This window comes from Kurthia sp. FSL E2-0154 (assembly GCF_038003625.1).
Classification (GTDB): domain Bacteria; phylum Bacillota; class Bacilli; order Bacillales_A; family Planococcaceae; genus Kurthia; species Kurthia gibsonii.
Map to the genome: position 1 here is coordinate 1,038,083 of NZ_JBBOPO010000001.1, position 57,671 is coordinate 1,095,753.

Sequence of the window (57,671 nt, forward strand, 5' to 3'; positions counted from 1 at the left end):
TTTGGCGCCATCTTTTATTGCCTGTAGAATCGCTTTTGCTATATCATAGTCAGCAGCATATTCAGAGCCATCGAAAACATCGTAAGATAGAATTTCAGCATTTGGATTAACACCATATCCACCAATACCATTATTCATTTTCGCTGCTATAATTCCTGCAACATGTGTACCGTGTGATTTTTTGACTTGTGCTTTCATTGGATTCGCGATATTTAGTGCCTTTTTTACTTGGCCTTTTAATTCAACATGATTCGCATCGACACCAGTATCAATGACAGCAACTTTAATTTTTTTCTTTTTCGTTTGTTGCATTAGCTTTTTTGTTTGAAATAATTTATGCGTATATTGCAAAGAAGCTTTTTCATCCGTTTGTCCAGAAGTTTCATACAATGGACTTAGAGAGAGGCGTTCAAATCGAGCGTCTTGTGAAAACCAATCAATCGCTTTTTTCATCGCTTCATCTGTTTTAAACTGAACAACCATTGTATGCAGATCTGGAATTTGTTGTATAATCGTACCTTTCAGTTGCTGAATCTCTTGGTATGTATAGTCATTTGAAGACTGAATAACAAGTGTACGTTTTGCATAGGATTTTTTTGTAAGATTTTTTTGAATTGAAGAATTAGTTGCCTGTGCAACTGGTGCTGGCAATGCAGCTGTTAATAGTAGGGCAGAAGCTGCCACTGTCGATACCCATTTATAAATTGTTGGTTTCAAAGAATCACTCCCGTAAATAAATTGCTTTTGTATCATAACACAAAGCTTTTGTCTATGCAGTGATTTATATGACGTGAATTTGTATTAAAAAGATGCCTAAAATAGCCAATTCCTATAGAATGTTATGATATAAAGGATGCTTGAAAGGTGAAAGAATTAAAAATTAGGGAGGAATAAAATATGTGTGCGCGATATACATGCCCCATTTGTGGGTATGAGGGATTAGCAGAACCCCCGTATTACGATGACTTCGCTGGAAGTAATGAAATATGTGCCTGTTGTGGTTTTGAGTTTGGAGTAGATGATTTTGATTGTGATGCATTTGAACATGACGGTTTAACAGAGCGACAAATTGTAGAAAAGTCACATCATATTTGGCGAGAAAAATGGATAAATCGTCATTTTGAGTTATTTGATGCAAGCGCCTTTCCTAAAGAGAAGAAACATGGACGATTTTTAAAAGAAGCAGAAGTAATCAAGCAATTAAATCGTATAAAAAAAGAGGGGCTTTGACAATATGAATTGTCTAAGTCCCTCTTTTACTTCTTATTTTTTAACTGTTAGTGTATAAGGTTGAATCGACGCGCGTTTTAAACGGTCTGTTACTTTGAAATAGTATGTTCCTTTTGATGCGTTCAATGTCAGTTTTTCGGCATCGCCGTCACCGTAAAGATCCGTTTTGGATAGGCGTTTACCATCTTTATAGACTTCTAGTACACCGTCTAGGCTTGTTGGCACATCAAGCGTTACCGTTAATTTGCCTTTTTTCGTTGCTTTATAGACGAACCAATCGGCATCACCGTTTGTAAAGCCCGCATTCATGTAAGCAGAAGCTGAAACCGTAGAAGCTGATTTTTTCTTGAAAGCAATTGGTTTCGAAGGTTTGTTATTTTTAACGACACTTTTTGCATCTTCATCGACTGAAGGAGCTGCTTGAATCGCTAATTCATATGGACGAGCAGAGAACATAAATGCTTCAAATGCCGTTGGTTGAACTGCGACAAAGTAATGTTCACCTTTTTTCATTTCGACACCAGAATGTAAGGATAAATCATTTTGCATATCTTCTAAATAAATAGAAGATTCCATTTCATTGGCATCTAAACGTTTATTATGATTTTTGTCTAGTACTAATTGAACTGTTGAAATATAACGATTGCGCAATAAAGTAGGCAATGTTTGTAAATCATTCTTTGTTAAATTTTTCAACTGATAATCCACACTATAAATACCTGTTTTTGGTGCTTCATAGTAGTAGAAATCTACATCATTAAATGTTGAAACATTGGCAATTAATTTACCTGATTTCGGGAATGATGCAGCTTGTTCAGGCTGATTATTTGCTTCAAATGAATCAGCCACTTTCGTTTTAATTGTTTCCACGTTTAATGTATAGCCATCAAAAGGAATGGTTTGGTCATAATTTGCATTAACACGTAGGACATATTCTGTATTCGCTTTTAATCCCATCATCATGAAAGAACCATCCGCAGTATGGTCACTCGTATTATCATAAATGTCTTCTAAATCCACCATTTCTTGACCATCTACTGTTTCCGTCATCGCTTCAGCTAATACTACGTTCGGTAAATTACGCATATTTTTCGTTTGAATGTGTAGTTTATAAATACCGTCCGCATTCGTTTTAAAATGATACGCATCGTAGTCGCTCGAACCTTGTAAATGACCCGTTACTTCTTTTGATAAATCAAACGGACGACCTAATGCCTTGATCTGTTCTACTTCATTTTCAAAATTCAGTTCTTCTTCTCCAACATACGGAAGTTGATCTTCATCTGCTGGCATCGCTTTTGTCGCAAATGTTACTTCATAAGGGAATAGAGCACTCTCTGGCTTCATTTCAAAATTTGGTTCCTGACCAGACATCATCATTTGAAGCAGTTGTTCAAAATTAATCTCAGCATCAGCTGTATTTTTAAGAACAATATAGTAATCCTCTCCAGCTTTTGTCGCAAATGATAGTGTATTCTCCGTATTTGCTTTTAAACTATTGCCTTGTACAATCGGTGATACTTCTTCTGTTGCATCCTCAGGAGGATTAAAGCCTAGTTTGTCATATACAATCACGCTCGTCGTTACATTTGGAATATTTGACAGTGTAAGCGATACGAGTTCATCTTTTGTAGCTTTAAAATGGAAGATATCTTCATCTACCTCACTAAGTGGTTGGAAATATTGATTATCAATTGTTTTGTTTAAGTCTGTTAATTCAGCCACTTGCTCGCGACTTGATTCATCTTCAGGGAACATGCCTGTTTGTATATCAAGTGCATATGGTGATTGACTAATGCGACCATTCACATCGCTCACACCTACAGTCATAACCCCGTCAAATGGTGCTTCGATATATTTAGATTCTACTTCGTTTTCACGAGCGTTGTTATAAACTGCTTTTTGAGAAGATTCATCACCATAAAAACGAACGTCTAGTTGTAAATCAGCTAACTTATCACCTTTTACTGTTAGTTGAATAGGTTGGCCTTTCGTAACATTGACACGAACCCATTGTTGCTCGTAGCGTTGTTTTAGTGATTTTGTAACGGGTTTGTTCAATGTTGCATCTTCCGCACTATGTTTAATTTCTTCGTCATTCCACTGTTTAGTTGTTTGAGCAGGAATATTTTTCGGATTGAACTGCATCGCTTTTACGGGATTTACAAGTCCAAATCCAAACTTTGCATCAAAACCCTTTTCACCTAAGTCAGTCGTTGTATGTTCTAAAATATATTCTACTTGATCAGGTGTTAAGTTTGGATTTTTCGATAAAATCAGTGATGCAATGCCTGCTACAACAGGAGAAGCCATCGACGTACCGCTCATTTTTTCAAATGAAGCACCACGTTTTTGATAACTTGTCGAATAAATATCTTCACCAGGTGCTACAATATCTGTCGATACACCGTAAGAAGAGAAGTCACTTAACTTTTTCGTATTACCAACAGAGCCAACACTAATGACATTTTTATAACTAGCAGGGTATTGCTTTTGATCTGTGCCTGTATTACCTGCTGCTGCGATGACTGTAACTCCTTTTTCGTGTGCATACGCAATCGCTTCATCCATTACAGGAGAAGGGGAAGCAGAACCAAGACTCATATTGATAACTTTTGCACCATCTTTTGTCGCTTGAATTATCGCTTTTGAGATGATGTAATCGTACGCACCATCTGAACCATTGAACACATCATATCCTAAAATTTGTGCGTTCGGATTCATACCATATCCGCCAATACCATTATCTTTTACTGCGCCAATAATGCCCGCGACATGTGTACCATGTGAACCTTTTTCTGCTACATGTAAAGGATTAACTGTGTTCTTTGTTGCCACAATATTTTTTTGTAAATCGGGGTGTGTAGCATCGACACCTTCATCAATGACTGCAACCTTGATTTTGCTCTTACCTTGTAGTTTTTGAGCGGCAGGAGATTGCAGTAGCGTATGTAAAGCTTGTTTTGTTGCTTTCGGATCGACATTACCTAATTTTTTATAAATAGGACTTAATGATACACGTTCAACTTGTTTCATTTTTGCTAATTTTGGAATTGCGGCTTTCCATGCTTTTTCAGACTTGAACGACAGTACCGTATACTGAATTGCTGAAATACGTTCTTGTTTCGTTGCATTTAACTGTTTTAATTCGCGTGCTGTAAATTCTTTTGTCGAGCGAATAATCAATTTATTTTTTTCGTATGCTGAATCATCAGATGTTGTTTGAACCATGTGTGTCAGGTTTTGTTGTTTTTGTACAGCTTGTGTAGAGCTAATAGGTGTTGCGAGTAATAGTGCACCTAAACTTAGTGCGGCAATCGGACGTAAATGCTTTTTCAAATAACCACTCCTTTGTAATAAAATACATGGACATCATACCATATTTTGAAATAATTTTATAATATTTGTAATAAATAAATTTGATGATCATTTTAAATTAATTATAAATAGACCTCTCTAGTCTATATAAAATAGTAAAAAGCCCATTATAAAAATAAATATGCACTTAAAAAATAAAAAACCCCATATAATTCCAAATATACAGGATTTTATATATTTAATATACTAGCATCTCAGGTTTCGTCAATTTAGCTTGTAACTGCTTTCCAAGCTTCCTTGCATAGGGATCATGGAACGCCTGTAACAAGTTGATTGCTTCTTGAAGTGAAGTTAAAGGCCAGCGCTCATGTGGATGAAGTTTTATTTGTTGAAGAAGACCAGCACCAATATACCATGCAAGCTGTGTATCCTGCTTTCTCTTTAATGTATAAATAGCCAATTGACTATACCATTCAAAGTCATTTGCTTCATAGGAGAATTGTTCGAAACAAGCAGCAATATGTGTTGCTGATTTTCCTTTTTTTACATAGCGTTCAAATTGAAGAGATGTATAAATGAAATCACTTATCTCTTCCATGTACGCTGTATCTAACTTCTTTATAAATGATTTAAAGTGGCGTGCGGCTTTTATGACTTCTTTCGTATAACGGTGAATGAAAACAATAGGTGGGTTACCTTTTCTATGCACTGTATAATCAAAAGCAATAAAAATATGATGACTGCATGCAAATACGATATAGCGTTCATCGATGTCAAGCTGTGTGGTAATCTGTTTTGATTCAATAACTCCTTCGTCTATAGAAAGAGGCAGAAATACATCGATTTCAATCGAATCTTCACGTAATTTACGAGAAGAAAAGGTAGAATAGGCTAACGAGCCCCCATTGTGCATCATCATCAGTTTTTTGTAACTATTTGGTAATTCAATTGAGAAAAACGATTCAATAAATTCAATCTTTTGAGAAGTTACAGATTCAAAAGTTTGTTCGTCATCAAAAATATAGGCATACATAATTTAGCCTCCTTTTTATATTTTGATTGTATCGAATGATTTTGAAGTTAATATGAAAAAAATGTAAAATTTATGTTTGATTTGCGTTGTAATTGTTAATACAATAGAGTAAGGAGGTTGTTTATGAGCTTTTTAAAAATCAATACAATTGTCGGTTCATCTGTAGACCATGTTGCATCACTTACAGACAATGAAGAAACAACTTCATCTTTTTTGAATTTACTTCAAATCAAGCAACAAGATATATGGCTTTTTTCAGTAGCTGCCATGGGGCTTATTGTATTAGCAATTGTAATCTTAGTCGTGATGAAGCGTACAAATAAAAATCAATAACATTCGCTTATACATAGACTACGAATGTCAATCGGGCATGAATCTTTTAAAGGTTCGTGCTTTTTTTATAAAAAGAGAATAAAAAAACGAGTACAAAAAAGGAAAGGATGGATGTTTTATGTGTCACAATACGACATCATTTTATATACAGCCAAATGGAAAACCAGCATTTTTACTCTGCGCAAAGTGTAATGAGAGTATGCCAATTGAAACATTGCAACTTACACCTGAATTACAACAAGAATGGCTCTTTTGGAAAAGAGATCATGAAAATTGGCTTGATTCTAAGACAGGAACCATGATACATGGAGGAGAACATCTCGAAAAACAGTATCATCAGAGAGGACAAGAATTGACAAAACAATTGAATCAAGCAGCGAATGGCCACTATACATTAGAATTTAAGCAATCTTATAAATACATGGATTAATTTAGACCCTTACCAAGACTTAATTTATGTGATTTTCAGAAAAAACTATTAAATAATAAAACGAGTTTTGTTGTTTATAATAGATGGAAAGGGAATCAACATAAAGGGATGTAAGGGGAAAAGAAACATGAAAAATATGAAAAACATATGTATGATTATCATTGGTTCATCACTTGTCGGTTTTGCGTACAACTGGCTACTTATTCCACATCATATTTTAAGTAGTGGTCTAAGTGGTATCGCCATTATGCTTGGATTATTATATCCAATTGATACAGGGGTATTGAACTTAATTTTAAATTTACCATTACTCGTACTTGGTGTATGGAAATTAGGTAAACGATTTATTGGTTATACGATTCTTTCGGTGGTCGTTGTATCCGCTAGTCTATATATTATTCCACAAATGGAATTAACACATGAACCATTACTCGCTGCTTTATTCGGCGGGATTATAACGGGTGTCGGAATCGGCATTGTGTTCCGCGCATCAGGTTCATCTGGTGGTTTCGATATTTTAGCGATGTTGCTTGCGAAAAAGACGGATTTTCCAATCGGCGCTTTACTATCGGCTATGAACGCTGTGATTGTTATTGCTTCAGGCTTTATTTTTGGATGGGACGCAGCACTAATGACATTAGTAACGATTTATGCAACAGGTAAAGTCATCGACACAATTCATACAAACCATGTGAAATTAACATTAACGATTATTACAGCAAAAGGCGAAGAGATGAAGCAAATGTTGCTTCAAAACTTATATCGCGGCGTAACTATTTCAGATGGTGTAGGGGCATATTCTGGAGAACACCGTAAAGTTTTAATGACGGTTATTACAAAATATCAATTAGCCGAGTTAAAAGATTTAATCCAACAAACGGATCAACATGCATTTGTAAATATTACAGAAACAACAGAAGTTGTGGGGATGTTCCATAAAGGTTCTTAACTTCAAAGAAAAAATCGTGCAATTGCGCGATTTTTTTCTTTTTCTCAAATTATGTAATGCAACTACAACGAATTCTATAGTAAAAATTGTTTTTAATTTATTTCTTGTGACTTTCAGTACAATAAGAATATTCCGAATGTAGTCGAATCGTTCTACTTTTCATTTTTATTGAAAAAATTGTAAAATGAAGAAAGAAATACAAAAAAGATTTTCATTGTATTGTTTTTCTACTAGATAATTAGAGAGGCTTAGAATTCAATCGGAAGGAAGTATATCATGGTAGATATGAGTCAAGCTATTTTAGATTCACTAACGGATCAAGTAGCACTTATTGATCATAAAGGAACTATACTTTTTGTGAATAAAGCATGGATTCGTTTTTCAGATGAGAACTTTCAAGATGTATGCAGTAATTATATAGGACTGAATTATTTACACGTGTGTCAAGAGAACGTAAAAGCAGGTATTGTGAGCGTACTCGAAGGTAAATGTTCTATTTATACGTTTGAGTATCCATGTCATAGTCAGAAACATTTGAGATGGTTTTTATTAAGAGTAACACCACTAGTAGTAGAGGGGGAAGAATTATGTGGTGCGGTAATCTCGCACATTAATATAACGGATCGTAAATTAGCGGAATTATCACTTACACGTAAAGAAGAACATTATCGACTCATAACAGAACATTCAACTGATTTTATTTCGCTACATACACGTGATGGGCGTTTTACATTTGCATCACCAATCTGTAAGAATATATTGGGGTATGAAGTAGAAGAACTACTAGATCATTCAATTTATATTTTTTTGCATCCAGAAGACCAAGCAAAATTACAAGGCTTTTTAAAAGTAGCACAGTTTCAAACTGAAATCCAAACAATCACATACCGTATTTATCGTAAGGATGGTTCATATGTTTGGTTTGAAACAAAGTTAAAGTGTCTATTCACAACAGAATATCAACGAGATGAATTTATCTTTATTTCACGTGATATTACAGAACAAAAAAATAAGATGTTGGAACTCCAAGCTGAAACAAAAGCACTTAAACAAAAGATATATACGGATGAATTAACAGGTGTCTATAATCGTCGCTTACTTAATTTAATTGTTGAAAAACATATACAAGAATGTCATTTACATCACCAACCATTTTCACTTCTTATGCTAGATATCGACTATTTTAAACAGTTTAATGATACATATGGGCATATTGCAGGTGATCGCTGTTTAAGACGTGTAGCAATGAGTATCAAAAATGATTTAGGTCATCAAGATTTTATTTTTCGAGTTGGTGGTGAGGAATTTTGTGTGTTACTACCAAATACAACGGAGCAAGAAGCAGCAGTGATTGCTAATCGCATTCGCCAAACAGTTGAAAGTCTAAATATTCCACATACCTTATCACAAGTATCACCCTATATCACAGTTAGTTTAGGTATTTATACACTCATGCAACACGAGCAACAACTAACGATTGGGGCATTACTTGAACGAGCGGATCGTGCGTTATATAAAGCAAAGGAAGACGGTCGTAATCAAACAAGAAGTTATTCGTAAAATAAAAGGAAAAAGGGGAATATGATATGCCTTGCAGAAGTTGTTTAGTTTTAGAGTTAGAATTTGAAATTCAATTGATGAGTAAAGAAAACCAAACAGTCATACCATCCATTCAATAGTTTTTTAAACGTCGTCAATTAGAACTAACAGTAGAAAAAATAGTCTCTATATAAATGAGCAAGGAGCAAAAGAGTTTTTAGACTTCAGTACAGGACATATGGATTTAGCAGAGATGCAATTCCGAGTAGAAAATCAAGATTGGAAACCGATGATGGAGTTAGAAAGTATTTTAGAAACAAAATGGTTAGATGAGGTCATTCGTGAAAAACGTATAATCAGTTATTCCCAACCGATTGTTACGCGCGATAAAGAAATTTATGCATATGAGGTGTTATCACGTTTTACACGTGAAGATGGCTCGATGATTTATCCGAATGAAATCTTTTCAGCTGCACGTGCACGAGGTCGTCTTTATGCATTAGATCGTCTATGTCGTATGACAGCAGTTAGTTATTCAGCAATTCTTCAAAAGAAAACGTTTATCAACTTTATTCCAACATCTATTTATTCACCTGAATTTTGTTTAAAATCAACGATTCATCGAGCAAATCAACTAAATATTAATCCAAGTCAATTCGTTTTTGAAGTAGTTGAAACAGAACAAGTGGACGAAACATTTGAAGAATATTTTAACTTATTATAATGAGCGTGGTTTTAAATACGCACTAGATGATGTAGGGGAAGGTTTTAGTACGATGGAGATGCTTGATCAAATTCAACCACATTATATGAAACTAGACATTAAATATGTACAAGGCGTTAAAATGAAGAGAAACAACAAATCGCGCGCGCCTTTTTAGAAAAAGCTATTGAGATTGGTGCTACCCCACTTGCTGAAGGAATAGAGAGTGAAGCAGATTTTGAATGGTTAAAAGCATGTGGTTATGAATTGTTTCAAGGCTACCTATTTGGAAAACCTAGCGTAGAACCATTACGAAAAGTAAGTTAAACAGCCAAAAGGCTTCGACATGATAAATGATGTCGAAGCCTTTTGTTTAGTATTTTTATACTGCTTTAATTTCAACATCAATATTGCCAGCTGTTGCTTTTGAGTAAGGGCATACTTGATGTGTTATATGCAGTAGTTCAAGTGCTTCCTCACGTGATACGTCATCAATATGACCAACAATTTCCACTGCTAAAATAAAATCAGCAGCTGCTTTTTCAAATAGACGAACCGTTACGCTAATCGTTGATTTACCTTTAATGCCTTTTTGACGCTTCACTAAGTCAAGTGCGCTATTGAAGCAAGCGCTATAACCTGCCGCAAATAACTGCTCTGGATTTGTTGCGTCTGCTACATTTGAACCTGGAGGCGCGATTTTCACTTGGAATGAACGGTCATCTGCTACAGATTCTCCATTACGTCCGCCTGTATTCACCATTTTTGTTGTATAAATTTCTTTCATTATAAAACACACCTTTCAATTAAGTTTTGAACAATTTAATTGTACACAATTAAATTGCGTTTGACAAGTATAATGATTCTTTTTAAAATAGAGAAGATATGAACGGAGGATTGACCATGACAACATTAGATGATCAATTGTGTTTTCTACTCTATGTTTCTTCAAAAGAAGTCATTAAAGAATATACATCACGATTAAAAGCATACGACCTAACCTATACAGGTTACATCACATTACTTGCTATACCCTTAGATGAGTCCATCTCAATCAAAGATTTAGGAAAAAAGTTATTTTTAGATTCAGGTACATTAACGCCACTCACGAAAAAAATTGAAACACAAGGCTATGTAAATCGTGAGCGCTCACAAGAAGACGAGCGTGTACTATGCGTGACACTTACTGCTGCAGGACTTCAATTGAGAGAGCAACTACAATGCGTATCTGAAGATGTATTTGCTGCTTCTGGTATGGACGTGACACAGGCTCAATCACTTCATACAATCTTACAACAATTTGTGCATGCGCTTGAACAACGTCCGAAATAGAGAAAAAGAGGTATTTCATTACGATGAGATTCCTCTTTTTTTATAGAGGTACTTAAAAATGGTTTGACATGTAAAAAGAAGCAGTGTAATATTTTAAATCGTAATCATTACTATTTGTGATGAAAAAATTTTACGGTTTTATAAATCGTAATCATTACGTTTTAAGAAAAGGAGCGATTAAGATGAAAAAGATTCCCGTTACAGTATTAAGTGGCTATTTAGGTGCTGGCAAAACAACACTATTAAATCATGTATTACAAAATGAACAAGGTATGCGTATTGCAGTCATCGTGAACGATATGAGTGAAATTAATATTGATGCTTCACTTGTATCACATGAGAGTGGTCTATCTCGAACAGATGAAAAGTTTGTTGAGTTATCGAATGGTTGTATTTGCTGCACATTAAGAGAGGACTTGTTAATTGAGGTAGAACGACTTGTTCAAAAAGGCAATATTGATTATATATTGATTGAATCAACAGGAATTAGTGAGCCTATACCTGTAGCACAAACTTTTACATATATTGATGAGGAATTGGGGATTGATTTAGCCAAATATTGTACATTAGATACGATGGTGACTGTTGTCGATGTCTATCGCTTTTGGACCGATTTTCAATCAGGTGAAACATTACGTGAACGTCATGAAGGAAATGATGAGCAAGACGACCGCGATGTAGCTGACTTACTGATTGATCAAGTTGAGTTTTGTGATGTGCTCATTTTAAACAAAACGGACTTAATTACAGCTGAGCAATTAGAACAACTAGAGCGTGTATTACGTGTCATTCAACCCGAAGCTAAAATCATTCATAGTTCATATGGGCGCGTTGCACCAGCTGATATTTTGCATACAGAACGATTTGACTTTGAAAAAGCAGCGGCTTCGGCAGGTTGGCTACAGGAGTTGAATACGCCACATCATACACCTGAAACGGAGGAATACGGTATAGGCTCCTTCGTCTATCGACGTAAAAGACCGTTTCACCCTGTTCGTTTCCAGCAATTTGTAAAAGATATGCCGTTATCTATTGTACGTGCCAAAGGTTTTGTATGGTGTGCTAAACCGAACCATATCGCCTTACTATTTTCACAAGCAGGTGCATCTGTTCAACTATCGCCACTTAGTTATTGGATTGGTTCTTTATCTAAGGAAGAACAAGAAGCTTATTTACAAGAAGAACCTGAGCTGCGTGATGAATGGGATGACCAATATGGAGATCGCCAAACACAACTCGTACTCATCGGTATCCAATTAGAAAAAGAGGAGATTATACAAGCGCTGGATACATGCTTATTAACTGAAGACGAAATGATAAGTGACTGGGAGAGAATCGAACAACCAGAAGGCTGGCTACAGTTAGAAGTCTAATTGGCCATAAAAAATAGAAACCACACAGCAACGTGGTTTCTATTTCTATTTATTGAATCAATTTTTGTAATGTCGCAATCAGCTTTTCTGCTTCATCTGCTTCTAATTTATTAAGGAAGTGGTGATTCATCTTCTGAATAACTTGTTCTACATCCGATTGTAATGCTTTTGCTTTCTCTGTAGCTGTCACTAAAATCGTTCGACGGTTACTAGGGTCAACTTGTCTTTCAATTAACTGTTGCTTTTGCATTTTATCTAAAACTGTTGAGATAGAGGAAGCTTTTAAATGAAGAAAACTTCCAATTTCTTTTGGTGTTAGCTCACCATGTGTCCATAACGTATTTAAAATACCATACTGTGTCGGTGTTAATTCATAAGGTGTTAATTCGTCTGCTAAATGTTGATGGACTTGATGTTGTGAGACACTTAATAAAAAATTTAAACATTGATGTAATTCCAATTGGAAAACCTCATTTCTTCTATGTATTCGAAATTATTGAATAGATAACTAAAATATGTTACTTTTCTGTTATAGAATACTTCTATAATAGAACTATTTGAAAATAGGAAGGTGTGTGTGAAGATGGAACAATTTCAAGCGATGGTTGTACGTGAAGTCGATGGAGAAGTGAACTATGAAATTGAACACGTTACAAACGATATGTTATCAGACGGTGAAGTACTAATTCAAGTTGCGTACTCATCTATTAATTATAAAGATAGTTTGGCTGTAAAAACAAGAGGTGGGGTCATTCGAAATTACCCGATGATTCCTGGGATTGATTTGAGTGGTGTGATTGTCGAAACAACTGCACCACATCTTCAAGTAGGACAAGAAGTGCTCGTAACAGGTTACACAATGGGTATGTCGCATACAGGTGGCTTTGCAGAATATGCGCAAGTGCCAGCTGAATGGATTGTACCACTCCCACAAAACGTATCTTTACGTGATGCCATGGTGATTGGTACAGCAGGTTTCACAGCTGGACTATCAGTAGATGCACTTGAAAAAGATGGCATGAAAGCAGAACATCAACCCTCCATTCTCGTAACAGGTGCTTCAGGTGGTGTAGGAAGTATTGCCATTCAATTATTAAAAGCAACAGGCTATGACAATGTCTCTGCACTTATTCGCAAAGACTACCAACGTGATGTTGTGACAGCACTTGGTGCAGATCATGTTGTGACACTAGAAGAATTCGAAGCAACAAAGGGAAAAGTTCTCGAAAAAGAGACGTATGATTATGTGATTGATACAGTAGGTGGCGAAATTGCCGCACAGTGTATCGCAAAACTCTGCTATGGTGGCAGTATGACAATGTGTGGCAATGCGGGCGGTATCGGACTGACAACAACGGTTCTACCATTCATCTTACGCGGTGTTCGTTTACTCGGCATTGATTCTGTACAAATGCCACATGATGCGCGTTTACCGATTTGGCATCGCTTTTCAAATGAATGGTCAATTATGTCACAAGCGCATGTAGAAGAAATTACGCTACATGAAGCAAAGGAAACTTTACAAGCACTGCAAGAAGGACGACATCTTGGACGCACCATTATTCGCATGTAAAAATTTACAAAGTATTCATAGTAGCTTAAAGCTTCTTTTCTATACTTAGTTTAGAAAAGAAGGAGGCTACTCGTGTGAATAATCTACAATCCATTACATTAGATCACATCACATTTTTCCCACCCGTTGTTCAACGCCAAGCAGAACAACTCTTATTGAAAATGAATGCATCGGTTGAAGCTGCGATTTGGCATGAAGTATCGCTTGGTTATGCAACGATTCATGTACCAGAAATCATTTATAATGAACGATTACCACAAAAGTATATTGAGATGTGTGGGCATATTGAAAAGCAGCAATACTATTGTCTGTTTAGTCGTCATTTTCAATGGAAAGTGCGAATTGATGCGCTAAGACAGTTACAAAAAATGGATGCACTATATGATTGGACCATTCCTTTTTTAATGTTAGGAACAGCAGACTACAGTATGGAAGTGCAACAATTGAGTCGACAATTATTATCGACATTTGATGCGAGAGAAATCGAGCGAATCAGTTATCACAATGTATCTTTCTTACATGCTATCAAGACATTAGCGATGCAAAAACCTTATTAAAAAAAGGTTTGAAAGAGAAAAAAGAAGTGATATAGAGAAAAAATAATGTATTTTATGTAAAAATACGTTTTCATATGTTATACTTTTCCAAGAGGGATGTGGAAAAGGGGTTTTCTATATGAGTAATGATTCCATGTATTTAGTGATGATTGTGGTATTGGTATTATCTTTACTGGCATTAATTGCGAAGCGTAAACAAAAGGGGTTAAGTGGATTAAAGTCAATGATTACACCCATTTTCAGTTATTTAATCGGGATTGTCATTTTAATTTCATTTTATACGCATACATTTGGTCCGTGGACGTTCTATGCAAGTGTCGTATTATTTTTAGGCGCACTATTCGGGCTAAAGTATATGAAAGAAGCAATGGTTGAAGCCGCAGAGAAAAATACAGTATCAAAATAATAAAAAATCCGTAGCGCATGATGGGCGTTACGGATTTTTTATGTTAATCAGAAATGGTACGCTTTTTACTTACACCAACTTGTTTAAACATAGAAGGAATATTGTCATCATCAAGATTATTTTTATTATCTGAAAATTCAATCGTAGTAATATCTAATTACCTATACCCTGAATAGTCCCTTTTAATAAAAGGAAAAAAAGTTGAACGAAATACGAACGTGAACAGTCTAATAGAAAAGGAGGGGTGAAATTAGTATGGTACCTGTAGTTAGGACACTCGATAAAAAGAGTGTTTTAATCACAGGTATTTTTTTATATACTTTACATTCAAGCTATAGGAAGAAGGCGACGTCATGAGTAAAATCATATTTACAAAGCAAGAGATCGAAACACTTCAAAATAATACGAATGTAGCACGTGTTAGCGAGCGCTCTATCACTTATACAGATGCTTTTAAACATAAATTTTTAGATGCTTATTTAGCGTGGAAACTGCCACGTCATATCTTTGAAGAAAACGGCTTCGATGTAGATGTAATCGGAATGAAGCGTATTGAACAATCTGCTTATAGATGGAAGAAAGCTTATGAAAAGGATGGGTCAATCGGACTTACAGATTCAAGGAAAAGTAATTCGGGTCGACCTTTAATCCGTGAACTGACATCAACTGAAATCATTGAAAGACAAGAGGCTCGAATTAAACTATTAGAAGGTCAAGTAGCGTTATTAAAAAAGCTCGAAGTGACCGAAAGGAGGCTGCTAAACGCCAGAGAAAGCCTAAATCCAAGTAGTATCTATCTATTGATTTATGAAACGGTGGAACAGAATCAATTGAAGCGAATGACGGCTTATTTCTGTGCCCTTTTAGACGTCTCACGCTCTGGATATTACAGTTACCTAAAAGCCCGTTCTAGCCGTCAAGCCAGAGAGCAACGCGACGTAGAAGCGAAAGAAATCATATTAAAAGCCTTTGAGCGACGTGGTTATAAGAAAGGGTCTCGTTCCATTAAAATGATTCTGGAGAATGACTTTCATCTTATCTTTAGTCGTAAAAAAATCCAAAGAATTATGAAGAAATACGGCATCATTTGCCCTCATCGAAAGCCGAATCCTTATAAAAAAATGGCGAAAGCTACAAAGGAACATCAAGTGGTTTCAAACCAATTAAACCGAAAATTTAAGCAAGGTGTTCCGGGAAAAGTATTATTAACCGACATTACTTACTTGCCATATAACGGTAATTGTATGGCGTATTTGTCGACCGTAAAAGATGCCTCTACCAATGAAATTCTAGCCTATCATGTTTCAGATCGAATCACTTTAGACATCGCAACGCAAACCATCCATAAGTTAGTCAACAACAAGAAAGTCACTCTCCATAAAGATGCCTTCATCCACTCAGATCAAGGAAGCCATTATACAAGTCCTCGATATCAAAAGTTATTAAAGCAATATGGTTTAGGTCAATCGATGTCTAGAAGAGGTAACTGTTGGGATAATGCGCCTCAAGAATCGTTCTTTGGACATTTAAAGGACGAAGTAGATTATCAATCGAGTAAAACATTACAAGAATTAAAGACAAAAATAAATCATTACATGGTTTATTACAACAACTATCGTTATCAGTGGAACTTAAAAAAGATGACTCCTATTCAATATAGGAATCACCTTCAAGTTGCTTAATCTCTTTTTTTATTGTGTCCTTGACATAGGTGCCAGTTTACATATACACTCCCTTATTAATTTTTTATACGTGTAATAGTACGTGTTGATGGCTGTTTTGTCAATGAATAAACACTGAATAGTATAGTCGTGAAATTCATGGGATTTATAATTTTTAATATAATTTTGTTTTTTTTGTAAATAAAAAATTTATTTAAAGCAATTAAATAATATGGTATCTTAATTTATGTAACATTTTTAACAAAAAAACTTCATTTTTATTAAAAATGTTACATACTTTATAATAGAAAGAGGAGTAGCAATGTATTTCCGTAAGTATTTGAGTCTTTTTTTAGTAATTATCTTAATTATTAGCTCTATTCCTGAGTATGTGGCACTTGCATATTCAGAACAGAAAAAAGAGTCTCTTGTAAAACAAACAGAAGATTCTTCTAATGTATCAACAGAGAACTTAGAAGAGATAAAAAGTAAGCGAACAAAGTACACAAAAACATTTAAAGGAACGGAGGGTGATTATTACAAAGAAATTTATGCAGAGCCGGTCCATTCTAAACAAGGAAAGACATATGAAGAAATCGACGATACATTATCGTTAGATGCTGAATCCACATTTTCAACAGAAAATACGGATTTACAAGTAGATTTTCCTGAGAAAATCAAAAATGATCAAAATATTACTTATAAAAAAGATAATCATGAAGTAGTATTCGAATTAACAAATGCTATTCAAAATGGGGAAAATATCAAACCAAACCTTTTAAGTAAGACAACTTTCGAGGAAAATAAAGTACAATACAACGAAATTTATCCTCATATTGACTTGCGACATATTACATTCAATCAGGAAGTTAAAGAGGATTGGATTGTAAAGAAATATACAGGGGTTCATCAATTTAACTATAATTTAAAGACGGATTTAATACCAACTTTACAAAAAGATGGATCGATTCAGTTTCTAACTGACGAAGAGAAATCGAAACCAGTATTTACATTACCAAAGCCGATGATGATGGATTCAAACATCAATGAAGCGAAAGGAGAAGGGGTTTATTCAGATCAAGCGCATTATATTTTAAAGAAAAATGAAAAAAATAGCTATAGTTTGACTTTAGATGTAGATGAAGAATGGCTAAAATCAGAAAAGCGTGTATATCCGATTTATATTGATCCGTCTGTTACAACAATAGAGGCACTTGGTGATACATATGTATCTAGTAAATATCCAACAGCTAATTTTAATAAACAATGGGATCCTGTACAAGGAGAATATATTTTACAAACTGGTTATTATGACAGTACATCTGGAACTAACTATCCTTTTATTAAGTTTAGTGTAGTAGGTGATTTAAAAGGTGCTACAATTGATAGTGCCGATTTACAAGCTTATGTGACACACGCTTATTATGCGGGGACTAAGAATGGATTATGGGTAGACGAAGTAAAAGATTCATGGGGAGCAAATGACCTAACATGGAACAATAAACCATCTTCTACAAAAATCGGTTCAACATCTGTTGGGCGTGACGAGTGGGCACATTTGAATGTTACAAATACGGTTCAAGCATGGGTTTCAGGAGAACGACCAAATTATGGTTTTAAGTTCCACACAAATGGTAACGGGAAAACATATTGGAAAAAAATCACTGCTGCTGAAAGTACAAAAAAAGCAAAGATTGTTGTAAATTATCACTACGAGAAAATGCCTACACCTACAATGACAACAACTGTAGATGATATTGTGGCTAAAACAGGTTTTATTAATGTGAAATGGAAATCTGTCTACGGAGCATCAAGTTATAAATTGCAGATGTTTGATGGTTATCGTTATGAAACAGTTTATACAGGAAATAATTTAACGTGGACATCAAAAGGGAAAAAAATGTTCCCTAAAAAGCCTTATACATCAGCATCTCGTTATAGTTTAGATGGTAAAGGAACTGAATTACTTGTAGATCCATCTGAATTTTACTCGGCTAACTTGGGAAGTACAACAACAACTAAAAATTACAAATTCAGAGTAGTCCCTGTCTATCCAACGGGAGACGGTCCGAGTTCAGAAATTATTTATAAAGCACTATCGTTACCAGCAGGTGAGCCAGATGCACCTACCATTTCAATAGGAACTTATCCAGAAACTGATACAACCAATAGTGGACGCGGTTGGTTAGATATTAAATGGAAGAAAGTGGCTAATGCAACAGGGTATAAAGTACGCATTTGGAATGGAACAACTTATAAAAATTATACAGTAGGAAAAGACACTCTTTCTATTAGTACAAAAGGTAAGAAAATATGGCCAACAGATGCACAAATACAAGCGGGTAAGACGGATTTACAAGACATATATTAGATAATAAGTCTAGTATTGGTAAAGGTGCAGAGTTACCGATAGATCCTAGTAACACATATGGTAGTAGTTCAACTAGATATAGTGTTCGTATTATTGCGATGTCGGCTGCAGGGGATTCACCTTCTTCGGATGTAAGTTACGCGTATATGAAACTATATGCACCAACAGATGTAAAAGTAAAAGCAAATAATAATAATCTTGTGAAAAATAAAACAAGTTTAACCGTTGATTGGACAGCTTCAAAAGGTGCAAGATACTATGAAATTCAATTGGACGATGGTAAAACAGCGGAAAAAATAAAAGTAAAAAATGTTACTACATTTACTTCGAAGCCTGTATATGAACTCACTAAAAAATATACAGTAACCGTAAAAGCATTTTTTGAAGATGATGCGACTGCACCTGAAACAGAGGAAGATAAACTGACAGGTCAACGTGGATTAAGTGAAGCATCGAATAGCGCAGTAGTAAAACCTGCACTATATGAGGATTTACTCGGTTTAGAGGATTATTTCACATATGATGAAAGTACATTTGGTAATGCAACAGCAGCAGTAAACGTAACAGCTGGAAATATGGTTTTACAATTTACAGATGAGTCACTTTATACTCGAAGTGATTTAGGATATGCCTTTACTCGTACGTATAATTCTCGCTCAACTACATCTTCTGTTTTAGGAAAAGGATGGACATTCGTAGGGAATGAAACCTTGACAGAAGCTGGTGAAAAGAATGTTTATTATACAGATGAAGATGGAACGGCCCACCTATTTGAGAAATCAGGAGATACGTTCACTTCACCAAAAGGTTTATATGAAAAATTAGAAAAAAGCGATTCAACATATACCATGACAGATAAAAATGGTTTTGTTCAAACCTACCAAGAAAGTTCGAAAACAGGTACGTATGCAATTGCTTCTTATACAGACGAATATGGCAATGAAATTAGCTTTAAAAGAAATGAAAAAGGGCAAGTCACGGAAGTAGCGGAAACAAAAGGAACAAGTAATCAAGAGAATATCAAAATTTCATATGTAGATGATCATATTAGTCAAGTTCAGTATGGCGATCATTGGACAAAATATAGTTATACAAATGATCAATTGATACAAACAATCATCGGTAGTGATAAGTCAACACGCACAATAGTTGAAAACTTTATGTATGATGCCAATGGACAGCTAACGAAGTATGTAGATGGTCAAAAAAATGAAACAACGTTTAAATATAATACAAATGAATTAATTATTTTTGATAAACAAGCTAGAGATGCAGAATTATCTGTGACGAATACGTATCAATTTGATGCAAAAAACAATGAGTATAAATCTATTGATTCTAGTGATAATGAAACTGTTTATAAACGTGATGAAAAGAACAATACGTATGCAGTTGTGGAAGAAAATGCGCCTGGAGATGATGAACAAAAAACAACGTCATTCTACACGTATGATGAACAGTACAACTTGTTAACAACCATCAACCCAGATGCTTCAACAGAAAAAAATACGTATGATCCGCAAGGAAATCTTTTGACATCAACCACAAAAGAAGGAACTGTAACCAATACGTATAATAATCGAAATCAATTAATATCGACAAAAGATGTGAATGGTGAAGAAACGACTTACACATATGATGGACCTTCACTTATTCGTTCAAAAGTAAAAGACGAAGAAACAACGTATGTTTATGATACCTATGGGCGTGTCACAAAAACAACGTATGCCAATGGGACATTTGAACAAGTCGATTATGATGATGAGCAACGTCAAGTAACTTCGACAGATAAAAAAGGGAATACGACTTCTGTAGTATATTCTATTTATGGACAAAAGGTGAAAGAAACAGATGCAGATGGGCACACGAAATCGTATACGTATGATCCGATGTATCCTTCAACAATCCTTTCTGTAACAGATGGAAATGGGCATAAAACAGCGTATCAATATGATAATAACAATAATTTAACGACGTTAACGGATGCATTAAACCGTCAAAAAACGTACACGTATAACGATAATGATCAAGTAACGACCGTCACCATGCCAAATATGAAGTTCTCGTACGAGTATGATGAAAATGGTGAAATGAGTCAGTCTGAATTACCTTCAGGTGTTAAAACAACGTACACATATAATAGTGATGGCCAATTAGCACAGGTACAGAATGGCGATGAAGCGATTGATTATACGTATGATGAAAATGGCAATACAACGTCTATTTTACGTGATACGAAAACACTCAAAACGTATGGTTATACAGCTGAAACTAATTTACTTGCGAACTATACACTGGGCTTATTCAAGCAAGATTATGGTTACGATGAGAAAGAACGCAACAACGCAGTGACAACTGCGTATGGAGAAGATTTTAAAGTAAAAGAAGCGACAACATATAAAGAAAATAGCGATGATGTGGACCATATTCAAATCAGTGCAGATCAAGTTTCACATGATTACCAAAGTGATATCGATGTACCAAACAATAAAACAACGATTACATTGAACAATGATTTATGGAAACAAGTGACGCAAAGGAACGATGCGAATTTACTTGGTTCATTAACGTACACAACAAAAGCGCAACAACTATTTAAATTTGGCTATGAATTTACGAGGGCGGGTAATATCGCACAAACTGATGTCAATGGTCAAGTGAGCAGCTTTGTATACGATGCCAATGATCAATTAACAAAAGAAACTTTACCAGATGGTACGGTCAACACATATGATTATGACGCAGTAGGGAATCGTACAGCATCCGAAGTGAATGGTGAGAAAGCTGCTTTCACGTATAATGATGCCAATCAAATTGCGACGAAAAATGAAACGGCTTATACGTACGATGCAGATGGTAACTTATTGCAAGATGAACACTATAAGTACACGTACAATCAGCAACAACGTTTAACAAAGGTAACGACGCTAGACGACCAAATCATCGCATCGTACACATACGATGAAAATGGCTTACGTCTAACGAAAACAGTTGGCGACACAACACATGAATACTTCTATAACGACGAAGTATTAGATATGGAAGTCGTAAAAGTAAAGGATACTGTAACAGAATATCGTTCATATGAATGGAATGGCTATACACCGCTTGGTATGATTATCAAGAAGCAAAATGAATCCGGTACATTTGAAACAAATGCGTATCAATTCATTACGAACCACCGTGGTGACGTATTAAGTATTCGTGATAGTGAAGATCAAGAAGTCGGTGCATACACATATGATGCATATGGAAATGTGTTAACTGCAACAGGCGACTTAGCGGAAGCGAATCCAATTCGTTATGCAGGTTATTATTATGACGAAGAGACGAAAAACTATTATTTACAAGCCCGTTACTATAACCCAGCAAATGGAGCCTTCCTAGCATTAGACCCACATCCAGGTGATGATGACGAACCTTTATCACAGAATGGTTATAGCTATGCGAATGGCAATCCCGTGATGAATGTCGATCCGGATGGAAAATGGGCTTTTTTAATAAGACTGGTTCCAACTGCTGGTAAATGGGTAGTGAAAAATGGTAAAAAAGTTTGGCGAACAGGGTCAAAAGTTTTAAGGAAAACTAAAACTACATTCGTTGTACCCAAAGAAGCAAAATCAATATTAAGATATGTTCAAAAAAATGGACATACCAAAAATGGATATAAAGGTGGTAAGACATTCAAGAATGATGATGGAATATTACCGAAAAACACCACTTATAAAGAATATGATATTTTTAAAAAGGTAAAAGGTAAAAACAGAGGAAAAGAGAGAATCGTTATAGGAGCAAATGGTAAAGCTTATTATACGAATAATCATTATAAAAGTTTTAGGACAATGAATTAAGGAGGATATTATGATAGATGAAAAATATATTAAAATTATAACGGATAATCAAAAATTCGATGAGGTTTTTCGAGAGAATTGCATTGAATCACGTAAAGATGCAGGCAACTTCACTAAATTTATAGATGGCGAAAAATGCATAAAAAAAAGAGAACTATTTAAACAATTTTCTAAGGAATTTAATTTCCCCTCATATTTTTCTTATAATTGGAGTTCTTTTGATGAATGTTTTAATGATTTGGAATGGTTAGGTCCGAAAAAAAAGATCACGCTATTTATTAAAAATTTTGATCAGTTATTAATAACTGATCAAAAAAGCTATGAAATATTTATTGATTTGTTATTATCTGGAGTAAAAGAATGGCGAACACATCGAGATGAAAATCAGTTTCTTGTAGAACCGAAAATTATCTTCACAGTAATAATACAAAGTAATAGAGCACAATTATGGACTAAAGATTTTGTTGAACTAATATAAAGGGAAGTGCATTAATATTTGTAGTAGTGCATATGATTATACGAAAAATGGTAATATCGCACAAGCCAATGTAAATGGCCAAGTGACCAACGTCCTGTTGCAAGGCTCACCCAACTTGCGTCCAGCAATCAGCAGCAACAACGTTTAACAAAAGTAACGACATTAGACGATCAAACTATCGCATCGTACACATACGATGAAAATGGCTTACGTCTAACGAAAACAGTTGGCGACACAACACATGAATACTTCTATAACGACGAAGTATTGGATATGGAAGTTGTGAAAGTAAAGGATGTTGTTACGGAATACCGTTCATATGAATGGAGTGGCTATACACCACTTGGTATGATTATCAAGAAGCAAAATGAATCCGGTACATTTGAAACTGTAAAGGAAGGCGAGCCAGTACACAACGTCCTGTTGTTGGCTCGCCCAACTTGCGTCCAGCAAGCAGCAATTCATTACGAATCATCGTGGAGACGTACTAAGTATTCGTGATAAAGACGACAAAGAAGTCGGTGCATACACATATGATGCCTATGGAAATGTGTTAACGGTCGAAGGGGACCTAGCGAAAGCGAACCCAATTCGTTATGCAGGGTATTATTATGACGATGAAACAAAGAACTACTATTTACAAGCTCGTTACTATAACCCAGCAAACGGAGCTTTCCTAGCAGAACATCGACTAAGATCCGCACGTCCTGTGCGAACGTCGATGACACTCACATCGTGTGAGGCCCACATCCGGGTGATGATGACGAACCGTTATCACAAAATGGTTATAGCTATGCGAATGGTAATCCAGTGATGAATGTGGATCCAAATGGAGAGTTTGCTAAATTTATTGCTCAAGCCTTACTTGCCTTAGCAAAGCCATTAATAAAAAAATATGGAGGACCTGCTTTAACTAAAGCAAGAAAGTATATGGTTAAAAAAGCCTCTCAATATTTAAAAAAATTCAATTCCAAATATAAAATTGAATCTAATGGAGGCGTATTAATTAAGGTTATTGAAAAAGGAAAGGGAAGAGTTTTTTCTATAGATTTCCATACATTGCCGAAGGTAGCCTATCTTAAAAAGTGGGGGAAGAAAACTAACAAACAATATGGAGAAGGTATTTGGCATTATCATTATAAATCTAAGGTGCACTATATTATAGGTGAATTCATACCGAGAAATGTGTATATAAAAACATCATCAACTTATAAGGTGGTATGGTAGTGAAGATTACATTAAATGATTTTTTAGTTGGAGAAGACTTTTCATATATTTTTAAATCTAAAAAAAAGGGCATAACTAGTTTCTATTGTCACGTTGATCCCGAAGAAAACAATCTGAGTGCGATTGATCTTGATAATTACATTGATATTAAAAATGATATTGATAGTATATGTTTAAAAAAATTTTTAGAGAAATTAAATTTATACCCATTTTATATTCACGGAATAAGTGGTTCAAATGAAATTAATCTATCTAATCAAGCAGAGATGACGAAATTGAGTAATGGAAATTATTATTATGTGGTAGATATTCATAATATAGAAGACCTCAAGACCCATTTTTCTGAGGCTTATTTAGATGCATTTAATAATGAAAGTATCTTATTTTCTAATGAACGAACATTAGAAGTGGACTTTCATAGCGATATTGGTTTAGCTAGATTTATTTTAGATTATACTGAAGATAATTATAAATATCATTTGTGGGTAAGTCATGATGGTATAGGTTTTGACTTCATATCTAATTTTTCAAATCACCCATATCAAAATATACCTGTTATTAAAGAAGATGAAATATGACGAAGTGGGGAATCGTACAGCATCTGAAGTGAATGGTGAGAAAGTGACTTTCACGTATAATGATGCCAATCAAATTGCGACGAAAAATGAGACGGCTTATACGTATGATGCAGATGGTAACTTATTGCAAGATGAGAACTATAAAAGGAAGGTGAGCCAAAATCGCAACGTCCTGTTGCAAGGCTCACCCAACTTGCGTCCAGCAAGCAGCAGCAACAACGTTTAACAAAAGTAACGACATTAGACGATCAAACTATCGCATCGTACACATATGATGAAAACGGCTTACGTTTAACGAAAACAGTTGGCGATACAGCGCATGAATACTTCTATAACGATGACGTATTGGATATGGAAGTTGTGAAAGTGAAGGATGTTATTACTGAGTACCGTTCATATGAATGGGATGGTTACACACCGCTTGGTATGATAGTGAAAGCGAAAAATGATGCAGGTACATTTGAAACTGTAAAGGAAGGCGAGCCAGTACACAACGTCCTGTTGTTGGCTCGCCCAACTTGCGTCCAGCAAGCAGCAATTCATTACGAACCATCGTGGAGATGTATTAATTGATGAACATCGACTAAGTACCGCACGTCCTGTGCGAACGTCGATGGATCTCACATCCTGTGAGGCCGTGATAGTGAAGATCAAGAAGTTGGTGCATACACATATGATGCTTACGGAAATGTATTAACGGTCGAAGGGGATCTAGCAAAAGCGAATCCAATTCGTTATGCAGGTTACTACTATGATGATGAGACGAAGAATTACTATTTACAAGCGCGTTACTATAACCCAGCAAACGGAGCCTTCCTAGCTCTAGACCCACACCCAGGGGATGAGGATGAACCGTTATCGCAAAATGGTTATACGTATACGAATAATAATCCAGTGATGAATGTGGATTCGAATGGATTAAAGCCTAATAGAATATTTTACGCTTTAATGACTGGCATAGCATATGTTGTTGCCGCATGGGATTTATCAAGGAGGTCGTAATAAGTATTTCCAATATGCTCCATGTTACAGATCTGCATATACTTATGGCTCCTACGTTGCCAAAAAAAGGTTAGGTTAACATAAAAGGAGTCATATATAATGAAATATTTAAAACTTTTTATTTTTATTTTTATTTTTTCTGCCCACTACTTGCAGGCTACTTGGGATAAAAATAATATAAGCATTAGTACAATCATTTTATCTATTGTTTGCATTTTTTACTCTATGGTAATGTCAAGTAGATTAATGGAAACAACAAAAATCTATGTTTTACCTATTTTCTTAGGGATTTGTTATTATCTTTCGAATTGGATTTTAAACATGGACCATCTTATCAAATAAAACTTGTTTCTAAAGCTAAGAATGCAAGGTATGTAGTAGGAGTTGAAAGGATATATTACAATGATATGATTTCAAATAATAGATTAAGTGCCAGTCACCAAAACAGTTCTGATAATAGGCTATAATTTAAGTCGCAGGACCCCCAATATTTTTACGTGTTGGGGGGTCTTCTCTATTTATAGAATTCGTAGAAAATCAAAATACCTTAACACTCAATACTGATTTATGGAAACAAGTGACGCAAATGAACGATGCGAATTTACTTGGTTCACTAACGTATACAACAAAAGCACAACAGCCATTTAAAATCGCCTATGACTATACGAAAAATGGAAATATCGTACAAGCCGATGTAAATGGTCAAGTAAGCAGCTTTGGTTATGATGCCAATGATCAATTAACAAAAGAAACCTTACCAGATGGTACGGTCAACACGTATGATTATGACGCAGTGGGGAATCATACAGCATCCGAAGTGAATGGTGAGAAAGCGACTTTCACGTATAATGATGCGAACCAATTGCGACGAAAAAGGGGGATTTATGGAAAAAATTACTTTTTTAGAATTATTAGATATACTTAAACATTATGATTTTTATGATTGGGAAGATGAGGGGAAAAAGCAGTATCAATTTAATTTAGCTATGCCTGAAAAATTATTAGAAAAACTAAATTTTCCGGAATTTTATGAAAGTTTTGGCATTGAAGCTGTTCAAAATAGAAATGCCGAACGAAATTTAAAGGTAACTGAGTGGTTAGAAATAGAAAATACATTTTTTAATTGGTTAAAAAATGTTGAAAATAGTGTATTTACTAAAAAAATATGATTGTTACGCCTTATTTTGAGAAAAATTGGTATTTGTATTCGGTTAAAAAATGGATGCAAAAAGATTATAAAAAGTATATAAATTATTTGAAAAACCAAGGGGTTATTGCTACTCCAATGGAATTCCATGAAGATTATCGCGGTGCAAAAATTGAAAATTTTCAGGAGTTGATTATGCTTTTCAAAATGGCAATTAGAGGTGTCCCATTATTATTTTTAGTAGATTATGAGTGGGCATTTATTGTGACAGATTCTTTAACGATTCGCATGGTTTTTAAAAACGAATCAATTTTGAAAGAAAAAAGGAATGTATTAAAGAGTCAGTTAGATTTTCAACTATTAGAATGATCAAATTATCTCATCGTATACATACGATGAGAACGGCTTACGTTTAACGAAAACAGTGGGCGATGCTGTAGTAGCAGGAATTAAAAAAGTTTTTAAAAATAGGGGTAGCGTCAGGAAAATGCGGATTTACAACGCTAAGGAAATTCCCATACTAAAAAGCCAAATTTCTCAACATCAATTGAGAAATTTGGCTTTTTTCGTTGCTCAGTTAAAGCGTCCTTTAGTTGTATATTTCCTGTTAATATCCCTTTTGAAGCATAACATTGTTTTCAATGATCGCACCCGATAGTTGACGCCCATTTTAGAACCTATTCTTTGATTTTCAATAAGCGTAAACTGTTTAATGTTACAAGTAAAGTTGCTCCCATATCAGCAAATATCGCTATCCAAAGCGTTAACCAACCGGGCATGACCAAAAGTAATGCCACTAATTTAATCGCCAAAGAGAAGGTAATATTTTGTTTAATTATGATTAGAGCCTTACGACTTAATTTAATCGTGTAAGGTAACTTACTTAAATCATCTGACATTAAGGCGATGTCAGCCGTTTCTAAAGCTGTATCAGTTCCAGCACCACCCATTGCTACACCAACGGTAGATGCCGCAAGGGCTGGAGCATCATTCACGCCATCTCCGACCATCCCCACACTTTGATGTTTTTCTCGAAGTTCTTTAATAAAATTAAGCTTATCTTCTGGAAGTAAGTCAGCTTTAATATCCGAAACACCAACTTGTTTTCCGATGGCTGTTGCCGTTCTTTGGTTATCGCCTGTTAGCATCACTGTTTCGATTCCCATATTGTTCAACTTGCCGATAACTTCTTTAGACGATTCCCTCATTTCATCGGCTACGGCAATAAACGAAAGAATTTCTTTTTCTGTTCCTAACACCATCACCGTTTTACCTTGAGTTTGCATATCGGCAATTTTTTCTTTTTTATCGCTTGAAATGCTTCCGTGTAATTCCTCAAAAAGATTTGGACTTCCCACATAATACATTTCATTATTTATTTTGGCTTTAACGCCTTTACCTGTAATGGATTGAAAATCCTCTACTGTTACTTCGTTGAATTTTAATCCATTTTCTTCTGCTTTTCGCATAATCGCTGAAGCAAGAGGGTGCTGTGATCCTTTTTCAATGGCTGCTGTTATGGTCATTAATTCATTTTCATTTCTACCATATGTCACAATGTCTGTTACAGCAGGAATCCCTTTGGTTAATGTTCCTGTTTTATCAAAGGCTATCGCTTTTAAGTGTCCTGCTTCTTCTAAATGGATACCACCTTTAATTAATACACCATTTTTCGCTGCATTTCCTATTGCTGTAACCACAGCAACTGGAGTTGAGACTACTAAGGCACAAGGACAACCAACCACTAATACAGCTAAGCCTTGATAAATCCATTGGCTCCAGTCTCCGCCAAATAATGGTGGAACTACCGCAATTAAAAGAGCTAGTATGACAATAGCTGGTGTATAGTATTTTGCAAATTTATCGACAAACGCTTGAGAAGGGGCCCGTTCTGCTTGGGCTTCTTCTACCAAGTGAATGATTTTTGAAAGAGTAGTATCTTCAACTCGTTTTGTTACTTTAACCTCAAGTAACCCTTCTTCATTCAAGGTTCCTGCAAATACTTCATCATTTGTGGTTTTCGTTACTGGAACACTTTCACCTGTAATCGCAGCCTGATTTAATGTCGATGTACCTTTAACCACTATTCCATCCATTGCTAACTTTTGACCGGGCTTAACAATCATGATGTCTCCAACTTGAATATCATCAACATGAATCATCATTTCTTCATTGCCTCGTCGAATTAACGCTTCTTTTGGGGCAATATCCATTAAAGATTCAATAGATTGACGTGCTTTATCCATTGAATAACGCTCTAATGCTTCACTAATCGCAAATAGGATAACAACGGTTGCCCCTTCACCCCATTCACCAATGATTGCAGCTCCTATAATTGCAATAGTCATAAGCGTATTCATATCGAAATTTAATCTGCTTAGATTTTTGAGACCTTTAATGAATAACGAATATCCACCGATTAAAATGGACGCTGCATAACCAATTGTCGGTAGAACATGCTCTTCACCATACTGCTCTCCTAAGAACCAGCTAACTACAAGTAAAAGAGCTGATATATATACCTTAATGTTTTCTTTCTGCTTCCAAAAAGGTTCTCGTTCTACCCTTTGTTCTTTTTCATCTCGAATTTTTAAATTTTCAAATGCTCCTGCTTTTTCTAATTCTTCAATGGTTGTCGTCCCTTTAACATAAACTTTAGATGCTCCGAAATTTACTTTCGCATCCTGAACACCGGGAAGTTCTTTAACATTATTTTCAAAAATGGCTGCACAGTTAGTACAAGTAAATCCTTGAACACGATAGGCTTTCATTTCTTCTTCAGACAGTTTTGCTTTCCCACTAGACATTGATCTTCACCTCTTTCTTATGTGCCAATGCAATCATCATAATTTGTCTGATATGCTCATCATCTAATGAATAAAATGCAAGTTTTCCCTCTTTTCGAAACTTAACAATCCCTTGCTTATGGAGCGTTCGCAGGTGATGAGAGGCATTTGCAACCGTACCACCTATAATATTTGCTATATCACACACACACAGTTCGTCATCTTGACATAAAGCATAGGTAATTTTTGCTCTATTTTCATCTGCAATAGCTTTTAACATTTGGGCAACACTAGAAATATCTACTGTCTGTAAATTACCTTGTATTCGATTGACCTTTTCTTCGTCATAATAATAAATTTCACAAGTATCTTTCTTAATCACATTCTCACCCCAATATCATTCAAGTGTTTATTTGAATATAGTATAACCATTTTTAATAATTCATTCAAGTGTTTATTTGAATATAGTATAACCATTTTTAATAATTCATTCAAGTGTTTGTTTGAATGAGTAAAAAAATTCATAAAAAAAGAATTGGAGTACCCAATTCTAATAACAAAATAACCAAACTGCATAAGACTTTAAGTACATAACATTATCTGGCCAATTAATGGAATAGGACTGAACTATTTGTTCTCTTCCGATAGCTTTCTATATAATGAAGCCCTAGACACATTTGTAATTTCACAAATTTGATTTACAGTCATATTTCCTTCTTTATATAGCTTTACTGCATAATTCATTCCCGCATGATTTTTATGATATTTCTTTATCCGACCTTTAAACTTTCCTTCTTTCTTAGCCAGCTCAATCCCTTCACGTTGACGCATACGGATAAGATCTCTATCTAACTGGTTAACACCAGCCATTACTGTAATTAAGAATTGGCTGTATGGATTATCCTCTGATAAATCTAGCCATGTATCCTTAAGTGATTTTAAGCTGGCTTTTTTCCTTCGTATGTAATCGATCAATTCAAATAAATCTTGTGTACTACGAGTAATTCGAGTTAAATCTGTAACATAAATGGTGTCACCATCTTGTAAGTCCTCTAACATTTTTTGAAGTTGCTCACGTTCCTTCGTTGCCCCAGAAACTTTTTCTTCTTATATAATATCCATTCCGAATTCGCTTAGCTGCTGAAATTGTCTTGAAGGGTTTTGACTAGTTGAACTGACACGTACAAAACGGTAAAAAGCTAAATGAGAAGGTTATACACTTTACGAACATCGGACAAGCATTAATTAAAGCAAGAGAGGAAAAACTAGACGTTTTTAAGGTTTTAGAATCAGTTATTGAATGGAATACCTTTGTCTGTTCAGTAGAAGAGGCTCAGGAGCTTGCACGTCCTGCTGATTATGATTATTTAGACTTATTACAAAAACGATTCTATTCACTTAGAAAATATACACCCACGTTATTAAGAGTATTGGAATTTCAATCTACAAAGGCAAATGAGCCACTTTTACAAGCTGTAGAGATTATCCGAGGAATGAACGAATCTGGGAAGCGAAAAGTACCTGAAAACTCACCGGTGGATTTTATTTCAAAACGATGGAAAAAGCATTTATACGAGGATGATGGTACAACAATCAACCGTCATTACTATGAAATGGCTGTTTTAACGGAACTTCGGGAGCATGTTCGGGCAGGAGATGTTTCCATTGTTGGTAGCAGACAATATAGAGATTTTGAGGAATATTTACTTTTAGAAGATACATGGAACCAAACGAAGGAGAATACGAGATTATCAGTTAGTTTATCATTCGAAGATTATATGACGGAAAGATCCAGAAGCCTTAACGAAAGGTTAAAGTGGTTAGCTGCCAACTCCAACAAGTTAGACGGGGTTTCTCTTGAAAAAGGAAAGCTATCACTTGCACGCTTAGAAAAAGATGTTCCAGAAGAAGCAAAAAAGTTTAGTGCAAGCCTTTATCAAATGTTGCCAAGAATAAAATTAACTGATTTACTCATGGATGTTGCTCATATAACAGGATTTCATGAGCAATTCACCCATGCTTCCAATAATCGAAAACCAGATAAAGAGGAAACAATCATTATCATGGCTGCCCTTTTAGGAATGGGAATGAATATTGGTTTAAGCAAAATGGCTGAAGCAACACCCGGACTTACATATAAGCAATTAGCCAATGTATCTCAATGGCGCATGTATGAAGAAGCAATGAATAAGGCCCAAGCCGTATTAGTAAATTTTCATCACAAATTACAATTACCTTCCTATTGGGGAGACGGTACAACATCCTCGTCAGATGGTATGAGGATGCAGCTAGGTGTTTCATCACTACATGCAGATTCAAACCCACATTACGGAACAGGAAAGGGAACCACCATCTATCGATTTACAAGTGATCAATTTTCTTCTTATTACACAAAGATTATACATACTAATTCAAGGGATGCCATTCATGTTTTAGATGGTTTGTTGCACCATGAGACCGATCTAAACATAGAAGAGCATTATACAGACACAGCCGGTTACACAGACCAAATATTCGGATTGACCCACTTATTAGGATTTAAATTTGCTCCAAGAATAAGAGATTTATCAGACTCGAAATTATTTACAATAGATAAAGCAAGTGAGTATCCAAAATTAGAAGCCATTTTACGTGGACAAATAAATAAAAAGGTCATTAAAGAAAATTATGAGGATGTTTTGCGATTAGCTCATTCTATAAGGGAGGGAACAGTTTCAGCCTCCCTTATAATGGGGAAACTAGGTTCCTATTCAAGACAAAACAGCTTAGCTACCGCCTTACGTGAGATGGGCCGAATAGAAAAAACAATCTTTATTTTGAATTACATTTCAGATGAATCATTAAGAAGAAAAATACAAAGAGGATTGAATAAAGGAGAAGCCATGAATGGATTAGCAAGGGCTATTTTCTTTGGAAAACAAGGTGAGCTTAGAGAACGAACCATACAGCATCAATTGCAAAGGGCCAGTGCCTTAAACATAATCATTAATGCCATCAGTATCTGGAATACCTTACATCTAACAAAAGCAGTTGAATATCAAAAACAGTCTGGTAGTTTTAATGAAGAATTATTGCACCATATATCGCCTCTAGGTTGGGAACATATTAATTTACTAGGAGAATACCATTTTAATTCCGAGAAAATAGTCTCGTTAGATTCTTTAAGACCATTGAAATTTTCTTAACGTTGTTAAAAATGGGGGAATCGTCTCGAAAATGTGCTTAGCGTTGTAAATCCGCATTTTCCTGACGGGACCCCTAAAAAAGCTTTTTTAGAAGGAAGTAAAAATGTAATGGATATTGCGAAGGAAATACACAAAAAACATGGGCTGAAAAAAATAGTTCATACGGTTGGTTATATGAGCCCTTTTACAGATGATTCTACTACATGGGAAAATATCGATGTGTTCACAGAAATTCCAACAAGCTTAAAAGATGCGCATCCATATGAACAAATGAAGTTTTTATCGGATATTTATATTCGACAAGAAGCTAGAAAGAATGAAATACCCTTAGCTGTAATTAATCTTCCTACAGCTATTGGCGATGAACAGATTGGAAGTACAGCTCAACTAGGTGGTTTTGGTTTATTTATAGATATCATTAGAAAAGGCTCGTTACCAGTTATACCTGGTGGAGAAGATTATCGCTTACCTCTAATTAATAAAAATATTGTAGCTGAATTTATCGTCACTACACTATTTAATGATTCAAAAAATGAAATGACTTACTCGCTCGTTTCTGATAAAGAACATGATCATAATATTTCAGAACTTATGTCAATTATTTCAGAAAGTATGAATATGAACAAACCCTTTGTCACAGCACCTTTTGGATTATTAAAATTTATAATGAAGTTTGGTGGAAGTAAAATAACAGGTATTCCAAAAAGCAGTCTTAGCTTTTTAACAAACCAAGTATTTGATAATCATTTGACCAAAAGGGACTTTGATGCGGAATTAATAAAGAAGATGGCTGCATCTAACATCCCGTTCTCAATTGCTGATATTGACTTTCGTCTAACGTATGGTCATGAGAAAATAAGCCCTTTTACGAGAAAAAATATAAAGGGACTATTAATGTATCAATTAGAAGGAACTCAAAAGCCGATTGTTCTAGTTCATGGTTTATTTAGTGACGGAACGGATTTATTTGAACTAGGCTTAGAATTAAATAAACAAACTGGTAGAGAGATACTAATTCTCGACTTACCTGGCTTCGGTAGAACACCTTTTATTAAAAATGAGGATATTTTAGCGCCATATCTGCATGTGATTCAATCAATTAAAAAGATAGTGCCAAACGAATCTGTCTTTGTTGGTCATTCTTTTGGAGCAGCATTACTAATGAAAGCTTTTAAAGAAGGTGTATTCACGAATCAAGATAAGATCATTCTGTTACAACCACCAATTCATAAGCTGAAATCTGAGCCTACTAAATTAATAAGTAAGTATTTATTAAAACACACATCGTATAATCGTTTATCAGCGTACTTTTTAAAAAGAGGTTTTCTTATAAATCAAGAGGGTGCCTCTTATAAGTATTTAAAAAGAGTAAAAAATAGCATAAGTTCTCCTAGAATTTTAAATACGACACTTCAATTAAATACTGCTTTGAAAAAAATGAATTTAGATCAAAAATTAAATAGCCAATTTTCTATTGTGTGGGGTACTAAGGATAAACAATATCAATCACCAGCAGACAATGGGAAAATGAAATTCATTTCTTCTGGTCATTATTTTCCTATAAGTAACCCAGTTGAGACAGCTAAAATAGTATTAAAAATTATAGAAGATTAAATTCATTATTAAAGGGTTTTAATAACTTTTAGCAGTAAACTAGATTACGTTATTGTATATGAGCTGTATAGAATTAAAAGGAGGAATTTGGAATATTATGTTGAATATTTGTAGTAAGGGAATTACATAAGCGTTATTAAGGGGCGGTAATTTGAAAAGCATAACAACTGTTATAACGATTATTCTAGGTATCGTGATTATATTTGTGCCAACGATTATTACTGGGCATGGCTATAACGATGAAAAAATGATGGGCGCATTACTTGTTGCTGATTATACATTGAGAGTGGTTTCGTTAATAATTGGACTACTTGTGATTAGCTTTGCTATTAGAGGTTTAGCTAAAAATTAGCTAAAAGAAATTACCAAAAGCACCTTCTCGTTGTAAAAGAGGGTGCTTTTTATATTGTCTTTGTAGTTCCTTTTCACGTATTAGTGGAATCGCTTTCCTCGATATTTAAAGCAAGAAAGGATGAATGTATTGAAAAATGTATTATTATTAGTTGCATCTTTTTTCATGTCTCTCATTGTGTGGTTAAGTACATATCGTTCTTTACCAGAAAAAGTTATCATGCATGCTAATTCAGGTGGAATAACGGATTATGCGCATAAAAGTTTCATGTTTCTCATGTTTATGATTATTTCATTGTGTGTCCTCGTTATTTTTTACGCTTTGCTGCTCATCGATAGAAAAAATGAAAATAAACAAAAAATGAATACAGCATTTGCTATGATCGGTGGTTTATTCGTTATTGGATTAAATATTGTCTACATACTCAATGTCCGTAATGAAGTGTTAAACACAGAACGTCTCTTTTTAATCTTTGTAGGCTGTATTTTCATTATCATCGGCAGTTTCTTACCTACAGTCAATTATAATTCTAAAGTGGGTGTCCGAAATGCCGCTAGCTTTCAAAATAAAAAATCATGGACTCAAATTCAAAGATTTAGTGGATGTGCGCTTATCATCTGTGGTATATTCATAGGGTTTGCAGCTTTAATTTCATCATTCTTATATGCGATTCTTGTCATTTCACTACTGATTACTGCTATGTTATATAGTATTCAGTTATACTCGAATAAATTGCTTAAAAATGAGTAGACGCTTAGCTCTCAAACGCAGGTAAGTATAATAAAGTGAAGGTGATCCATTGGAAGTTATAATCGGATATGGATTAATACTCTTTTTCCTTGTCAATTTTTGCGTGATGATGTACCAGGCTTATAAGGAAGTGAAAGAGAACCCTAAGAGCTTTTTTAGAATGCTGATTTTCATACCTCTTGAATTATTATTAGGTACATATGGTTTCTATGTAGCAATTGTCTTGGGAGCACTGTTAATAGGTATCCTACTTGTTTTCTATCCATAATGAATCTAAAAAGCGAGTAACACGTTCAGCGTGCTACTCGTTTTTGTTTTGAGTTTATATACTTCTTTTTATACGAGGATTCGATTATGCCATACACAATCACCGATAGAATCAATCCACCGAAATACACGATAATAATATAAGATGGAATTTTCTCTAGAGGCTGAATTTGTATAGAGGCATAGAGCAATATAAAAAAGAAAAACAGTGTCAAAGCGGATACGAGTGAAGTCCAAGAGCAATAGAGTTTGTACAGGTTCATACTTAGTTGTTTATCAAACTTTGCTAAATAGCGATTGAATTTAATAAATCGAAAGCTTTTCAACCCTGCGAACAGTAAGATTGAGACAATCGGCAATATCCATAAAACATATTTTGAACCGTAACCATCTGGACTACCTAGTAAATTAAAATGAATCGGAACTCGCTCATCTAACCCCTTCCAATACAACAGCAATATGACGATTTGAGCTAACATGAAAAAATATGAAATCGCATCGAGGTAATATGTATGTTTGGGTAGTATATACTTCATTAGATCTCCTCCTACTTAAAATTTTGTAATTAAAGATTCACTATCAGCTAATGAAAAAGTAGTTTTCAACAAAAGCTTATACATCACATTTGAAGGCAATACTACATATATTTTAATCTAGCACCAAAAGGTCGTTTTCGTACTACAATAAAATGGCAGCATTTTCAGCTGACTCCTTTTTCGGAAGGAGGTGTACTACATGCCTAAATACTCGCGACAAGAGAAAGTAAAGGCTGAGCGAAAGAAAAAGCGTGAAGAAGGACTGACCATCTTTCGATATGCAGCGGATCTATTTCGATTCGTGGATACAATTTATCGTTTCTTCCGTATGATGCTGTAAGAAAAAAGAGCGTTGATTCCAACTGGATTCAACGCTCTTTCTATAGATTTAATACATAAAAAACGCCTGGTGACCAAACCAGGTGCTGTACTACATGTGATTCTCGCGACAAGAATCTTACTAACTTCATTGTATGATGATTGTAGATAGAAGTCAATTAAATAAGATAGAAATAAAATAGGTTAATTAAGTGATATTATTATCGAAAGCATCTATGATTTCGTATTTATACTCAATTATCGATTATTTGTATAAATAAATAATAATCGATTATAATCGATACGATTTTAAAGTTGCCGTTTTAAAAATCGGTTTTATATTGAAAAGTGCAGCAGCAATTATTAAATATAAAAAGATGAGCTCATCTATATTCGATGAACCCACTTCTTTTTATGATTTCGAACGTTTTTGAATCTCTTGTTTACTTTGTAAAATCTTATATGCTAGATGTACGACAATTCCAAATAGCAGAAGTGCGAAAATAGAGGCTAAGCCGATAAAGATCGGTTCACCAAAGCGCCAGAAAGACTCCGGTTCTTTTGCGGCAAATGAACGTGAAATCTGTAGCAAGACAACAAAGAACAATGTCACAATCGATACAAGCCCCACTTGTTTGACCTTCTTTTGCAAGAAGATTGCTTGCTCTTTACGCGATGTTAATTTCATTATGTAAAACTCCTTTAAAACATACTACCTTCTATAGTAATGGTTGAACTAAAAAGACGCAATTCTTTCCTATTAAATATGTATTCAGATGAAAAGGATAAGTAATTAAAAAACGAAACCGCACATATAGCGCGATTTCGTTTTTCTTATGCATGTTCTTCTTTAATTTCTTTCACGAGTGCTTCGTGTTGCTCTGGGTTGTATTCATTTTCTAGTTTTGATACAACAACTGTTGCTACTGAGTTACCAATTATGTTTGTGATGGCACGCGCTTCTGACATGAAGCGGTCTACACCGATTAGTAGGGCAATACCTGCTACTGGAATCATTGGGAACGCAGCTAATGTTGCAGCTAATGTAACAAAACCTGAACCTGTAACACCTGCAGCACCTTTTGATGTAACCATTAATACTAATAATAATGTTAGTTGTTGCCAGATCGATAGGTCAACATTGTAAACTTGTGCGATAAACATAGCAGCCATTGATAAGTAGATGGCTGTACCATCTAAGTTGAATGAGTAACCTGTTGGAATAACTAAACCAACGACTTGTTTTGAACAACCGAATTTTTCTAATTTCTTCATGATGCCTGGTAAAGCTGTTTCTGAAGAAGATGTACCTAATACAAGTAATAATTCTTCTTTGATATAAGCAAGGAATTTGAAGATATTGAAGCCGAAGCCCTTCATAATACCGCCAAGAATTAAGAAGATGAATAGCGCCATTGTAATGTAGATACAAGCCATTAATAATGCTAAGCTTTTTAAAGAACCGAAGCCGAATGAGCCGATTGTGTAAGCCATTGCACCGAATGCTGCTAATGGTGAAATAACCATGACCATACCGATGATTTTGAAGAAGATTTCAGAGGCAGATGTCATAACCTTCATAACAGGTTGTGCTGCTTCACCAATTGAAGCAGATGCTAGACCGAATAGCGCCGCACATACTAAGATTGGTAATAAATCACCGTTTGCGATTGCGCCAACGAAATGCTCTGGAATAATGTTCATAATGAATGGTACGAAGCCAGACTCTTGTGCTGCTGCTTGATCTGTAAAGTTTTGAACAGCTGATGTATCAATTTTCGATACGTCAATACCTGTTCCTTTACCTGGTTGGATAATATGTACCACGATAAAACCAATTGCAAGTGCAACTGTTGAAACAATCTCGAAGTAAATTAACGCTTTACCCCCAATTTTACCAACTTTTTTCATATCCCCCATGTTACCAATACCAATCACAACCGTTAAGAAGATAATTGGTGCGATTAACATTTTAATTAATTTGATGAAAATGTCTGCTAGGATTTTTAAATCTTGACCGAATGTTGGGAAGACGCCACCAACGATGATCCCTAAGATGATCCCGATGACTACTTGAACCGTTAAGTTCTTATACCACTTTTTCTTTTTCATGTTCATCCCTCTTTGTTATTCAATTTTGTGATCGCTTACATGTATCATAAGCGCTGTTTTAGTACAAAGGAATAATTCGGTTATAAAGTTCTTTTTGGTCATAAAGTTCTTTTTAGCGAAAAAGGATGAAAACGTTGATTTAACAGCATTTTAAAAGACTGAACAAAGATGTCCAGTCTTGTATGAAAACGCTTTATGGTCATTTTTCTATTGTTGTAATACAGTTTAGGTATCTGTTTTTTTCTGAATTAATTGCTGAATTTCGTGTAGATAATGTGCATCACTACGATTTTCAAATGAACGATAGAGTGGCATAAACGCTTTTTTCCACGCTGTTTGTTGCTGCGGTGTTAAAGTGTGTATCTCAACGGAGAGATTCTTCAGTTGTTGTAAGTCATGATCGTTCATCTGCATAGCATTCTCCATATTCCATTCTGTTGCATCTTTTAACGCCTGCTCAATCAATTGCTGATCGGCTGGTTCGAGTTGTTGCCAAAACTGTTTATTAATAATGACCGCATAGGCAAGAATGCCATGATTTGAAATCGTTAAATGATTTTCTTTTTTATACAGGCTTTTTGAGTAGATATTTGAAATTGTATTTTCAAGTGCATCCATCTTTTGTTTATTGAGTTCTGTAAACAATTCGTCAAATGAAGAGGTTACAGGCGTTGCTTTCACTTGCTCGAATTGTTGTTTAAGCATATCACTCTCCATCGCGCGCACGCGAAGCCCTTTAAAATCTTGTACATCTTGAATGATCTCTTTTTCATTAATCATCTGTTTAAAGCCATTTTGCCAAAAGCCAAGTGCTTTCATATTTTCATGTTGGAGTTCATTTAAAAGACGTTCACCGACATCACTTGTGAATACTTTTTGAACTTCAGCAGTGGATGAAAATAAATAGGGTAAATCTAGAACTTCCCAACTCGGTACTTCTTTTGTTACTTTAGAAAGAGTCGGGGCAATCATCTGAACATCATTATCTTTTAGCGCTTGTAATTCATTCACATCATTGTAAAGCATACCATTCGGTGAAATTTCAACTTGAATACGATGATGCGAGCGCTTTTGAACGAGTTCAGCAAATTTCAACACAGCTTGTCCCTTCGGTGTGTCTTCTGCGACAACATGTGAAAAACGAATCGTAATTTGATCTTTTAATCCCTCTTGTTCTTCGTCATACGGTAATGTTTCGCTTTTGAAAAAGCCTTGTTCATAGCTCATATAACCGAGTAAAGCGATAACGACGAATAGAGCGGATAGCATATATGTACGCAACGTCGACCCTCCATTTTGATTTAATTTTTATTAGTTTAACATAATTGAAGTGGTACAATGTTAAAAAGTATAAGAGAGGTGGCTTGTTTGTTCAAACAAAAAATGACCTTAAATAAAGGGATGATTGCACTTACGTTTTTCATCATTGCCTTCTCATTATTGATTGCGGGCGTCTTTATTTTAGGGAGTATTGTCAATTCAAAAGAAAAAGAATTACAGAAGCAGTCGATGCTTGTAGCGAGAACGGTCGCGACATTACCTGAAATTGAAGAAATCTTACATAACGAGAATAATTTATCTATTGAAGCACAGGCACGTCGAATTAATCAAACCGTTGAACAGCTACGAACGGTCAATTCTGCAGACTATATTGTGATTATGAATATGGATCATATGCGATTGTCGCATCCTTTAACGAGTAAGCTTGGCACAGTTTCGACAACACCAGACGAAGAAGCAGCCTATTCAGAGCATTATTATACGTCGAAAGCAAAAGGTGAAGTGGGTGTAATGGTACGCGCCTTTGTACCGATCATGAATACTAAACATCAGCAAATCGGTGTTACAGTCGTTGGCTATCGTTTACCGAGTGTTCTTGAAGTGTTAGGTGGAATGAAGTGGGAGATTGCACTTGCGCTGACACTGTCAACTGCCTTTGGTTTATGGGGAGCGCTCATTCTAAGTCGTCGCGTGAAGAAGCAAATGTTGGATTATGAACCGTATGAGATTGCTAAATTATATACAGAGCGTATTGAGACATTCAATGCGATGCATGAAGGAATTATCGCTATTGATAAAGAGTTTACGGTGACCATCTTCAATCCGAAAGCACGACAAATTTTAGGGATTGGCGAGCAGAATTTGCTTGGAAAGAAGATTTATGATATTTTACCTGATACACGCTTACCAGAGATTTTAGATTTCAATCAGCCCATTTACAATAAAGAGTTACATATTAATCAACATACGATTTTAAGTAATCGTGTGCCGATTGAAGTAGACGGTGAGACGGTCGGGGCGATTGCTATTTTCCAAGACCGTACAGAAGTGAAAAAGTTAGCGGAAGAGTTAACAGGCGTAAAAGAGTTCGTGCAAGCGCTTCGCATTCAAAATCATGAGCATAAAAATAAGTTACATACGATTTCAGGACTTCTACAACTAGGTCATCATCAAGAAGCGATGGATTACATTGTAGAAGTGCAAACGACGCAGGAAAAAACAACGAATTTCTTAAATCAGCGCATTCAAAATCAAAATATTGCAGGTTTGGTACTGAGTAAGATCAATCGCGGTAAGGAACTTGGTATTGATGTCATGATGGACGGGCATAGTACGCTTGAACGCTTACCAGAAAAACTTGATTTCCACGATTTTGTTGTGGTGTTTGGAAATCTTGTAGAAAATGCTTTTGATGCGCTGCAACTGACAAGTAGTTCATCAAAAAAAATCTTTATTAGTATTGACCAAAATGATGAAACATTATCGATTTTAGTGGAGGATAATGGTGTCGGTATGACCGATGAACAAATTCAAAAGATTTTTGATAATGGTTTTACAACGAAGAATTCTGCCAATCATGGCATTGGTTTATATTTAATTTCAGATATTTTAAACAAAACGAACGGTAGTATTGATATTACAAGTTCGTTGAATGAAGGAACGAGTATTTTAGTTACGTTTACAATGGAGTAGGGGGGGAACATCGCGTGATAGATGTTGTATTAATTGAAGACGACCCAATGGTACGTCAAGTCAATCGCCAATTTTTAGAGCAAATCGAAGGCATTCGTATTGTAGGAGTGGCGAAAGATGGAATTGAAGGGGTAGAGCAGCTGAAAACATTAGCGCCAGATGTAGCACTTATGGATATTTTCATGCCAGAACAAGATGGCATTAAAACATTGCAACAAATTCGAGATCAAGGTTTACCTGTCGATGTTATTGCTGTAACTGCAGCGAATGATATGAAAACAATTGAAAAAATGCTGCAATTAGGTGTTTATGATTATATTATGAAGCCTTTTACGTTTGATCGTATGAAGCAAATCATTCAGCAATATTTAGCGTATAAAGCTTATATTACGAAGAAGGAAGCACTCAATCAGGATGAACTGGATCAATTACTGCATCCAACAAGAGAGACCGACCATTATCATGATGCTTTACCAAAGGGATTAAATGGTGCAACTTTACAAAAGATTATTCAATTTATTGAGGAGCAAACAGGTGCTGTTACAGCTATTGAAGTGGCACAGGGGGTTGGTTTAGCACGTGTAACTGCAAGACGTTATTTAGATTATTTAGAGAAGCAGCGTCAAGTTGTCATTGATATTCAATATGGCGGGGTAGGACGACCAGTGAATCAATACCGCATCGTACAAAAATAAAGGTTTTAACTAAAATTAATAGGGAATATATGGATTATAATATTTAGTCGGAGGGTGTGAAAAAAACTTGCTAATATTACTAATTCTCTCTATTATTGCACTAATAGGTATCCCTTTACTACTTGTGATATCATCGCTTAAATTTGAAGAACGTCAATTGGACGCGATGATTCATCAATACTATGTAGAGCATCGTACAGTTCGAAAAACGCAAAAGATGTCTGTAAAACCAGTCGTTGAAAAACAGACACAACAAAAAAGACCGTCTGCTGCTAAAAACGAATCAAAACGTGCGTTTACACATACAATTCGTAAAAAGTTACCTGGTTATATTTATCCGTCACGTGAAGCAATGATTCGTGATCGTGCCAATAAAAACTAATTAATAGCTTTATTTGAGGGGTCTTTCACCCTCCTACATAACAAAGGGGTTCAAAAAATGCAGTCTTTAGTAAAACAATTACATTTTATTGAAAAAACAATTGTGCAACTATTTGATGAAGTGAATGAGCAAACATGGAAAGAACCAGAAGCAAAGAGGATTCGTTCTGTTTTCGAATTGTGTCATCATATGACCTACTTACCAAAAGCAGATTTAATGTTAGCAAATTCTGCGAGTCATCAGGAAATGGATGCATTTTATCAGCGCAATCGTTTGGAGACGATTTGTGAAATGAAACAGATGTTTATTTATCATATGAAGCAGCTTTACGCACATATTGAATGTATGTCAGAATGTGAAAAGCAGCGTGAATCAACCAGTTATTGGGGCGCTACATATACGCAACAAGAATGGATACTAGAAATTCTAATACACCTCATTCATCATCGTGCACAGCTATACCAACTCTTAATACAACATCGAGAAAAACCTATCTCAATTTGTCTATTTCAATAATTTTCAGACTGTTTCCAAAAAGGAGACAGTTTTTTCTTTTATTTTGAAAAAGGTACGCTATAATAAGAAAAACGAAAGAAGGCGAATGGGATGGAATTTAGTCAATTAGAAGATGATGTTGTTTATTTACGTCCACTTGTAATGGAAGATGCAGAAGCTTTATTTGAAGCAGGAAATCATGCGGAGATTTGGACATATACAGCACATACGATTCAATCATTAAAAGATGCAGAGGCTTATATTGAAGATGCCTTACATAAATCGAAAACGGAGCAAACTTATGCAATTGTAGATCGTCAGTCGAATCGCGTAATTGGCTCGACGCGTTTTTATCAAATAGATACTAAAAATCGTGCTGCAACGCTCGGTTACACGTGGCTAACCCCCGCATATTTTGGCACTTCGGTGAATAAGCGTTGTAAATATCTATTATTTCAATATGCTTTTGAAAAAGAAGGTCTTGAACGGATTCAAATCGTAGCAGATGAGCGAAATACACGTTCTTGTCGTGCTATTGAAGGGCTTTTAGCAACAAAAGAAGGGGTACTGCGTAAACATATTATTTGTAAAGATGGTTATATTCGAAATAGTGTTGTCTATTCGGTTATACGTGAAGATTGGCCGCGTGTAAAAGCGCATTTGGAGCAGGCGATTGATTATAAAACAGTTTAAAGGAGAAAGACACAGCATGAGTACACTAACGTTCCGTATAGCAAAATTAGATGATTTAGAGCGAATTGTCGCGATTTATAATTCAACGATTGAAGGGCGTATGGTGACGGCTGATTTAGAAGCAGTCACTGTTGAAGATCGTACACCTTGGTTTCATGCACATACAGCAGATCACCGACCACTATGGGTGATGGAATTAGACGGGGCGATTTGTGGCTGGATTAGCTTACAAGATTTTTATGGTCGAAAAGCCTATGATGCGACAGCGGAAGTGAGTATTTATTTAGATGCGGATTTCAGAGGACATGGCTTAGGTAAAAAGGCGATTCAATTCGTTTTAGATGCAGCGCCTTCTTTATCCATTCAAACCATACTCGGCTTTATTTTTGCTCAAAATGAACCGAGTATGAAACTATTTAAATATTTCGGTTTTGAACAATGGGCGTTCTTACCGGAAGTTGCTGAACTAGACGGTATGAAAAGAGACCTCGTTATTCTAGGTAAAAAAGTAAGTAAATAATGTAATCATAAGAAAAAACCAAAATCGCGTTTCGGCACAGTTTTGGTTTTTTTCTGTTTATTTTTTAAGTGGTAACGCTAGAGGCTCATCTTGATAAATGGAATAGCTTTCTCCGCTTATCTCTACCTTTTTACAAGTCTTATCTGCACAATCAAACATATAATTGTTGTCTTTTGTTTTCACAAAAACAGACATGTAGTAAGGGAAAACGCCACCTTTATAGCGATCTACGCCATAGTTAATAGATAAAATTTGTTCTTTTTCTGCAATTTTCTTGTAATCATCACTTTCCATCGTCTTAACGACCATTTCACCTAAGATTTTATATTCTTTCTCTGTTTCTTCATAGCCTCGTTCAAAAAAATACCATTTCCTAAGGAGGAATAAGTTGAGAGCAATGCTGATTGTTAAAATACCAATAAGTAATTTCTTTTTCATGTATGTAAATCCTTTCCAAAAAATATTATATCATAGATAGTTGAAAAGAAATTGACATCTTTTTTATATAAGAATATGATTATATAAGTAAGTTATTATATTTTGAGGTGATTTAAAAAATGAACAAAATTCTTTATTTTTTATGTACAGGTAATTCGTGTCGAAGTCAAATGGCAGAAGGTTTTGCGAAGAAGTTGCTACCAACTGATTGGACTGTAAAAAGCGCAGGAATTGAAGCGCATGGTTTGAATCCGAAAGCTGTAAAAGCCATGCAAGAGGTACAAATCGATATTACAATGCAAACTTCAGATGTGATTGATTCACAAATTCTTAATCAGGCAACATTAGTTGTAACGCTATGCGGTGATGCAGCAGATAAATGTCCTGTAACGCCACCTCATGTAAAACGTGAACATTGGGGTTTTACAGACCCTGCAAAAGCGACAGGAACAGAAGAAGAAAAGTGGGCTGTTTTTCAAGAAGTTCGCGATGCAATCCAAAAAAGAATTCAAGATTTTGTTGAAAAGGAGCTAGATGATTATGAAAGCCATTCAAATGTATGAACCAGCAATGTGTTGTCCAACAGGTCTATGTGGACCATCGATTGACACAGATTTACTGCGAATTTCATTTATTATGCATCATGTACAAAATCAACCAACAATTACAGCAGAGCGCTTTAATGTAACGAATCATCCAGATGTTTTTGTTGAAAATCAACAAGTGAATCAATTGGTTATGGAAGAAGGTATGGATTGTTTACCTATTACGCTTGTAGATGGTTTACTGGCAGTAAAAGGGCGCTATCCTACTACGGAGGAATTTTCTGAATGGACGGGAATACCTACTGAAGAATTAGCGAAAAAACCAAAAATCCGTCTAAACATTAAGGGAGATGTTTCAAAGTGAAACGTTTAACAAAAGCTGATTTTCCTACAACCCCTTTCGTCTTTTTAACAGGTAAAGGTGGCGTCGGTAAAACATCTGTTTCATGTGCATTAGCTATTTCAATGGCGCGTGAAGGGAAAAAAGTGCTGTTAATTAGTACCGACCCAGCTTCTAATCTGCAAGATGTGTTTCAACAAACGATTTATGGAGAGCCGACCCATATTTCAGATACACTCTATGCGTTAAATATTAATCCAGAAGAGGCAGCAGCTCATTATAAAGAACAAATGATTCAACCGTATCGCGGAAAGCTCCCACCTGTTTTAATTCAAAATATGGAGGAACAATTATCAGGTGCTTGTACAGTTGAGATTGCTGCATTTAATGAGTTTGCTCAATTATTGACGGATCAAACCTTACTTCAAGATTTCGATCATATTATTTTTGATACAGCACCGACAGGGCATACACTACGTTTACTGCAATTACCATCGGCTTGGACACATTTTTTAGATGAAAATACGACAGGCACTTCTTGTTTAGGTCCTTTAAAGGGTTTGAATGAACATAGAGACATGTATCGTTTAGCTGTAGAGCGTTTAATGGATAAAAATCAAACGACGTTATGGCTTGTAACTCGTCCAGATGGGAATCCTTTAAAAGAAGCTGCACGTGCATCTCAAGAATTAGATGCGTTAGGTATGCAGCATCAGCAATTAATCATCAATGGCTATTTTGAAGAAGTGAGTGATGATGTGATGGAACATGCTTTCGCAAATCGTCAACGAGCAGCCCTTCAGCATATGCCGCATGCTCTACGTCATTTAAAAACATACACACTTCCATATGTACCATATACGTTGTCATCTCAAGCGAATTTAAAGTGTTGGTTACGTGATGAGTCAATTCCATTTGCTCATACAGAAACTTCATCGTTTGATGCGTATATAAACTTAGAAGAATTGGTTCAAACGTATACGAGAGAAAAGCCACATATTATTTTTACAATGGGTAAGGGTGGTGTTGGTAAAACAACCGTTGCTTCTTATATTGCTATGCGTCTTGCAGAAGAAGGGCAATCGGTTCATTTAACAACTACAGATCCAGCAGCACATCTTTCTTGGACTCTAGATGAAACACTTCCTAATCTAACAATGAGTCGAATTGATCCAAAAGCAGAGTTGGTGAAATATGAAGCAGCTGTTTTGGAAAAAGCTGAAGAAACTATGACAGAAGATGGTTTAGCACTTGTGAAAGAAGATTTAGCATCTCCTTGTACAGAAGAAATTGCTGTATTTCGTGCATTTGCTGAAGTTGTGAAAGCACATGAGCATGAAACAATCATTATTGATACAGCGCCTACAGGTCATACGTTATTACTTTTAGATGCGACTGAAGCGTATCATCAAGAAGTGAATCGTACACAAGGAGAGATTCCACCTGCTGTTTCTGAGTTGTTACCAAAACTACGTGATTCAGACTATACGCGTGTGTTAATTGTAAGTTTGCCTGAAGCGACACCTGTACTTGAAGCAGCACGTCTACAAACGGATTTAGAACGCGCTGGATTATCAGTTGATTATTGGATCATGAATCAATGCTTTACTGCAGTGGCTACAGAAAGCCCTATTTTTAAAGAAAAACAGCAAATGGAGCAGCAATGGCTTGAAGCAGTTCAAAAAGAAAGTAAACGAATGGTGGTTGTTCCTTGGTTGATGGAGGAGCCTATCGGTCAAACAGGTTTAAAGAAACTAGAAGGAGAGGTTAAATAATGAATTTAACAATAGAAGGAAAAAATTATCTAATGCAAGTTATGGAAGGACAAGCGCCTAAATTGCTTCGTTTTTATGGTACAGAAGGTTGTTGTGGTGTAAATGTTCAAGTGGAAATTGCCGAACCAACTATGCAAGATACGGTTCAACTTGTAGATGGTTTAGAGATTGCTATACAAGATCAAGTGATTCCTATATTAAAAGATGTGACAATTCATGCAGAGGAAGAAGATGGACAGATGGGGCTTGTATTACAAGGTTATAGTCCGACGTCTTGTTAAGGAGGAAAAGAAATGAAAAAATCAGATGAACTTCGTACAGCAGTTCGCTTGAATTACGCAAAAGTAGCGACTCAAAATAATGACTGTTGTACAACGAATACAGTAAGTTGCTGTAATCCAGAAGAAAACTTGCAGCAATCACCGGAAGAGTTAGCTCAAAAAATGGGTTATTCAGGAGCCATATCGATTGAGACATATGAAGAATTGCTACGAAATGCAGGCTTCAAAGACATTCAAATTGAACCAAAAGATGAATCGAAGGAATTTATACGTGACTGGGAACCGAATTATGATTTAGAAAATTATATTGTATCGGCATTGATTCAAGCACGTAAATAAATCAAACTAAGGAATATGGTTGAAAAATTCATTCAACTATATTCTTTTTTCTCAAATATCTCAATATTATAAGTATTCTTATTAATGATACAAAACTTCCTATAATTTATATTATGTAAACTAAAAAGAAAAGAAATAAAAAGCATACAATCTCCTATGCCATTTTTAATAAAAAATACAGTCCAGACAATTGCTTCGTCCAAACTGTATAAATGCTATATTTAATATGCTCCGCCTTTAGCTGATCGGTTGCGTTGCATAAAGCGTGCTTCAATTTGTGCGTGATTTCGTTGTTTAACCATGCGTTGTTTTCTTTTTATACGAATGAAGTAAATACTGCTTACTAATAGCATACAACTCATTAAGATAATCCATACAAACATCTTATTTCCCTCCATCTTTCGTATCACTTACATAAAATGTACCTGACGTGAATTTTGTTGTTAATTGTTTTTGACCTGCTCCAATGATTGACGCACCCTTTGAGTTTTCACCATTCGTTAAATCAACTACGACATCACCTGACGTTTCTTCATGCGTATAACGTAGATCGCGAACAAGTTCCGTATAATGAATGCGTACATCACCACTCGTCCCATTTATGAGCATCTTTTGTAGGGGCGTAGCCATTGTAACATCAGCTGTACCCGATGTTAGCTTTAATGTAGCTTCTTCTCCTAAAAGTTGCTTCACTTGGATATCACCAGATGTTAATTCAGCTGTCATTTTTTTCGCTTGAACATCTACGAGACGTTGTGTACCAGACGTTGCCTTCATGCGTAAATCATCCGTTTCAATTTGTTCGAGTGATACATCCCCTGATGTAAGGCGAACAGACTGTTGATCTGAAATGATATTTTGTGCTTGTATAACACCTGAGGTTGTAGAAACCTCTACATTTTGTGCCTGTAAATCTTGCACTTTCATATTGCCTGATGTCTGTTTGAATTGTAGATGATTTCCGTATATTCCTTCGACAATCATTTGATTCGCTGTGTTTTCAACATAGAGTTCTTTCCATTCCTTTTCAGGAACAGCAATCGTTAGCTTCAGTTTGCTATGTAGGATATTGAAAAAAGCATAACGAAGCGCCTCTTTATGTGTAACTTCTACTTTTAGAGTATCGCCCTGCTTCTCTACTGTGTACGCTAGCTTTTTAGCTAAAGAACTATTCATCTTACCCTCTAACTTCGCGCGTAATTTTAAATCACTCGTCGGTACCACTTCTATATCTGCAATATCGGAATAAACATGGAGATTTTGAATATCTTCTATGGAAATTTTTTGAATATCATGAATTTCTTCCTGATTAACGCTATTCGCAACAAAATAAAAAATGGAAAATAAGAACAGTGAACCTACAATAATCAATAAGAATTTTTGCATAAGCGCTCCTTTAAATTTATTTTTTGAAAATTTTGGAATATCATATTTCATTATAAAGTATATAGCATAAAAAAGGAAGTTTTTCACAGATAGCGTCATATAGTGGTTTCATACGATGTTCAAAAGTCACTTTTTTTATGCTTTATTTTAATAAAATAGTATGAAAAATAGATTATAATGCACTTCAATGATGTTTTTTTAGTAAATATGCATTTTTTATAAAATAAGAACACTTGTTCTGTATGCCGTATATGTTGTATATTCGATATACTAATAAAAAGGAGATGGTACACATGACAACTGTTGAGAAATATACAGAGCAAGCAGAAACATTAAAAAAACAAGGGGCATATGCGGAAGCATTAGAAACATACGTCAAAGCAATCCAATTAGATAGCTCAAATAGCCGCTTATATCGCGCTTTTGGTAAAGTAGCATATCTTATGCAAGATCAGAAATTAGCAGTCGCAGCTTATCTTTCAGCCTTACATATCGAAATTGCGAAAATTGAGTATTATGGTTTAACTGAAGAAACAGAGAAAATGTTAGTTGCTCTGCCAGATGAAATGAAAGAAGCGCTCCCTAAAGTAGGTGGCTTCATTATTTATTATGATACGAATACACTACGTCACTTAGCGCATGCAGTCGCAGACTTTGATGAAGAAGCAATTCGTAAACAACCAAAGATGCTCGCTTATAAAGAGATTTACGCAGCAGAATTAACAGAAGACGATGCGCTTTATGAAGAAACACTGAAACAATTCAATCGTACAGAAGACGAAGTGACAAATGAAGCAAAAGCTTTCTACATTCCTGTTGGAAAAGAACTTGCTTTTTCTTGGATTAAGTGGAACGAACTGAATAGTTTAGATGTAGGTAAATTATATTTTCCATAATAAAAAAACAGGGCTGCTACTACTAGCATTTGCCCTGTTTTTTTATTATACGGTTTGTGTAATTGTATTTAAAAAAGCTTGAATCATCTGATTCCCTTCATCTGTGTGATACGATTCTGGATGGAATTGAAGCCCGTAAATCGGTAATGAGCGGTGGTGACAAGCCATAATCTCCCCGTCCTCTGTGACCGCATCTACATGAAGTAATATATGCGGGAAGTTTTCACCATTTGCGACTAATGAATGATAACGCATCACTTCGGTTTCAAAAGAACAATCGATTAATAATCCTTCCTTTTTATGCATGAGTGGTGACATACGTCCATGCATGATTTCTTTTGCTTGTATAATTTCACCACCAAAAGCCTGCACAATCGTTTGATGCCCTAAGCAAATACCGAGTATGGGAAACTCTTTTTGAAGTTGTGTAACGACCTCAAGGCAAATACCTGCTTCATCTGGTGTACCAGGACCTGGTGAAAGAACAATTGCTTGTGGTTGAAGCGCTCGAATCCCTTCGATTGTTATGGCATCATTTCGTACAACTTCTACTTCCGCACCGAGTGAAGCGATTTGTTGGTATAAGTTATATGTGAATGAATCGTAATTATCAATAAGTAGAATCATGAGATCACCTCCAATAAAGCTTTTGCCTTATTTAATGTTTCTTCATATTCACTGATTGGATTTGAATGATGTACAACACCTGCTCCAGCTTGAACATGTGCTTTCCCGTCTTTTACGACCATCGTACGAATGGCAAGTGCTAAATCTAAATCACCTGAAATCGAAAGATAACCAATCGCTCCTGCATACACGCCTCTTTTTACATGTTCGAAATCATTAATCAGTTGCATGGCGCGAATTTTCGGTGCGCCTGATACCGTACCAGCTGGTAAACAGCTCGCCACAACATCTAGTGGATGAATAGCTGGTCTTAATGTTCCTATCACTTCTGATACAAGGTGCATGACATATTTATAACGCTCAATTACCATGTACTTTGGCACACTGACAGAACCAATCTCACATAGTCTCCCTACATCATTACGACCTAAATCAACGAGCATACGATGTTCAGCTAATTCTTTCTCATCTTGAAGTAGACCTTCTGCAATGACATCATCCTGCTTAGCATCCTTTCCACGCGGTCTTGTGCCAGCGATTGGGTTTGTCGTCACCTGACGCTTTGAAACCTTTACAAGGCTTTCTGGAGATGTTCCAAGCACGGTATAACCATCAAAGTCAATATAATACATATACGGAGATGGATTCGCTGTACGCAGTTGACGATAAAGTGCCATCGGGTTCCCATCATACTGTGCTGAAAAACGCTGAGATAGTACAATTTGAAAAATATCTCCTGCTTCAATATGACGTTTCCCTTCCTCTACCATCTGGCAATAAGCATCTTGTGTCATACTCGGTATAAATTGAAGCGCATCCACTTGTTCTAAAAAAGGTTGAAGTGGTTTCGTTAATTGCTTTTGGATTCGTTCAATTCGTTCATCTAAAATCGCTTCTGTTAAACCTTCTTGAAATAAATCAATGGTCGCAATCGTTAATGTCTGCTTAACATGATCCATCACGACAAATGTGTCAAAAAAGAGTAAATGCATATCGGGCATATCGATTGGATCAACTAATACATCACCAATCTGTTCATGATAAAAAGCAGTTTCATACCCGATGTAGCCAATCGCTCCACCATAAAAAGAAAACGGATAGTCCCCTTTTACATAGGGAAGGAATTTTTTTAATTCTTCAAAAGGGTGCAGTGAATTCAATTCAATACATACATCACCCTTTTTATACGTAAGAATCTGATTTTTCGCAACCAATGTTGCAACAGGTGAAGCAGCAATAAAAGAGTAACGACCACTCTCTTCATGTTTTGCAGAAGATTCAAATAGAATTTTTTGCTTCCCCTCTAATGCATGATAAATCGAAATAGGTGTCAGCATATCTGCTTCTAACTCTAACTGCTTGTGTAATACGGTCTGTTCTGTCATGTGAAAAACTCCTCTCAACTCAGCTCATTTTTCCTCAACATATAAAAAGTCCCCCACGAAGAAAAAATCTTCATGGAGGACGAAATCAATCCGCGGTACCACCTCAGTTGTGACCTATGTCACCTCTCGCAAGTAACGGTTGCCGCCGGATGTCTCTACTTTCATGTTCAAGGCACCACTCAAAGGTCCATTCGATTCATGCACTTTACTAACTTCCACCAACCGTTAGCTCTCTTGAAAAGTAACATTGAATGTACTACTCCTTCTCAACGTGTTGCACTCATTATATGACGAATCGTCGTATAATTCAATTTATTATTCTTTCTTTTTTTGGAAAAACTGTAGCATGTAATGTAAAAAACGGCGATTTGTTCGAATTTGATCTGTTAAATCACGTGCAATAACTTCAAAAAATTCATTTGCTTCATCGGTACCGCGCAAGACACGTCGTGTTCTTTTTTCATCTGGCCATGAACCGATTAAATAGCCTTTTTCTTCTAATTCCCATGAAACGGTATAAAGATAGCTATTGGAAGGACCCCAACCGAAAAGGTCTTCAATCTGCTTTGCAACATCTGCCATTGAAAAACTGCTTCTCGTTTGTGCAAGTTTAAAGGTAACATAGCGCACAATGTCTTTCACCGAAATCAGTTTTGAAAAATAAGCTCGAAATTCTTCCGGTAGTGGATGATCTGGCTTCGGTGGCTTCTCTCCGTTTTTCGTCAATGCATAATAAAAGCGATCTAATATTAAAACAATCTCGTGGAATCGTTCATAGTAAATTTGCTGATAACGTAAAAGACGCTCTTTTCCAAGTGTCGTCGCTTCATAGTACACTTTTCTGCCTTTTGTGAACGAAGAAAGAGCGCCCTCGCCTTCTAATTGCTTTGCAACTCGTGCCACATATTCATAACCTACTCTGCGACCTGGGAACTGATCGACGAACTGTTCATATAATTCCGCTGCATAGAATGGTTGTGTTGAGGTTTCATGTAGCCAGAATAATGCAATCGTATCTTTTATACTAAACCCTACTGCATCTTGAAATGTTTTCTCTTTCACAGTTTAGAAACCTCCTTTTTTCTTTTAGTTTACCATGTTTTAACGATAACGTATGACTCTGACAGTAGTCGATTTAGAGACATTTCCAGCCTGATCGACTGCCTTCACTTCAAATACATAGACTTTTTTCTTTTTAAGTTTCGGTATAATAACCTGCGCTTCACGCGTTTCTTTGATGCGTTTTCCGTTCATATAAAGAATATTTTTTAAAAAATCCTTACTACTCGACTGCTTCCACGTTAATTTTGCTTGTCCTGTTGGTAGTAAATCAGCCGTTAGCTGTTTTGGAGCTTGTGGTTTTGTGATATCTTTTTTTGTTCGAATCGTTGTCGTGACCACTTCCGAAAAATCTCCGTCAGCATTTACAAAACGGAATGAAAAAGTTAGCTTTTTATTTGCAGGAAGGTTTTTTAAGGTTAATTTATTAGCTTTACTGCGCTGAATCACGCGTTCATTTTGTAATACGATAACGTCTTCTTTTTTACGATTTGTTAGTGAAAAAGAAGCTTCATGATCCATCACTTTTCTTGTTGAGATGACGGGCTTTTTATCTAATGGTATAGGAGCTTTTATCGCTAAAATCGGATAGGGCTTCTCTTTTTGCATCTGTTTTAACTTTTGAACAAGCTGCGTATTTGAACTATATGGATAACGTTCTTTTAATAAAGCAAGTAACCCTGTAATATGCGGTGCTGCAAACGACGTACCCGTTACATAACTCACTGTACCAGAACGGTTAATCGCTGGTACATCTTCACCAGGTGCTAAAAAATCAACCCGTCCTTGATGGTTTGAAAAACTACTAATATCTTGATAACGATTAATCGCCCCAACACTGACCACTTCGTTATAACTTGCTGGATAACGAACCTTTTCATAGTAACCATCATTGCCTGTAGAAGCGATCATTAAGATACCTGCCTTATTTGCCTTTTGAATGACTTGGTGAAGTGCTGCTAAATCATTCGGAAGTCCAGAAGATAAATTAATGAAATCGATTTGATGATTAATCGACCACTGAATCGCACGTACAATATCAAAAGCAGAGCCTCTTTTTGTGCCATCTGCATATTTTAAAGCATATATTTGAACATCGGGTGCAATCCCTTGCGAAAATCGATTAAGTAGGTGCGGCTTAGCAGCAATAATCGACGTAACGAGTGTACCATGTCCTAAACCGTTATGACCGCGGTCAATCGTATCCGCTTCATTCACAGTCGTATTCGGATCGTCTGGTGCAAATACGAGTTGTTGCTTAATGGCGTGTTGCAAACTCGGTATTGTCGCTACACCGGTATCAATAACAGCTACTTTTATATTTTTCCCTGTATAAAGTGATGCAGGTGTGACAGGAATACGTAGAAGTGATAAATTCCACGTTGGTTTCGTCGGTTCATTTAATAATGTGACAGCTGTATTTTTTTCAATCGTACTATCTGGGAAAGCTTGGTGAAAAGTACGCTGTTCAGCTACTGTAAGGTCCGTTAAGATGAGTTGTAAATCTGGCAATATCTCAGCATTTTTCGGTAACTGCTGCTTCATATCATGTACATCTTGATGTGGTGTAGAGATGATGACTTCTTCTGCGGAAGCACTTATGAAAGATGTTGCAATGAGACCTAGACAACAACTTGCCGCCAATAATAACCTTTTCATACCAAACCCTCCTTTAAAGTGTTGTTACTCCATTATATGAAAAATGAAGTCTTGTATTCAATAGTTGTTCTGAAAATTGAAAAAGAGCAGCGATTACTACGCTACTCTTTCAAATTAAGTCGTCTGCATGACCCCGTATTTAATTTTTAGCCGCTCTAGCTTGTCACCAATTGGTTTTGTAAGTAACCACAGGAAGATGACATTCGAAATCATATACGTAATAGTAAATGGAATCGCTGTGATGATTTTAGAACCGTAGACAATCCAATTAAAGCCGTTACCAAGCGATAAAACCGTCCAAATATCCATGAGCATCGAATACATGATACCTGAGAAAATCCCGTAAAATAGTAATGAGATTTTTGATTCCATCCATTTCGTTTTGCCGAGTAATCCAGCAATGTAGCCGAGAATACCGAGCGTGAACATTTGGAAAGGTGTCCACGGACCTTGACCGAATAAGATATTCGACGTAACAGCAGATACAGCACCCGTTAGAAAACCAGCTTCTGGACCAAGTTTAAAGCCTGTAATCGCCACAAGCGCTGTCATCGGTTTAAATGCTGGGATAAAGGCGAATGCTGCACGTCCTGCCACCGTAATTGCCGACATCACTGCGATAATTAATACTTCTCTCGCATCGGGTTTTCGTCTTTCAAATGATAAAAAGAAAGGAATACAAGCAAATACCATGACAAACATGGAGATTAAATTGTATTTTCCATCTTCTAATAAAGTCGCTCCAATTAAAATCCCAATGGGAATAATCACAAAAAAGATAATGAGTGAAATCACCTTTTTAGACATGTGTCATCACCTCTTGTTGAGATTGGCAACGTGCAATTAACTGCTCTGTCGTTACAACATCTTCAAATAATTGACGACACATACGATTTGTCGCTGTTGTATAGAAGTGATTGCCACTGTAAAAGGCAGCTGGTGTTCCTTTTGCGACGATTTCACCGTCAAAGAACATCGCACAAGACGTTGCATGTTCCGCCGAGAATTCGACATCATGCGTCACCATTAAAATTGATGTCCCTTGACTTTGTAAGTCATGTAGAATACGAGCTAATACTTGTTTAGATTCACCGTCTAGCCCCTTCGTTGGCTCATCTAGTACTAAGATTTTTGGATTTTTAAGTAGTACTTTTCCAAGTGCGACTTTTTGCTGCTCACCACCGCTTAAATCATATGGATGTTGAGCAAGTAGATGGCGAATTTGAAGTAAGTCAATTACGCGATCAATAGCTGCTTGATCTTTTGACATCATGGCGAGTTCAAGTTGCACTTCTTTTTCGACAAGCAATGTTGTTGGATCTTGTGGTAGCATCGAAATCATACCTTGATACAATTCTTTTTTCGCATATTTTTTAAGCAGTTTATTAAAAATCGTTACTTTTCCTCGATGTGGCTTTAGTAGCCCTGTAATTAAGCCGAGTGTTGTGGATTTACCCGTCCCGTTTCCACCAACAATACTTAGAAATTCACCTTGATGGAGCTGGAAATTCAATCCTCGAATTAAATCTTCTGCATGACGGTCATAGCGAAACCATAAATCTTGCACATCTAGTACGACTTCTCCAGAAGGCTCTGCTTCTTGAATTTGCTTATGGTCTTTTTCGTAATGCTTTTCAAGCCATGTGCGTCCGTCACGAATCGTTAAAGGTGTTTCATCTGATTGCTTAAGTGCATGATGTACACGAAGTGGCGTTGGCAAACCTAGTAACATCGGATGATGTGCATCAACATGACGTAAACGTGTCGCCGCTTTAATCGGTGTATCATTTGCAATAATTTCACCTGCATCTAAAATAATGACACGATCTGCAATCGGATATACTTCCTCTAATCGGTGTTCAACAAGCACAATCGTTAAACCGAGTTCTTTATTGAGCTTTTGAAGTGTTGCGATAAATTCACTCGCTGCAATCGGGTCGAGTTGTGATGTAGGTTCATCTAGAATCAGTAGTTGTGGTTGCATCACCATAATACTCGCTAAATTGAGCAGCTGTTTTTGACCACCTGATAAGTCTGTTGTATTTTTTCGGAACCATGTTTGAATACCGAAGAAGCTTGCCATTTCAGCAACGCGACGACGGATTGTCATGGAATCGTAACCGAGATTTTCAAGACCAAAACTTAATTCATGCCATACTTTATCCGTTACAA

63 protein-coding genes, 3 pseudogenes and 1 other annotated feature (2 of these 67 running past the window's edge) are annotated in these 57,671 nt (G+C 35.8%); of the genes and pseudogenes, 45 read left to right on the forward strand and 21 right to left on the reverse strand.

Annotated elements, in window-relative coordinates; all coding sequences use genetic code 11:
* A protein-coding gene (locus MHB75_RS04980; RefSeq protein WP_340996218.1) for a S8 family peptidase crosses the window boundary here: on the reverse strand, positions 1-717 show its 5' end (the start). It extends 2,574 nt beyond the left edge of the window; the window shows 717 of its 3,291 coding nt (coding positions 1-717); its start codon is at positions 715-717; its stop codon lies beyond the left edge, outside the window.
* A 180-nt stretch (positions 718-897) separates the two neighbouring features.
* Between MHB75_RS04980 and MHB75_RS04985 the strand changes: the two genes are divergently transcribed.
* Positions 898-1,230 (forward strand): hypothetical protein, encoded by a 333-nt coding sequence (locus tag MHB75_RS04985; protein ID WP_141273476.1) that lies wholly within the window; start codon positions 898-900, stop codon positions 1,228-1,230.
* Positions 1,231-1,263: 33 nt separating this feature from the next.
* Here the strand turns inward: MHB75_RS04985 and MHB75_RS04990 are convergent, their stop codons facing one another.
* Positions 1,264-4,569, reverse strand: coding sequence for a S8 family peptidase (locus MHB75_RS04990; protein ID WP_340996220.1), 3,306 nt, complete (start codon positions 4,567-4,569; stop codon positions 1,264-1,266).
* Positions 4,570-4,786: 217 nt separating this feature from the next.
* Positions 4,787-5,581 (reverse strand): SMI1/KNR4 family protein, encoded by a 795-nt coding sequence (locus MHB75_RS04995; protein WP_340996221.1) that lies wholly within the window; start codon positions 5,579-5,581, stop codon positions 4,787-4,789.
* A gap of 123 nt (positions 5,582-5,704) precedes the next feature.
* Here MHB75_RS04995 and MHB75_RS05000 point away from each other — a divergent pair, with 123 nt between their 5' ends.
* The 7 genes from MHB75_RS05000 to MHB75_RS05030 all read left to right on the forward strand — a co-directional run bounded on the left by MHB75_RS05000 (position 5,705) and on the right by MHB75_RS05030 (position 9,862).
* Complete coding sequence (locus tag MHB75_RS05000) at positions 5,705-5,914, forward strand: hypothetical protein (protein ID WP_068453508.1); 210 nt, start codon at positions 5,705-5,707, stop codon at positions 5,912-5,914.
* Positions 5,915-6,032: 118 nt separating this feature from the next.
* Positions 6,033-6,344, forward strand: a complete 312-nt coding sequence (locus MHB75_RS05005) for a hypothetical protein (protein ID WP_340996222.1) — start codon at positions 6,033-6,035, stop codon at positions 6,342-6,344.
* Between the two features lie 136 nt (positions 6,345-6,480).
* Complete coding sequence (locus MHB75_RS05010) at positions 6,481-7,293, forward strand: YitT family protein (RefSeq protein WP_068457380.1); 813 nt, start codon at positions 6,481-6,483, stop codon at positions 7,291-7,293.
* Positions 7,294-7,569: 276 nt separating this feature from the next.
* Entirely contained in the window at positions 7,570-8,853 is a 1,284-nt protein-coding gene (locus MHB75_RS05015) for a sensor domain-containing diguanylate cyclase (RefSeq protein WP_340996224.1), read from the forward strand.
* Positions 8,854-9,070: 217 nt separating this feature from the next.
* Positions 9,071-9,556, forward strand: a complete 486-nt coding sequence (locus tag MHB75_RS05020; protein WP_340996225.1) for an EAL domain-containing protein — start codon at positions 9,071-9,073, stop codon at positions 9,554-9,556.
* Entirely contained in the window at positions 9,531-9,713 is a 183-nt protein-coding gene (locus MHB75_RS05025) for a hypothetical protein (RefSeq protein WP_340996228.1), read from the forward strand. The genes MHB75_RS05020 and MHB75_RS05025 overlap by 26 nt, the downstream gene beginning before the upstream one ends.
* Positions 9,714-9,727: 14 nt before the next feature.
* Positions 9,728-9,862, forward strand: coding sequence for an EAL domain-containing protein (locus tag MHB75_RS05030; protein WP_340998568.1), 135 nt, complete (start codon positions 9,728-9,730; stop codon positions 9,860-9,862).
* Positions 9,863-9,917: 55 nt separating this feature from the next.
* Here the strand turns inward: MHB75_RS05030 and MHB75_RS05035 are convergent, their stop codons facing one another.
* Positions 9,918-10,322 (reverse strand): organic hydroperoxide resistance protein, encoded by a 405-nt coding sequence (locus MHB75_RS05035; RefSeq protein WP_141273466.1) that lies wholly within the window; start codon positions 10,320-10,322, stop codon positions 9,918-9,920.
* A gap of 116 nt (positions 10,323-10,438) precedes the next feature.
* Here MHB75_RS05035 and MHB75_RS05040 point away from each other — a divergent pair, with 116 nt between their 5' ends.
* On the forward strand, positions 10,439-10,867 hold the full coding sequence (locus tag MHB75_RS05040) for a MarR family winged helix-turn-helix transcriptional regulator (protein ID WP_340996231.1): 429 nt from the start codon (positions 10,439-10,441) through the stop codon (positions 10,865-10,867).
* A 182-nt stretch (positions 10,868-11,049) separates the two neighbouring features.
* Positions 11,050-12,240, forward strand: coding sequence for a GTP-binding protein (locus MHB75_RS05045; protein WP_340996233.1), 1,191 nt, complete (start codon positions 11,050-11,052; stop codon positions 12,238-12,240).
* A 49-nt stretch (positions 12,241-12,289) separates the two neighbouring features.
* Here the strand turns inward: MHB75_RS05045 and MHB75_RS05050 are convergent, their stop codons facing one another.
* Positions 12,290-12,700 carry a MarR family winged helix-turn-helix transcriptional regulator gene (locus MHB75_RS05050; protein ID WP_141273460.1) on the reverse strand — a complete coding sequence of 137 codons (411 nt, stop codon included), beginning with the start codon at positions 12,698-12,700 and terminating at the stop codon, positions 12,290-12,292.
* A gap of 123 nt (positions 12,701-12,823) precedes the next feature.
* Between MHB75_RS05050 and MHB75_RS05055 the strand changes: the two genes are divergently transcribed.
* The 18 genes and pseudogenes from MHB75_RS05055 (at position 12,824) to MHB75_RS05140 (ending at position 27,460) form a co-directional block, all read left to right on the forward strand.
* Positions 12,824-13,813 carry a YhdH/YhfP family quinone oxidoreductase gene (locus MHB75_RS05055; RefSeq protein WP_141273458.1) on the forward strand — a complete coding sequence of 330 codons (990 nt, stop codon included), beginning with the start codon at positions 12,824-12,826 and terminating at the stop codon, positions 13,811-13,813.
* Positions 13,814-13,887: 74 nt separating this feature from the next.
* Positions 13,888-14,370, forward strand: coding sequence for a hypothetical protein (locus MHB75_RS05060; protein ID WP_087680716.1), 483 nt, complete (start codon positions 13,888-13,890; stop codon positions 14,368-14,370).
* A 118-nt stretch (positions 14,371-14,488) separates the two neighbouring features.
* Positions 14,489-14,776 carry a hypothetical protein gene (locus MHB75_RS05065; RefSeq protein ID WP_087680717.1) on the forward strand — a complete coding sequence of 96 codons (288 nt, stop codon included), beginning with the start codon at positions 14,489-14,491 and terminating at the stop codon, positions 14,774-14,776.
* A gap of 353 nt (positions 14,777-15,129) precedes the next feature.
* Positions 15,130-16,458: an IS3 family transposase gene (locus tag MHB75_RS05070; protein WP_340996237.1), complete on the forward strand. Its 1,329-nt coding sequence runs from the start codon at positions 15,130-15,132 to the stop codon at positions 16,456-16,458.
* A gap of 301 nt (positions 16,459-16,759) precedes the next feature.
* On the forward strand, positions 16,760-18,808 hold the full coding sequence (locus MHB75_RS05075; RefSeq protein WP_340996238.1) for a DNRLRE domain-containing protein: 2,049 nt from the start codon (positions 16,760-16,762) through the stop codon (positions 18,806-18,808).
* 98 nt (positions 18,809-18,906) lie between these two features.
* Complete coding sequence (locus MHB75_RS05080) at positions 18,907-22,659, forward strand: RHS repeat-associated core domain-containing protein (RefSeq protein WP_340996240.1); 3,753 nt, start codon at positions 18,907-18,909, stop codon at positions 22,657-22,659.
* Between the two features lie 10 nt (positions 22,660-22,669).
* Positions 22,670-23,137 carry a barstar family protein gene (locus MHB75_RS05085; protein ID WP_141275139.1) on the forward strand — a complete coding sequence of 156 codons (468 nt, stop codon included), beginning with the start codon at positions 22,670-22,672 and terminating at the stop codon, positions 23,135-23,137.
* Between the two features lie 273 nt (positions 23,138-23,410).
* On the forward strand, positions 23,411-23,638 hold the full coding sequence (locus tag MHB75_RS05090; protein ID WP_340996243.1) for a hypothetical protein: 228 nt from the start codon (positions 23,411-23,413) through the stop codon (positions 23,636-23,638).
* Positions 23,639-23,687: 49 nt separating this feature from the next.
* Entirely contained in the window at positions 23,688-23,951 is a 264-nt protein-coding gene (locus tag MHB75_RS05095) for an RHS repeat-associated core domain-containing protein (protein WP_445666995.1), read from the forward strand.
* Positions 23,948-24,364, forward strand: coding sequence for a hypothetical protein (locus MHB75_RS05100; protein ID WP_340996244.1), 417 nt, complete (start codon positions 23,948-23,950; stop codon positions 24,362-24,364). Before MHB75_RS05095 ends, MHB75_RS05100 begins: the two co-directional genes overlap by 4 nt.
* Positions 24,364-24,942 carry a hypothetical protein gene (locus tag MHB75_RS05105; RefSeq protein ID WP_340996246.1) on the forward strand — a complete coding sequence of 193 codons (579 nt, stop codon included), beginning with the start codon at positions 24,364-24,366 and terminating at the stop codon, positions 24,940-24,942. The genes MHB75_RS05100 and MHB75_RS05105 overlap by 1 nt, the downstream gene beginning before the upstream one ends.
* Positions 24,932-25,168 (forward strand): hypothetical protein, encoded by a 237-nt coding sequence (locus MHB75_RS05110; RefSeq protein ID WP_340996249.1) that lies wholly within the window; start codon positions 24,932-24,934, stop codon positions 25,166-25,168. The genes MHB75_RS05105 and MHB75_RS05110 overlap by 11 nt, the downstream gene beginning before the upstream one ends.
* Positions 25,169-25,293: 125 nt before the next feature.
* Positions 25,294-25,515 carry a hypothetical protein gene (locus MHB75_RS05115; protein WP_340996251.1) on the forward strand — a complete coding sequence of 74 codons (222 nt, stop codon included), beginning with the start codon at positions 25,294-25,296 and terminating at the stop codon, positions 25,513-25,515.
* Between the two features lie 90 nt (positions 25,516-25,605).
* Positions 25,606-25,860: pseudogene (locus tag MHB75_RS05120) on the forward strand (RHS repeat-associated core domain-containing protein); the annotation flags it as partial.
* Between the two features lie 183 nt (positions 25,861-26,043).
* Positions 26,044-26,286 (forward strand): hypothetical protein, encoded by a 243-nt coding sequence (locus MHB75_RS05125; RefSeq protein WP_340996253.1) that lies wholly within the window; start codon positions 26,044-26,046, stop codon positions 26,284-26,286.
* Positions 26,287-26,521: 235 nt separating this feature from the next.
* Positions 26,522-26,869 (forward strand): hypothetical protein, encoded by a 348-nt coding sequence (locus MHB75_RS05130; protein ID WP_445666996.1) that lies wholly within the window; start codon positions 26,522-26,524, stop codon positions 26,867-26,869.
* The gene (locus MHB75_RS05135) at positions 26,829-27,113 is read left to right on the forward strand and encodes a hypothetical protein (protein WP_340996256.1); all 285 of its coding nucleotides are present in this window, start codon (positions 26,829-26,831) and stop codon (positions 27,111-27,113) included. The genes MHB75_RS05130 and MHB75_RS05135 overlap by 41 nt, the downstream gene beginning before the upstream one ends.
* Complete coding sequence (locus MHB75_RS05140) at positions 27,110-27,460, forward strand: hypothetical protein (RefSeq protein WP_340996258.1); 351 nt, start codon at positions 27,110-27,112, stop codon at positions 27,458-27,460. The genes MHB75_RS05135 and MHB75_RS05140 overlap by 4 nt, the downstream gene beginning before the upstream one ends.
* Before the next feature lie 308 nt (positions 27,461-27,768).
* Here MHB75_RS05140 and MHB75_RS05145 read toward each other — a convergent pair whose 3' ends face one another.
* From MHB75_RS05145 to MHB75_RS05155, 3 genes and pseudogenes are all read right to left on the reverse strand, one after another.
* A complete protein-coding gene (locus MHB75_RS05145) occupies positions 27,769-29,898 on the reverse strand; it encodes a heavy metal translocating P-type ATPase (protein ID WP_340996260.1) in 2,130 nt (709 codons plus the stop codon).
* Positions 29,891-30,259: an ArsR/SmtB family transcription factor gene (locus MHB75_RS05150; protein ID WP_340996262.1), complete on the reverse strand. Its 369-nt coding sequence runs from the start codon at positions 30,257-30,259 to the stop codon at positions 29,891-29,893. The genes MHB75_RS05145 and MHB75_RS05150 overlap by 8 nt, the downstream gene beginning before the upstream one ends.
* A 245-nt stretch (positions 30,260-30,504) precedes the next feature.
* A pseudogene (locus MHB75_RS05155) lies at positions 30,505-31,065 on the reverse strand (recombinase family protein); the annotation flags it as partial.
* On the opposite strand from MHB75_RS05155, the pseudogene MHB75_RS05160 reads away from it, so the two are divergent.
* From MHB75_RS05160 to MHB75_RS05175, 4 genes and pseudogenes are all read left to right on the forward strand, one after another.
* Positions 31,062-33,062, forward strand: a pseudogene (locus MHB75_RS05160) (Tn3 family transposase); the annotation flags it as partial. The pseudogenes MHB75_RS05155 and MHB75_RS05160 overlap by 4 nt on opposite strands.
* Positions 33,063-33,095: 33 nt before the next feature.
* Positions 33,096-34,676, forward strand: a complete 1,581-nt coding sequence (locus MHB75_RS05165; RefSeq protein WP_340996264.1) for an alpha/beta fold hydrolase — start codon at positions 33,096-33,098, stop codon at positions 34,674-34,676.
* Positions 34,677-34,827: 151 nt separating this feature from the next.
* Positions 34,828-35,028, forward strand: coding sequence for a hypothetical protein (locus tag MHB75_RS05170; protein WP_068453441.1), 201 nt, complete (start codon positions 34,828-34,830; stop codon positions 35,026-35,028).
* Positions 35,029-35,157: 129 nt separating this feature from the next.
* Entirely contained in the window at positions 35,158-35,778 is a 621-nt protein-coding gene (locus tag MHB75_RS05175; protein WP_340996265.1) for an SdpI family protein, read from the forward strand.
* Between the two features lie 293 nt (positions 35,779-36,071).
* Here the strand turns inward: MHB75_RS05175 and MHB75_RS05180 are convergent, their stop codons facing one another.
* Complete coding sequence (locus tag MHB75_RS05180) at positions 36,072-36,581, reverse strand: DUF1648 domain-containing protein (RefSeq protein WP_340996266.1); 510 nt, start codon at positions 36,579-36,581, stop codon at positions 36,072-36,074.
* Positions 36,582-36,780: 199 nt separating this feature from the next.
* Between MHB75_RS05180 and MHB75_RS05185 the strand changes: the two genes are divergently transcribed.
* Positions 36,781-36,921: a hypothetical protein gene (locus MHB75_RS05185; RefSeq protein ID WP_156422352.1), complete on the forward strand. Its 141-nt coding sequence runs from the start codon at positions 36,781-36,783 to the stop codon at positions 36,919-36,921.
* A gap of 390 nt (positions 36,922-37,311) precedes the next feature.
* Here MHB75_RS05185 and MHB75_RS05190 read toward each other — a convergent pair whose 3' ends face one another.
* The 3 genes from MHB75_RS05190 to MHB75_RS05200 all read right to left on the reverse strand — a co-directional run bounded on the left by MHB75_RS05190 (position 37,312) and on the right by MHB75_RS05200 (position 40,292).
* Entirely contained in the window at positions 37,312-37,587 is a 276-nt protein-coding gene (locus tag MHB75_RS05190) for a hypothetical protein (RefSeq protein ID WP_068453433.1), read from the reverse strand.
* A 146-nt stretch (positions 37,588-37,733) separates the two neighbouring features.
* Complete coding sequence (gene dctA, locus MHB75_RS05195) at positions 37,734-39,011, reverse strand: C4-dicarboxylate transporter DctA (protein ID WP_141274010.1); 1,278 nt, start codon at positions 39,009-39,011, stop codon at positions 37,734-37,736.
* Positions 39,012-39,236: 225 nt separating this feature from the next.
* Positions 39,237-40,292, reverse strand: a complete 1,056-nt coding sequence (locus MHB75_RS05200; RefSeq protein ID WP_087680763.1) for a DctP family TRAP transporter solute-binding subunit — start codon at positions 40,290-40,292, stop codon at positions 39,237-39,239.
* A gap of 102 nt (positions 40,293-40,394) precedes the next feature.
* Between MHB75_RS05200 and MHB75_RS05205 the strand changes: the two genes are divergently transcribed.
* The 6 genes from MHB75_RS05205 to MHB75_RS05230 all read left to right on the forward strand — a co-directional run bounded on the left by MHB75_RS05205 (position 40,395) and on the right by MHB75_RS05230 (position 44,769).
* Positions 40,395-41,984 (forward strand): sensor histidine kinase, encoded by a 1,590-nt coding sequence (locus MHB75_RS05205; protein ID WP_340998575.1) that lies wholly within the window; start codon positions 40,395-40,397, stop codon positions 41,982-41,984.
* Positions 41,985-41,998: 14 nt separating this feature from the next.
* Positions 41,999-42,679 carry a response regulator gene (locus MHB75_RS05210; protein ID WP_340996275.1) on the forward strand — a complete coding sequence of 227 codons (681 nt, stop codon included), beginning with the start codon at positions 41,999-42,001 and terminating at the stop codon, positions 42,677-42,679.
* 67 nt (positions 42,680-42,746) lie between these two features.
* A complete protein-coding gene (locus MHB75_RS05215; RefSeq protein WP_340996277.1) occupies positions 42,747-43,061 on the forward strand; it encodes a hypothetical protein in 315 nt (104 codons plus the stop codon).
* Positions 43,062-43,118: 57 nt separating this feature from the next.
* On the forward strand, positions 43,119-43,577 hold the full coding sequence (locus MHB75_RS05220; RefSeq protein ID WP_340996279.1) for a hypothetical protein: 459 nt from the start codon (positions 43,119-43,121) through the stop codon (positions 43,575-43,577).
* A gap of 90 nt (positions 43,578-43,667) precedes the next feature.
* On the forward strand, positions 43,668-44,249 hold the full coding sequence (locus MHB75_RS05225; protein WP_340996281.1) for a GNAT family N-acetyltransferase: 582 nt from the start codon (positions 43,668-43,670) through the stop codon (positions 44,247-44,249).
* Between the two features lie 16 nt (positions 44,250-44,265).
* The gene (locus MHB75_RS05230) at positions 44,266-44,769 is read left to right on the forward strand and encodes a GNAT family N-acetyltransferase (protein ID WP_340996283.1); all 504 of its coding nucleotides are present in this window, start codon (positions 44,266-44,268) and stop codon (positions 44,767-44,769) included.
* Between the two features lie 57 nt (positions 44,770-44,826).
* On the opposite strand, the gene MHB75_RS05235 is transcribed toward MHB75_RS05230, so the two are convergent.
* Positions 44,827-45,207: a hypothetical protein gene (locus MHB75_RS05235; RefSeq protein WP_340996285.1), complete on the reverse strand. Its 381-nt coding sequence runs from the start codon at positions 45,205-45,207 to the stop codon at positions 44,827-44,829.
* Positions 45,208-45,326: 119 nt separating this feature from the next.
* On the opposite strand from MHB75_RS05235, the gene arsC reads away from it, so the two are divergent.
* Genes arsC through MHB75_RS05260 form a run of 5 tightly spaced genes read left to right on the forward strand, consistent with a single transcriptional unit; the run spans position 45,327 to position 48,487 of the window.
* On the forward strand, positions 45,327-45,770 hold the full coding sequence (gene arsC / locus MHB75_RS05240; protein ID WP_340996286.1) for an arsenate reductase (thioredoxin): 444 nt from the start codon (positions 45,327-45,329) through the stop codon (positions 45,768-45,770).
* Complete coding sequence (arsD, locus tag MHB75_RS05245; protein WP_068453412.1) at positions 45,748-46,116, forward strand: arsenite efflux transporter metallochaperone ArsD; 369 nt, start codon at positions 45,748-45,750, stop codon at positions 46,114-46,116. The genes arsC and arsD overlap by 23 nt, the downstream gene beginning before the upstream one ends.
* Positions 46,113-47,867: an arsenical pump-driving ATPase gene (gene arsA / locus MHB75_RS05250; RefSeq protein ID WP_340996288.1), complete on the forward strand. Its 1,755-nt coding sequence runs from the start codon at positions 46,113-46,115 to the stop codon at positions 47,865-47,867. The genes arsD and arsA overlap by 4 nt, the downstream gene beginning before the upstream one ends.
* Complete coding sequence (locus tag MHB75_RS05255; RefSeq protein ID WP_068453408.1) at positions 47,867-48,148, forward strand: Fe-S cluster assembly protein HesB; 282 nt, start codon at positions 47,867-47,869, stop codon at positions 48,146-48,148. The genes arsA and MHB75_RS05255 overlap by 1 nt, the downstream gene beginning before the upstream one ends.
* A 12-nt stretch (positions 48,149-48,160) precedes the next feature.
* On the forward strand, positions 48,161-48,487 hold the full coding sequence (locus MHB75_RS05260; RefSeq protein WP_340996290.1) for a hypothetical protein: 327 nt from the start codon (positions 48,161-48,163) through the stop codon (positions 48,485-48,487).
* Positions 48,488-48,708: 221 nt separating this feature from the next.
* Here MHB75_RS05260 and MHB75_RS05265 read toward each other — a convergent pair whose 3' ends face one another.
* Together MHB75_RS05265 and MHB75_RS05270 are read right to left on the reverse strand one after the other, a co-directional pair.
* Entirely contained in the window at positions 48,709-48,870 is a 162-nt protein-coding gene (locus MHB75_RS05265) for a hypothetical protein (protein ID WP_156422351.1), read from the reverse strand.
* A 1-nt stretch (position 48,871) separates the two neighbouring features.
* A complete protein-coding gene (locus MHB75_RS05270) occupies positions 48,872-49,924 on the reverse strand; it encodes a DUF4097 family beta strand repeat-containing protein (protein WP_340996291.1) in 1,053 nt (350 codons plus the stop codon).
* Between the two features lie 242 nt (positions 49,925-50,166).
* Between MHB75_RS05270 and MHB75_RS05275 the strand changes: the two genes are divergently transcribed.
* Positions 50,167-50,769 carry a tetratricopeptide repeat protein gene (locus tag MHB75_RS05275; RefSeq protein ID WP_068453402.1) on the forward strand — a complete coding sequence of 201 codons (603 nt, stop codon included), beginning with the start codon at positions 50,167-50,169 and terminating at the stop codon, positions 50,767-50,769.
* Positions 50,770-50,814: 45 nt separating this feature from the next.
* Here MHB75_RS05275 and MHB75_RS05280 read toward each other — a convergent pair whose 3' ends face one another.
* The 6 genes from MHB75_RS05280 to MHB75_RS05305 form a co-directional block, all read right to left on the reverse strand.
* On the reverse strand, positions 50,815-51,396 hold the full coding sequence (locus MHB75_RS05280; protein ID WP_340996293.1) for an anthranilate synthase component II: 582 nt from the start codon (positions 51,394-51,396) through the stop codon (positions 50,815-50,817).
* Positions 51,393-52,781 (reverse strand): anthranilate synthase component I, encoded by a 1,389-nt coding sequence (gene trpE, locus MHB75_RS05285; protein ID WP_340996295.1) that lies wholly within the window; start codon positions 52,779-52,781, stop codon positions 51,393-51,395. Before trpE ends, MHB75_RS05280 begins: the two co-directional genes overlap by 4 nt.
* 72 nt (positions 52,782-52,853) lie before the next feature.
* Positions 52,854-53,060: a binding site (T-box leader), on the reverse strand.
* A 36-nt stretch (positions 53,061-53,096) separates the two neighbouring features.
* The gene (locus MHB75_RS05290) at positions 53,097-53,843 is read right to left on the reverse strand and encodes a hypothetical protein (RefSeq protein ID WP_340996297.1); all 747 of its coding nucleotides are present in this window, start codon (positions 53,841-53,843) and stop codon (positions 53,097-53,099) included.
* Positions 53,844-53,882: 39 nt separating this feature from the next.
* Positions 53,883-55,499, reverse strand: coding sequence for a S8 family serine peptidase (locus tag MHB75_RS05295; protein ID WP_340996299.1), 1,617 nt, complete (start codon positions 55,497-55,499; stop codon positions 53,883-53,885).
* 114 nt (positions 55,500-55,613) lie between these two features.
* Positions 55,614-56,306: an ECF transporter S component gene (locus tag MHB75_RS05300; RefSeq protein ID WP_340996302.1), complete on the reverse strand. Its 693-nt coding sequence runs from the start codon at positions 56,304-56,306 to the stop codon at positions 55,614-55,616.
* A protein-coding gene (locus tag MHB75_RS05305) for an ABC transporter ATP-binding protein (RefSeq protein WP_340996304.1) crosses the window boundary here: on the reverse strand, positions 56,299-57,671 show its 3' portion. 283 nt of this gene lie beyond the right edge of the window; only the last 1,373 of its 1,656 coding nucleotides appear in the window; its start codon lies off the right edge, out of view — the gene reads right to left on this strand; it ends in the stop codon at positions 56,299-56,301. Before MHB75_RS05305 ends, MHB75_RS05300 begins: the two co-directional genes overlap by 8 nt.

Coding starts and splice junctions, on each gene's coding strand:
- MHB75_RS05020 (WP_340996225.1), top strand. CDS start 9,071: ATGGATTTAGCAGAGATGCAATTCCGAGTAGAAAATCAAGATTGGAAA.
- trpE (WP_340996295.1), bottom strand. CDS start 52,781: ATGACAGAACAGACCGTATTACACAAGCAGTTAGAGTTAGAAGCAGAT.
- MHB75_RS05000 (WP_068453508.1), top strand. CDS start 5,705: ATGAGCTTTTTAAAAATCAATACAATTGTCGGTTCATCTGTAGACCAT.
- MHB75_RS05075 (WP_340996238.1), top strand. CDS start 16,760: ATGTATTTCCGTAAGTATTTGAGTCTTTTTTTAGTAATTATCTTAATT.
- MHB75_RS05040 (WP_340996231.1), top strand. CDS start 10,439: ATGACAACATTAGATGATCAATTGTGTTTTCTACTCTATGTTTCTTCA.
- MHB75_RS05205 (WP_340998575.1), top strand. CDS start 40,395: ATGACCTTAAATAAAGGGATGATTGCACTTACGTTTTTCATCATTGCC.
- MHB75_RS05255 (WP_068453408.1), top strand. CDS start 47,867: ATGAATTTAACAATAGAAGGAAAAAATTATCTAATGCAAGTTATGGAA.
- MHB75_RS05010 (WP_068457380.1), top strand. CDS start 6,481: ATGAAAAACATATGTATGATTATCATTGGTTCATCACTTGTCGGTTTT.
- MHB75_RS04995 (WP_340996221.1), bottom strand. CDS start 5,581: ATGTATGCCTATATTTTTGATGACGAACAAACTTTTGAATCTGTAACT.
- MHB75_RS05140 (WP_340996258.1), top strand. CDS start 27,110: ATGATTGTTACGCCTTATTTTGAGAAAAATTGGTATTTGTATTCGGTT.
- MHB75_RS05115 (WP_340996251.1), top strand. CDS start 25,294: ATGGAAGTTGTGAAAGTGAAGGATGTTATTACTGAGTACCGTTCATAT.
- MHB75_RS05080 (WP_340996240.1), top strand. CDS start 18,907: ATGTCGGCTGCAGGGGATTCACCTTCTTCGGATGTAAGTTACGCGTAT.
- MHB75_RS05300 (WP_340996302.1), bottom strand. CDS start 56,306: ATGTCTAAAAAGGTGATTTCACTCATTATCTTTTTTGTGATTATTCCC.
- MHB75_RS05085 (WP_141275139.1), top strand. CDS start 22,670: ATGATAGATGAAAAATATATTAAAATTATAACGGATAATCAAAAATTC.
- MHB75_RS05260 (WP_340996290.1), top strand. CDS start 48,161: ATGAAAAAATCAGATGAACTTCGTACAGCAGTTCGCTTGAATTACGCA.
- MHB75_RS05270 (WP_340996291.1), bottom strand. CDS start 49,924: ATGAAATATGATATTCCAAAATTTTCAAAAAATAAATTTAAAGGAGCG.
- MHB75_RS05045 (WP_340996233.1), top strand. CDS start 11,050: ATGAAAAAGATTCCCGTTACAGTATTAAGTGGCTATTTAGGTGCTGGC.
- MHB75_RS05280 (WP_340996293.1), bottom strand. CDS start 51,396: ATGATTCTACTTATTGATAATTACGATTCATTCACATATAACTTATAC.
- dctA (WP_141274010.1), bottom strand. CDS start 39,011: ATGAAAAAGAAAAAGTGGTATAAGAACTTAACGGTTCAAGTAGTCATC.
- MHB75_RS05180 (WP_340996266.1), bottom strand. CDS start 36,581: ATGAAGTATATACTACCCAAACATACATATTACCTCGATGCGATTTCA.
- MHB75_RS05295 (WP_340996299.1), bottom strand. CDS start 55,499: ATGAAAAGGTTATTATTGGCGGCAAGTTGTTGTCTAGGTCTCATTGCA.
- MHB75_RS05235 (WP_340996285.1), bottom strand. CDS start 45,207: ATGAAAAAGAAATTACTTATTGGTATTTTAACAATCAGCATTGCTCTC.
- arsD (WP_068453412.1), top strand. CDS start 45,748: ATGAAAGCCATTCAAATGTATGAACCAGCAATGTGTTGTCCAACAGGT.
- MHB75_RS05090 (WP_340996243.1), top strand. CDS start 23,411: ATGGAAGTTGTGAAAGTAAAGGATGTTGTTACGGAATACCGTTCATAT.
- MHB75_RS05185 (WP_156422352.1), top strand. CDS start 36,781: ATGCCTAAATACTCGCGACAAGAGAAAGTAAAGGCTGAGCGAAAGAAA.
- MHB75_RS05275 (WP_068453402.1), top strand. CDS start 50,167: ATGACAACTGTTGAGAAATATACAGAGCAAGCAGAAACATTAAAAAAA.
- MHB75_RS05070 (WP_340996237.1), top strand. CDS start 15,130: ATGAGTAAAATCATATTTACAAAGCAAGAGATCGAAACACTTCAAAAT.
- MHB75_RS05190 (WP_068453433.1), bottom strand. CDS start 37,587: ATGAAATTAACATCGCGTAAAGAGCAAGCAATCTTCTTGCAAAAGAAG.
- MHB75_RS05035 (WP_141273466.1), bottom strand. CDS start 10,322: ATGAAAGAAATTTATACAACAAAAATGGTGAATACAGGCGGACGTAAT.
- MHB75_RS05110 (WP_340996249.1), top strand. CDS start 24,932: ATGAAATATGACGAAGTGGGGAATCGTACAGCATCTGAAGTGAATGGT.
- arsC (WP_340996286.1), top strand. CDS start 45,327: ATGAACAAAATTCTTTATTTTTTATGTACAGGTAATTCGTGTCGAAGT.
- MHB75_RS05065 (WP_087680717.1), top strand. CDS start 14,489: ATGAGTAATGATTCCATGTATTTAGTGATGATTGTGGTATTGGTATTA.
- MHB75_RS05145 (WP_340996260.1), bottom strand. CDS start 29,898: ATGTCTAGTGGGAAAGCAAAACTGTCTGAAGAAGAAATGAAAGCCTAT.
- MHB75_RS04985 (WP_141273476.1), top strand. CDS start 898: ATGTGTGCGCGATATACATGCCCCATTTGTGGGTATGAGGGATTAGCA.
- MHB75_RS05135 (WP_340996256.1), top strand. CDS start 26,829: ATGGAAAAAATTACTTTTTTAGAATTATTAGATATACTTAAACATTAT.
- MHB75_RS05265 (WP_156422351.1), bottom strand. CDS start 48,870: ATGTTTGTATGGATTATCTTAATGAGTTGTATGCTATTAGTAAGCAGT.
- MHB75_RS05055 (WP_141273458.1), top strand. CDS start 12,824: ATGGAACAATTTCAAGCGATGGTTGTACGTGAAGTCGATGGAGAAGTG.
- MHB75_RS05225 (WP_340996281.1), top strand. CDS start 43,668: ATGGAATTTAGTCAATTAGAAGATGATGTTGTTTATTTACGTCCACTT.
- MHB75_RS05220 (WP_340996279.1), top strand. CDS start 43,119: ATGCAGTCTTTAGTAAAACAATTACATTTTATTGAAAAAACAATTGTG.
- MHB75_RS05230 (WP_340996283.1), top strand. CDS start 44,266: ATGAGTACACTAACGTTCCGTATAGCAAAATTAGATGATTTAGAGCGA.
- MHB75_RS05125 (WP_340996253.1), top strand. CDS start 26,044: ATGAAATATTTAAAACTTTTTATTTTTATTTTTATTTTTTCTGCCCAC.
- MHB75_RS05005 (WP_340996222.1), top strand. CDS start 6,033: ATGTGTCACAATACGACATCATTTTATATACAGCCAAATGGAAAACCA.
- MHB75_RS05015 (WP_340996224.1), top strand. CDS start 7,570: ATGGTAGATATGAGTCAAGCTATTTTAGATTCACTAACGGATCAAGTA.